We start from the raw sequence: 57,671 nt of genomic DNA, 5'->3' as shown, positions 1-57,671 counted from the left end.
ACCGCGAACATCTCCAGCTTCATGATGTGGCATAGCCGATGAATCATCGCTCGACCCTCCCTACTTCCAATCGCGTTCGCTCCGGCCATCGTTATCGTGCCGATGACGAACCGTTCGGCGGCTACGCCGACCAGAGCAGACAGGGTGCCCCGGCAGCCGACGCCCGATACGCGGCCCCCGCCGCCGGAGCCCATGCCGGATACGACTTCCACCCCGCAGGCGACCACCGTGACGACTCCTGGTCCGCGAACGGTGCATGGTCGCAACAGGATTCGTGGTCCGACGGCGGCGCGTGGTCGGCCGAGGAAGCGTGGGCGCCCGCCGCCGACAACTCCTGGACGCCCGAAGCCAACAACTCTTGGACGCCCGAAGCCGACAATTCTTGGACGCCCGAAACCGGCGACTCCTGGACGCCCCATTCCGGCGACTCGTGGACTCCCGATACCGGTGATTCCTGGGCCCCCGACGCGGACGACTCGTGGGAACACGAGACGGACGACGCCGAATCCCCTGCCTTTCCCACTGTCATCCCCGGGCGCCGTTCGCAGCGCCGCGGCGGCGCACATCGAGTGCCCGCGCCACCGTCCTCGCTCAAGGGACGTGCCGCGGTCGTCGCTGTCGCGGCCGGCGCTGTCGTCGCCGCAGGCCAGGCCGCGTTCGCCTCGCCCGAACAGCCTTCGGCGACCGTCGACTACGAAGCCGCCGGTCAGATTCACGAGATCGCCGCGCAGTCGATGAGCGTGTCCGACCCCACTGCCGCACCGGATTCGCCTCAGGTGCTCAATGTCTCGGCCCCGAGCAACCTGGGCCAGTTCAACGACATCCTGCAAAAAGGGCAGAAGTACGCCGAGGATCTCGCCGCTGAAGAAGCCGCCAAGCTGCGCCCGCTGTTCACGAAGTTCGCCGCGGGCAATTTCACCTCCGGCTACGGCGCCCGCTGGGGCGTCCAGCACCTCGGCATCGACATCGCGGGCCCGATCGGAACCCCGATCTACGCGGTAGCCGACGGCACGGTCATCGAGGCCGGCCCGGCCAGCGGATTCGGCATGTGGGTTCGGCTGCTGCACGACGACGGCACCGTCACCATCTACGGCCACATCGACACCGCAACGGTGTCACAGGGCCAGCGAGTCCTGGCGGGCGATCAGATTGCCACCATCGGCAACCGCGGCTTCTCCACCGGCCCGCACTGCCACTTCGAGGTATGGCTCAACGGCCACGACAAGATCGACCCGCTGCCCTGGCTCGCCACCCGCGGCATCAGCCTCGGCCAACAACGCGACTGACCAAGCCGCCACACCCGCCTCTGTAGGCATAGAGCCCGCTTGCCGGTGGGCTCGGTGCCGCCTCGGACCGATGGTCGCTGTGCCCTGATGTGGTGGCGCGGACTGCTGCCGCAGGTCTTGGTGCCGTGTCCCACACCATCAACTGCTGCAGGCCTTGGACGTGTATCTCGGCCCGGCGATCGCTGGAGGCATCGCGCTATGCCACACCGCCGCATTGCGCGCACCGACCCACAGCTACTGCGCCCTTCGCGCATCGACGGCCACGGTAGGGCTCGGCACCATGTCGCGCACCCCGACAGCCGACCGGTGTCCTGTCACAGGTCGGCGAATCCGAGCCCGAGGCCGCACCGCGCCACGGTGAGAAGGCCGAGATCGTGGCCGGCGCGGTGGGTAGATGATCAACGGCATGCTTCCTACGTGCACCGGAGCGAGATAGCTTCTGGGTATGGCTCGTACAACGACGTACACCCAATTCATTGCGCTGCCAACGGAAGACGTATGGCGGGTGCTGGGGGATCCGGATCGGTGGCCGGAGTGGAATGCGGCGGTCACTTCAGTGCGGTTGCATGGGGTGGTTGCGGTCGGCACTACCGGGGACTATCTGCCGCGCGGGCGGGTCGTCGAGGCGGTGCATGGGCGGACTGCGCCGCCGTTTGTGATCACGGTGCTTGTTCCCGGGCGTGAACTGGCGCTGGAGCAACCGGAACCGGCGGGGCGAATGCGGATGTCGTGGACGCTGACGCCGCGCGACGGTGGGACCGAGGTGACACAGCGGCTCGCCTTCAGCGGGGTGTCCGCGCCGATCGCCAGGGCCGTGGTCGGTCCGCAGCTGGAAACAGATGCCCGCGTGTGCTTTGCACGGCTCGCTCAGCTCGCCGGGATCGCTCCGGACGCTTCGGCCTTGCATGCGGTGATCGCGGGCGGCACAGGGGCATTGGGCAAGCAGATTGCCGCAGACCTGACCTGCCGGGGCCATCATGTGACCATCCTGACGCGGCGGCGCGACCCGGAGCTGCCGTTCGCGCAGGCGGAGTGGGACGGCAGGTCCGTCGGCGAATGGGTTGGTGTGCTGAAGAATTCGGGGCCGACCGCAGTGATCAATCTGGCGGGCAAGCTGGTCGACTGCCGGCCGACCCGACGCAATATCGATGAATTGCGCCGTAGCCGAGTGGATTCGACGCGCGCCCTGGTCGAGGCAGCCGCCACGCTGGACGCGCCGATCGACTACTGGGTGCAGGCCGGCACGACCGCGATCTGGTCTGATGCGGGCGAAATCCGTTGCACCGAAACAACTCCGCTGCCGGTAGGGCTACCGCAGATGACCGGAGTGGCCGAGCCATGGGAGCGTGCCTTCGATGGTGCAAATGCGCTGCACTCGACGATCCTGCGCACCTCGATCGTGCTCGACGCCCAGGCTCCCGCACTGAAACGACTCGGCCAATTGACCAAAGCCGGCCTCGGCGGCCGGGTCGGCAGCGGCAAGCAGTGGTTCAGCTGGATTCACATCGCAGACTGGCTCACCATCGTCCGCGCCGCCCTCGGACTCGACCCCGAGGTCACGCTGCCGAACGGAATCCTGGTGGCCGCCACCGACTTCCCGGTCCGCAACCGCGAACTGGGACGGCGCTGCGCCGACACCTGCACCGCCCGCCCGCACCGCCGACCCCGGCAGCCCTGCTGGCAGTAGGTGCGATCCTGCTGCGCTCGGACCCCGCCCTCGGCCTCACCGGCAGGCATGCAACCTCAACGGTGCTGCGCGAGGCCGGTTTCCGCTTCCAATACCCAAGCTTGGACGAAGCGCTCAGCGATCTGCTGCCTCGCTGATCGAACAACCAGATCGCAGAAAGCTGCCCGCTGGACCACAACGACCACCCACGACAGCGAGTGGCGCTGCCGCGACCAGCCCGTCAGCGTGCTCACGCAGCCACAGCTCGACAGACTCGATGCACCCGAGCGGACACGTCGAACCACCTCGGGGCGACGGCTTGTCACCCTTCGATCAGCAGAGCGGTTGGCACCCGCTGTCTCAGAGCTTGACCAGCGTCCGGCTGTATTGCGGGATCAGGCGGATCTTTCCGGCAGTGCCGAAATCGATGGTGACGGTGGCCAACGGCCCGAAGCCTTCGGCCGCGACAACTCGGCCGAGGCCGTATTTGTCGTCGGTGACCCGGTCCCCAACGGCAAGTACGAGATTGGCGTTGTTGCGGGTGGCACCGCCGGGTGCGGGGCGGCGCGGGCCGCGGTCACCGCGCACGCCGGGGCGCTGCTCGTTCCAGCCGTCGCCTCGGGTCCAGTCCCGTTCCACGCTGTCGTCGTCACCGCGACGCCGGATGCTGCGCGTCAGCGGTGAACCGCTCGGCTCCAGCCGCTTCCAGTCGATGAGGTGGCTCGGAATCTCCTGCAGGAAGCGAGATTCCGGGTTCGAGACGGGCTGGCCCCAGCCGGAACGGACCACCGCGCGCGACAGGTACAGCCGTTGTCTGGCCCTGGTGATGCCGACGTAGGCGAGGCGGCGTTCCTCGGCGAGCTCGGAGGGATCGCCGAGCGCCCGCATGTGCGGGAACTGGCCGTCCTCCCAGCCTGTCACGAACACGACGGGAAACTCCAGGCCCTTGGCGGTGTGCAGGGTCATCATCGTGACCACGCCCGCGCCCTCGTCGGGGATCTGATCGGTGTCGGCCACCAGCGAGACCCGCTCCAGGAAGGCCGCGAGCGAACCGGGATCCGGTTCACCATCGGCCGCCTCCGGCACCAGGCCCTCCTCGCGGGCCGCGGCGGCGTTGTTGTAGGACTCGGAGCTGAATTCCCGTGCGACGCTGACCAATTCGTTCAGGTTGTCCAGCCGGGCGCCGTCCTGCGGGTCGTCGGACGCCGCCAACTCGGCGCGATAGCCGGTGCGTTCCAGCACCGCATCGACCACACTCCCGACATCCGGGAAGTCGAGGTCGGCCTGCGCGCCCGCCGCCCGAATCTGCTCGAGCAGCTCGAGGAACCCGGCGATCGCGCGCTGGGCGCGGGTGTTCAGCAGTGCGACCTTGCCCTCGGCGGCATCGCGCAGTGCCGCGGCGAAACCGATGTCGCGCTGTTCGGCATGCACGGCCACGCACGCCTCGGCGCGGTCACCGATGCCGCGGCGTGGGGTGTTGAGAATCCGGCGCAGGCTCACCGCGTCGTCGGGGTTCTCCAGTACGCGCAGGTAGGCGACGATGTCGCGCACCTCTTTGCGTTCGTAGAAGCGGACGCCACCGACCACCTTGTACGGCAGACCCATTCGAATGAAGATTTCTTCCAGCGCGCGCGAGTTGTTGTTGGTGCGATAGAAGACCGCGACGTCGCCGTACGTGGCTTCCTTGGCATCCACCAGCCGGTCGATCTCGCGGGCCACGAAGGAGGCTTCGTCGTGCTCGTTGTCGGCGACATAGCCGGTGATCAGATCACCTTCGCCGGAATCGGTCCACAGTCGCTTGTCGCGACGGTTCTCGTTGCGCGAGATCACCGCGTTCGCGGCCGAAAGGATGTGCTGGGTGGACCGGTAATTCTGTTCCAGCAGAATAGTTTCGGCATCCGGGAAGTCGCGTTCGAATTCCTCGATATTGCGGATGGTCGCGCCGCGGAAGGCGTAGATGGACTGGTCCGCGTCACCGACCACGCACAGTTCACTCGGCGCCACCGCGTCCGGCGCCTCGCCGTCGCCGGATTCCGCTGCCTCGGTATGGTGTCCGACCAGCTCACGCACCAGAATGTACTGCGCGTGGTTGGTGTCCTGATACTCGTCGACGAGCACGTGCCGGAAGCGGCGCCGGTAGTACTCCGCGACCTGCGGGTGGTTTTGCAGCAGCGCCACCGTCTCGCCGATCAGGTCGTCGAAATCCATCGCGTTCGCCGCGCGCAGTCGGCGCTGATATTCGGTGTAGACCCTAGCGATGAGACCCGGCAATTCGGTCTCGTCGGATTCGGCGTCGGCCGTTGCCTGCGCGGGCCCGATGAGCTCGTTCTTCAGATTCGAGATGGCGGTCGCGAGTAGCCGCGCCGAGTATTTCTTCACATCGATGTCGAAGTCGCGACTGATCATCGTGAGCAGTCGCCGCGAATCGTCGGCATCGTAGATGGAGAAATTCGAATTCAGCCCGGGCAGCAGGGCCGACTGCATGCGCAGGATGCGTACGCAGCTGGAGTGGAATGTGGAAACCCACATATTGTTGGCACGCGGGCCGACCAGACCGATGACGCGTTCCCGCATCTCCGCAGCAGCCTTGTTGGTGAAGGTGATGGCCAGGACCTGGCCGGGCGTCGCGCCGCGCGCGGCGAGCAGGTAGGCGATGCGCCTGGTCAGCACGGCGGTCTTGCCCGAGCCCGCGCCCGCGACGATCAGCAGCGGCGCGCCGGTGTGCACGACCGCGGCGCGCTGTTGCGGGTTGAGGCCCCCGAGTAGCCGCTCGGCCTCTTCGGCCTTGCGTTGCTCCCTTTCGAGGCGGCGCTGTTCAGGGGACTGCGCCGAATCCACGGCACGACCATCGTCGACCTGCGGTTTCTTGGCTGAGTCCTGGTGCCGAGTCTGCCCGGCCTGCATCTGGGGAGCCACCGTGATGTCCATCGTCCATCAACGCTACCGGCGGCTACCGACAGAGATGAAGTCCCCGTTCCCGTCGATGTCTGTTCGGCGGCGTGTCGGCGAACGATGAGTGAACAGCCGGAGCATGTCCCGGGCGGCAAATCTGTGACGGCGCTCTGAGCAGATTCACAAAATGAAGTGTTTTGCATTGCTTCGGACCCATGGCACACTGGCCACATGGTCTGCGCTCGAGGGATGTATCCGATACGGTTAACAGCCGGATATCGTGATGGCAGACCCTACGCCTGAGCGCCCGTCCGGGGGGACAATGCAACACCCAAACAGGTCTGTTGCACGGTGAAAGAACCGATCGGTAACGAGCCGGGCTCACCCGCCGATCCAGGTTCTGACACGAGGAGATGAATGATGAGCACGCCTGCCACGACGACCGGGTCCGACTCGGCTCTCCCGCACTCCGAGGCGGAGATCGAGAAGCTCCGCAAGGAGATCGACCAGCTCGACGCGGAAATCCTCGCCGCCATCAAGCGCCGAACCGAGATCTCCAGGATTATCGGCCGCACGCGCATGGCTTCCGGCGGAACCCGCCTCGTGCACAGTCGTGAGATGAAGGTGCTCGAGCGCTTCAGTGAACTCGGCCAGGAGGGCCACACCCTCGCGATGCTGCTGCTGCGGCTCGGCCGCGGCCGCCTCGGCCACTGACTGCCTGCCCGCTGGGCTACCGACCCGCCGCGCACGCGGCCCCCACACTCATGCGGCGATCGTAAGACCTCCGCATTCCCAAAGGCCGCCCCGGGTGTTCACCCCCGGGGCGGTCGTTTCGCGTCCGGGACCGGCGCTCAGGTGAGCGCGATGTACTTGGTGGACAAGTACTCTTCGATGCCCTCGATACCGCCCTCTCGGCCGAAGCCAGAGGCCTTCACACCACCGAAGGGCGCGGCGGGGTCGGAGATCACGCCACGATTGACCCCGACCATGCCGCTGTCCAGACCCTCCGCGACGCGCAGCGCTCGATCGAGGTCGCGGGTGTAGACATAGCTGACCAAACCGAATTCGGTGTCGTTGGCGGCGGCGAGCCCCTCGGCCTCGGTCTCGAAACCGACGATCGGGGCGACCGGCCCGAACACCTCCTCGCGCAGGATCCTGGCGTGCGGCGGCACCTCCGTCAGGATGGTCGCGGGGTAGAACCAGCCGGGGCCGCCCGGCGCCTTGCCGCCCAGCTGCACCTGCGCGCCCGCCGACACCGCGTCCTCGACGAGTTCGCTCACGATGTTCAGCTGGTCCTCGCTGATCAGCGGGCCGAGGGTGGTGCCGGGGTCGGTGCCGGGACCGAGCGTGACGGTGCTCGACATGGTCTCGACGAACTTGGTGGTGAACTCCTCGAGCACGCCGCTCTGCACATGGAAGCGGTTGGCCGCGGTGCATGCCTCGCCGCCGTTGCGCAGCTTGGCGAGCATCGCGCCCTGCACGGCCGCATCGATATCGGCATCGTCGAACACCACGAACGGCGCGTTGCCGCCGAGTTCCATCGAGGTACGCAACAGTCCGTGGGCCGACTTCTCGACGAGCTTCTTACCGACCTCGGTCGATCCGGTAAAGGTGAGCTTGCGCAGGCGCGGATCGTCGAGCAGCGGCTGCGTCACCGCGCCGGAACGGCTGGAGGTGATCACCGAGAGCACCCCGTGCGGCAGACCAGCCTCGCTGCACAGCTTCGCGAGCAGCAGCATGGTCAGCGGGGTCGCCGAAGCGGGCTTGACGATCATCGTGCAGCCCGCGGCGAGCGCGGGACCGATCTTGCGAGTCCCCATGGCCAGTGGGAAGTTCCACGGCGTAATCGCCAGACACGGTCCGACCGGCTGCTTGTGCACCATGATCCGGCCGGCGCCGGACGGCGCGTGCAGATAGCGCCCGTGCACGCGCACGGCCTCTTCGCTGAACCAGCGAAAGAACTCGGCGCCATAGCGCACCTCGTTGCGACTCTCCGGCAGCGCCTTACCCATTTCCAAGGTCATCAGCAGCGCGAATTCCTCGGCGCGTGCGGTGATCGCCTCGAACACCGCACGCAGGATCTCGCCACGCTCCCGCGCCGAGGTCGCGGCCCAATCCGCCTGTGCCGCGTCGGCCGCGTCGAGCGCGCGCACCGCATCCGCCGGCGTCGCGTCCGCGACGTGTGTCAACACCTCCCCGGTGGCCGGATTGTGCACCTCGAAAGTGCCGCCTCCGGTGGCATCGACCGGCCCGCCGATCCACAACTGTGTCGGTACTGACTGAAGAAGTTCGCGTTCGGACACCATGTCGCCAGCCTATGCCGACCGCTCGACCGATCGCCGGCGAAATCTCCCGCGACCGAGCGGGTGCCACGGACCCGGCTCCGGTGGCCCAGGGCCCAACACCCGCCCAAGTTTCCGTACCTTCCCTGCGCGGCGGATCGAGGGCTTGTACCCTCGGCGAACGTGAGCAGCGACATCACCGCATCGGTGGCATGGGGGAAACTGCACGATCACCACGGCGCGGTCGCCGAGCGACACCTGCGTGAGTTCTTCGCCGACGATCCGGCCCGTGGCCGTGAGCTGACCGTCCAGGTTGCCGACCTGCACATCGACTACAGCAAGCACCGCGTCACGCGGGAAACCCTGGAGCTGCTGGTCGAATTGGCGCGCGAGGCAGGCATCGTCGAGCGCCGGGACGCAATGTTCCGCGGCGCGCACATCAACACCTCGGAGAACCGGGCGGTCGAGCACATCGCGCTGCGCCTGCCCGCCGGTGAATCACTGATCGTGGACGGCGCCGACGCGGTCGCCGAGGTGCACGAGGTGCTGCGGCGGATGGGCGAATTCACCGACTCGCTGCGCTCGGGCGAATGGCGCGGCGCGACCGGTGAACGGATCACCACGGTGGTCAATATCGGGATCGGCGGGTCGGATCTCGGACCCGAGATGGTCCATCGCGCGCTGCGCCACTACGCCGACGCCGGGATCGGCGCACGCTTCGTGTCGAATGTCGACCCCGCGGACTTGGTCGCGAAACTCGACGGCCTCGACCCGGCGACCACGGTGTTCATTGTTGCGTCCAAGACGTTCTCGACACTGGAGACCTTGACCAATGCCACCGCCGCGCGGCGCTGGCTGGTGGCGGCACTCGGCACGGACGCCGTCGCCAAGCACTTCGTCGCGGTGTCGACGAACGCCGAGCGGGTCGCCGAATTCGGCATCGACACCGCGAACATGTTCGGGTTCTGGGACTGGGTCGGCGGACGCTACTCGGTGGATTCCGCCATCGGCCTTTCGGTGATGGCGACGATCGGCAAGGAACGCTTCGGCGAGTTCCTCGCCGGCATGCACGCCGTCGACCAGCATTTCGCGACCGCCCCGCTCGCGGCGAACGGTCCGGTGCTGCTCGGCCTGCTCGGTGTCTGGTACTCGAACTTCTTTGGCGCGGAATCCCGTGCGGTGCTGCCTTATTCGAACGATCTCGCGCGCTTTCCCGCCTACTTGCAGCAGCTGACCATGGAGTCCAATGGCAAGTCGGTGCGCGCCGACGGCACGCCGGTGACCACCTCGACCGGGGAAATCTTCTGGGGCGAACCGGGTACCAACGGCCAGCACGCCTTCTATCAGCTGCTGCACCAGGGCACCCGCCTGATCCCTGCGGACTTCATCGGATTCGCCCGTCCCACCGATGATCTACCCACCCGCGACGGCACCGGCAGCGTGCACGACATCCTGATGAGCAACCTGTTCGCCCAGACCAAGGTGCTCGCCTTCGGCAAGACCGCCGAGGAGATCGCCGCCGAAGGCACCGACCCGAAGGTGGTGCCGCACAAGGTGATGCCGGGCAACCGGCCGAGCACCAGCATCCTCGCCCCGCAACTGACGCCGTCGGTGGTCGGCCAGCTGATCGCCCTGTACGAACATCAGGTCTTCGTCGAGGGCACCATCTGGGGCATCGACAGCTTCGACCAGTGGGGCGTCGAACTGGGCAAACAGCAGGCCCTCGCGGTGGCGCCACTGCTCACCTCCCCGGAAGAGCCCGAGCCCCAAGGGGATTCCTCCACCGACGCGTTGATCCGCTGGTATCGCGCCAACCGCTGACGGACGTCGCTGAGCGTGCTGCCTCGGAAACGTCTGTCATGCCGGGTGTTTCGCACGCCTGCGGCCTCCAGGCCGGCGGGTAATGCTGGTGTCGCCGTGTTGCGTGTCGGGTGCGCGAGCCCGGAGATTCGCCGAGACTGCTCTCATCGGTCCAAGATTGCCGTCGAGCCGCAGCACTTGCCGAGCCGTTTCGACCCGGACGAATGTCCGGGTATCGAGACCTCAGGCATCCGCGGTGTAGTAGCGGCCCTCGCGCTGACGGAGCACCAGATCGGCGCGCTGCCTCGTGCCCGCGATCAGGTCGGCATTGGGCAGATCGCTGTCGCGCACCTTGATTCGGGCGGCGTCGGCGCTGCGGCCGCCGCGAATATGGCGGCGTATCAGGCGTTGTGCGATCACGTCCCGATCGACGTCCAGGTACCAGACTTCGTCGAGCAGCGGGCGCACCCGGCACCACGAGCTGGATTCGCGATCGTCCAAGAGCAGGTAGTTGCCCTCGGTGATGGCGATCTCGTGCCCGTCGAAGACGACGCCGGCCTGCGTCGGCTCCTCGATGGCACGGTCGAAAGTCGGCCATGGCACCGGCTCGCCGATCGGGGTATCGCGCAGGCGGCGCAACGTGTCGAGGTAGCCGTTGACATCGAAGGTATGCGGTTCGCCCTTGCGCTCGACATCGCCCGTCGCGCGCAACGCCGCGTTCGGCAAATGGAAGCCGTCCATCGGCGCAATCTCGGCGATCGGCACGCCCGCTCGAATGTTCAGCTCGTCCCGGATGGACTTGGACAGCGTGGACTTGCCCGCCCCCGGCGGCCCCGCGATACCGAGCACATACCGGCGGGCGCACGCCGCCGCCCTTATCCGCAGGTGCTCGACGAGCGAGCGCACAGGCATTTCGACGGTAGTCCGCGTCATCGGAGCCACAGTACTCAGACTGCGCACCGCTGCCGCGAATTTGCCCCCGTGGCCGGCGAAGTCGGCTATCGGAGTCGCTGCCGCACCTCGGCGGACAGCTCGGCCGCGCCATCGCGCAGCGCCTCGGTGAACATGCGACGCGGCTCGGTGGCTCCGGCATCGGATCGATAGACGACGGCCGTGCCGCGCACCGCCGCGGGATGGTCGATGCGGACGAGCGCGATCGTCGGCGGAAGCACCGGCACCGCGATGCCGGGCACCACGGTGATGCCCATACCCGCCGCGACCAGACCGAGCTTGGCAAACCAGTCGCGTGCGACGAAGGCGATGTCGGGCTCCCAGGTGGCGTCGCCGAACACACCGAGCAAGGTGCTGTTCAACTCGGTGCTGCCCGCGATCCAGCGCTCGCTGCGCAACTCCACCGGTGTCACGCTGACACGGTCCGCGAGAGCGTGGCCCGGCCCGACCGCGATGAGCAGCGGATCGTCGAGCAGCGATTCGAGCATGAGGTCGCCGGGCAGGTTCGGCGTTGCGGTCACCACGGCCAGATCCAGCCGACCCCGGGCGACGGCGGCAAGCAGCCGCGGGCTGGTCCCCTCACGCAGCGGCACCCGGGCCAGTCGGGTGGACGTGGCAGCAATGGCCCTTGGCACCAGCGCCGCCATTGCAGTCGAGAACGCGCCGACACGAAGCAGCCCCGGCGGACGCGCGATGAGCTCCTCGAGGTCGTGTCGGGCCGCGCCGATCCCGGCGAGCACCGTTTCCGCGTGCCGAAGGATGATCCGCCCCGCATCCGTCGGTCGGACCCCGCGGGCGTGTCGTTCGAACAACTTGTTGCCCGCCGCCTGCTCCATCAGGGCGATCTGCCTGGACACCGCCGACTGCGTGTAGCCGAGATTCTCGGCGGCGGTCGAGAACGATCGGCATCGGCCCGCCTCACGAACCACACGCAAGCCGACAATCGTGAATTCACCCATGCGATCTACTCATACCAAATATGCGAGACTCTCGCTTGTCGCATGTCGAGGAACTGCATACCGTCGAATCCATGAGCGCAGCCGAAAACAAGAAACTGATCGAGCACATCTTCGACCAGATGACACAGGGCAATACGCGAGCGATGAGCGATGCAATGGCCGACGATTTCCGCTGGACTTTTCCGGGGAACTGGTCGTGGTCCGGCAGCTGGGAGCCGAAAACCATTGTGCTGAAAGAACTTCTGCGCCCACTCATGGTGCAGTTCACCGAATACCGGAGCACAGCAGACTTCATCATCGCCGAAGACGACCTGGTCGTGGCACAGGTCCGCGGCCACGCGATCACAATTAGCGGCGAGCCGTACGAACAGACCTATTGCATGATCTTCCGACTCGCGAACGGACAGCTCACCGAACTGATCGAGCACTGCGACACCGCACTGGTCGAACGCGTACTCGAACCGCCCGCGGGCGGCCGTCGTCAACAAGTGTGAACTTCCCATGGGCGGCAAGGGCGGACCCCGCGTACATCGATCACTTTTCCTAAACTCGGGCGGATGGCACAGCGAACTCCCTGGCAAGCAGGCAAAAATCCACCCGGGCAGGTCGACCCGCCCAACCCGTCTGCGCGCGGCGCACCACGACGTCGAGTCGAGGTCCGGAGCACGATGGCCGCACTCCGACCGCATCTGGCGCGGCTCCGCGGAAATTGGGGTTACCTGGCCGCCGCAGCCGGAAGCCTAATTCTTTTCTTCACACTGTTCCAACCGTGGGTAAACGCTTCCGGGCTCGACGGCAGAGTCAAAGCAACCCCCTTCGGGAAATGGCAAATATCCAGCTCCCTCGTTGCCCTGTGGTCGGGAGCACCACCGCCTCAGGCAAAAATCAATGGCACCTGGGCCGTCCTGGCCTGTGTCGCCATCGCCGTCACCTTGTTCGCCGTAGTTGTCAATCTTCGGGCTCGCACCACGGCACTGTCGCATTTGGCCGCAGGCTCTTCGGTGGCCACGGCATTATTCATCGTCTTCGCCCTTGTCCACATGAACGGCAAAGCACCCGAATTGCGGGCCATGCTCGGATACGGACGCCCGACAGATCTGGGCAGCCAGATCGGCCTGCTGATGCGCTGGGCCTCCGGCAACGGCAACTACCCGGTGCCCGGTCTCCGCAAAGTTTCGATAACCACCGCCGGTCTCACCGCTTGGGCTTGGTTCGCTGCCGCGATCGCGGTGATGTCGGCCGTCGCGGCCATCGCCCAGTGGGTCCGCAACCGCCCGGCCGGACCCATCCAGATACCACTGCAGATACCACTGCGCATGCCAATAGTCATCACGCGGCCATCTTCGGCACCTGCACCTGCACCTGCCCCTGCACCCGACTCCACACCCGCACCCACTCCAGCGCCCACACCCGACCCACCCAAGTAACACGGAAAATCTCGACCGCATGGTGACCCCCGGCCGGACGGATGCGTCCGACCGATCCGAGCTTCCCACCGGCGGTGGGTTCGGGCTGAACTACAACATGGGATGACTCCTAAACTTGGACCGATGGTGCAGCCGACGCCCTGGCAAGCGGGCAAAACTCCACAGGCGCAGGCTGTTTCGCCCAGCCGAGCAGCAAGCGGCGCGTCACGACGTCAGGTCGACATCGCGAACGCGCTTGCCACGCTCCGACCGCTACTTGCCGCGCTCCGACCGGTACTTGTCTTGTGCCGAGGCCATTGGGGCTATCTGGGCGCCGCGATCGGCGGCGTCATCACGCTGTACGCGCTGTTCCAGCCATGGATCAACGCTTCCTCGACCGACGGCAAGATCAAAGCCACCCCGTTCGGGAAATTCGAAATATCCAGCTCGCTCGTGGCCCTGTGGGCGGGATCGCCACCGCCTGCCGCGAAGATCAACGGCACCTGGGCTGTTCTCGCGTGCATCACCATCGCCGTTATCGTCGTCGCCGCAGTCATCAATCTGCGGGCGCAGACTCGAGCGCTTTCGACTTTGGTGATGGGTTCTTCGATAGCCCTGACTCTTTTCGTCATCTTCGCCTTGGTCCACATCAACAACAAAGCTCCCGACGTGCGGAACATGGTCGGAAACGGCCCCACGCGGGATCTGGGTAGCCAGGTCGGCATGATAGTGCGCTGGGCCTCCGGCAACAGCGGTTACGCACTGCCCGGCGTCCGCAGGTACACCTGGACCACCGCCGGTCTCACCTCTTGGGCCTGGTTCGCCGGCGCGATGGCGGTGGTTTCAGCCGTGGCCGCAATCGCCCAGTGGGTACGCAATCGCCCGGCCGGACCCATCCAGATACCGCTGCGCATGCCCATCGTCATTACGCGGCCATCGTCTGGCCCGGACCCGGCACAGCCTGCTCCTGCGCCGCAGCAACCATCGGCTTCCCCGCAGCCTGCTCCCGAGCCGCAGCAACCAGCACCGGCCTCTCAGCAGGCGACTACCGAAACCGCCTCCCAGCAGACACCACCCGACCCGGCCACCAAACGGCCGTCGCCCGACCCCGATCAAACCAACTGACCCAGTCGAGATTTCGACCACGCCTCAGCACAGCCCTGTTCGAACGAGTACACGATGTGCTGACGGCGACGCTGGTCGAGCAGGTACTCGACCAGCGCGGCGCCGATCAGACGAAGGCGCGTTCGATGATGGCGCCGGTGTCGACGCCTGTCGGCAGGGTGCCGAAGGCGATGCCCCAGTCCTCGCCCAATCGGGTGGCGCAGAAGGCATCCGCGACGGCGGGGTGGCCGTGGCGGACCAGTTGTGCGCCCTGCAGGACGAGCGCCATGAGTTCGATAATGCGGCGTGCGCGGTATTCGATATCGCTGAGGTCGGAGAGTTCCTTGCCGACGCGGGTGATGGCGTCGTCGAGACGGGGGTTCGCACCCCGGGCCAGCGAGACCTCGTTGAAGTACGCCTCGACGGTCTCGGGCTGACGACCCATGGCACGCAACGCGTCCAGGGCGGCGACATTGCCGGAGCCCTCCCAGATCGACATCAGCGGAGCCTCGCGGTAGAGGCGCGGCATCCCCGATTCTTCGGCATAGCCGTTGCCGCCGAAGCATTCCAATGCCTCGGCCGCGTGCGAAGGCGCGCGCTTGCACACCCAGTACTTGGTGACCGCCAAGGCGATTCGGCGCAGCGCCGCCTCGGCCGGATCCTGGCCTGCCCGATCGGTGGCGCCCGCCAGGCGCATCATCACCGTGGTCGCGGCGTCGGATTCGATCACCAGGTCGGCGAGCACATTGCGCATCGCGGGCTGATCGATCAGCTTCTTGCCGAAGACATCCCGGTGCCGTGCGTGGTGCACCGCGTACACCGCACCGATGCGCATGCCGGTCGACGAGCCGATCACACAGTCGAGGCGGGTCATATTGACCATCTCGATGATGGTCTTGACCCCGGCCCCCTCCGCGCCGACCAGCCAGCCGGTGGCGTTCTCGTATTCGATCTCCGAGGAGGCGTTGGACTTGTTGCCGAGCTTGTCCTTGAGTCGTTGGATCCGAATCGGATTGCGGGTGTCGTCGGGCAGCACCCTGGGCAGCAGGAAGCAGGACAGGCCGCCGGGCGCCTGCGCCAGCGTGAGGAACATGTCCGACATGGGCGCGGAGGTGAACCATTTGTGTCCGACGAGCCGGTAGCTGCCGTCGGGCTGCGGAGTCGCGGTGGTGGTGTTGGCGCGGACGTCGGAGCCGCCCTGCTTTTCGGTCATCGACATGCCCGCGATGAGTCCGGCCTTGGTCGACGGCTCACGAAGGCCGAAGTCGTAGGTCCTGGAACCGAGCAGCGGTTCGTATTTCGCCGCGAGCTCCGCATTGTGGCGCAGCGCAGGTACCACCGCGTAGGTCATCGAGATCGGGCACATGTGGCCCGCGTCGGCGACACCCCAGGTGTAGAACTTGGCCGCACGGGCGGTATGAGCGCCGGGCCGGTCGTCGAGCCAGGGTGAGCCGTGCAGTCCGTGCGAGACCGCGACATTCATCAGGTCGTGCCAGTGCGGGTGGAATTCGACCTCGTCGATGCGATTGCCGTAGCGGTCGTGGGTGTGCAGCACCGGCGGATACTCGTTGGCCAGCCGGCCCCACTCCTGCGCCGCGAAACCACCCGCGAGCCTGCCGAGTTCACGCACCTCCTGCTCGGCCCAGCCCGCCCCCTCACGGTGCAGGCCCTCCAGCAGCGCCGGGTTCTGCGAGACGTCGAAGGGCACGATGTTCGGAACCTGGTTGAAGACTTCATGCGTCGGCATCGGACAACTCCTGTTTCTCTCGAGCGCCCTGGGCGCTCTGATCATCGCGCACGCCTAGCGCGCGCATCGCGAAGGCAACGAGTTCGGGGACAACGGATTCGCCGTGTGGTGCGTGGGCCAGCGGACCGACGAGCACCTCACCGATCGCACCGACCAATGCGGCGGCGCTGGTTCGCGCGTCCTGTGCGGGCAGTTCCCCGCGCGAGACACCCTCGGTGATAGCCGATTCGAAGGCCTCGGCGAAAGCGCGCCGGAAGTGCAGGCGCTCGTTGTCGACAGCCGCATCGACCGGTTCGACGAGCAGTACGTAGGCGAGCTTCGGGTTCTTCAGCGCACGCCCCGCGAAGGTTTCCACCGCGGCGGTGACGCGTTCGACCGCGGAGGCTGCGGTGTCGGCATCCGCGATCCGTTCCGCGGCCGCGGCGGTGACGGCGGCGACCTCACGGGCGACCACCTTCCGGAACACCGCACTCACCAGTTCGGACTTGCCTTCGAAATGCTTGTACACCGTCCCGGTCGCCACTGCGGCCTCGTTCGCGACCGCCACCATGGACAGCCCGGCAAAGCCCGCTCTGGAGAGGACCTTCGTCGCGGCCTGCACGATCAGCGCGGCCTGCGCATCGAGGCGGGCCTGCACGGCAGGGGTTCTGCGGTACACCACGCAAGAAGTGAAACACAGATTCATTTCTTGGCGCAAGGACTGTTTCCAGGCTGTTGTACGTCGTATGGTCGTGTACGTGACTGACCAAGCCAGCGGTCCCGCCGTCCGTGTCGAACACTCCGGACCCGTGACCACCGTCATCCTGCATCGCCCCGCCGCGCGCAATGCCGTCGACGGCCCGACCGCCGCCGCGCTCGCCGACGCGTTCCGCGCTTTCGACGCCGATCCCATCGCGTCGGTCGCGGTGCTATGGGGTGATGGCGGCACCTTCTGCGCGGGCGCGGACCTCAAAGCGCTCGGCACCGAGAACTCCAACCGGCCGATCGAAGACGGCGACGGCCCCATGGGCCCCACCCGCATGAAGCTGTCCAAGCCCGTGATCGCCGCCGTCTCCGGTTACGCGGTGGCAGGCGGCCTCGAGCTCGCGCTCTGGTGCGATCTGCGAATCGCCGAGCAGGACAGCACCTTCGGCGTATTCTGCCGCCGCTGGGGCGTGCCACTGATCGACGGCGGCACCGTGCGGCTACCGCGCATCATCGGGACAGGGCGTGCGATGGATCTGGTGCTCACCGGCCGCGCGGTGGGCGCACCCGAGGCCTTGCAGATGGGCCTGGTGAATCGCGTGGTGCCGACCGGTGATGCGCGCCGGGCCGCCGAGGAGGTCGCCGCCCAACTGGCCGCGCTGCCGCAAACCTGCCTGCGCTCCGATCGGATGTCGATGCTCGAACAGGACGGCCTCGACGAGGAAGCCGCGATCCGCAATGAGTTTCGGCACGGCATGACCGCCCTCGCCGACGGGGCTCTGGAGGGCGCCCAGAGATTCGCCGCTGGCGCAGGCCGACACGGCGCACGCGCCTGACCCGGATGGGCCGAACCAGCGCACGGAATCGACGTGACGACGGAAATCGCCCCGGCAACACCGACCGCCACGACGGCACCGACTGCCCCGGCGGCAGCAACCGCCACGACGACAATCGACTCGATGACGCCGACCGATTCGACCCCACGGATCGGCTCGGCAGCAGCCGCCGACTGAGCGTCGTCGACGAAATCTTCCTGCGCACTCATCGCGGCCTCGGCACCCCGATCGCCCTACAGGGTCTGTGGCGCACGGCCGACCGCATCGACCCACAGCTGCTCCAGGAGGTCCACACCGCCTTGTGCACAGGGCCGTTGGGCCGCCGCGTGATCCGCCCGCGCGTACCCGGCGCCCGCCGATCCTGGCGACCCAACACCAGGGCCCACCCGCTCGACAGCACCACCGAGCCGATCTCCACCGAAACACTGCTCGACTGGGCCGACAGCCGAGGCGCCGACCTCGACCCCGAGTTCGGCCCCGGGTGGCGACTGTCGGCCGTGGCGCTCGACGACGGCGGAACCCTTGTCTCCCTGACCTGTTCACACGCCATCGCCGACGGCCGCGCACTCGTTCTCGCCGTCGACGAAGCCCTGCGCAGCCGGGCCGCAAGGCATCCCCCTGCATCCGACGGCGGCTCCGGCACGAGCTCGACAGCACCGCAATCACCTCGAGCCGGCGCTACCGGCGCCGTCGACTACACGCCGAGCGGATCGGACCCGATCGATTCGGCGAACCTCGCCAATCGATCGACTAATTCCATTGCCTCGAAATCGGATTGGGCCGATGCGCTGCGACAGTGGTCGATCGTGTTGCGCGGCACTGCCCGCGCATTTCGCAATGGCATTCCAGTACGCCCCAGGACAGCCCCAGCCGACCGTACCCGCGCCGGTTCCAGCATTGCACCGACGCACAGCGCGATCATGCAGTGCGCGGTATCCGACTGGGACCAGGCGGCCGCCGCGCAGGGCGGTACCGCCAACAGCCTGTTCATCTGGCTGGTCGCGAACATACTGTGGGCCACTGGATTCCCCCACGCGACGATCGACGCCAGCCTCCCCGTCGACACTCGAGACGAACCCCGTGTCGACAACGATCTCGCGATGACGGAGATCACCATCGACCGCGCCGATACCCTCGCGACGATTCGCGAGAAGTCCCGCATCGCCTACGAGCGTCGCATGTCCAGCCCCGGCGGCATGCCCGAGGAACTGCTACAGGTGATTCCCGACCGCTGGGCCTACGCGCTGTCCAAGGGCGCCGGTGAACGAGACATCCTGTGCTCCAACATCGGAACCCTCCCCGCGTCCCTGCGCACCCTCGGCCCACACCACTGCACCGGCGTCGCCGCCCGCGCCATCCACCCCGGCCTCACCGCGAACCTGCTCCCCAGCACCCGCCTATCCGGCTACCTGTGCCGCATTGCCGACGACTACGTCTTGTCCCTGGTCGGCCTCGACTCCACCCGCATCGAATCCACCTCAGCGTTAAGGGATCTCGTTCGCACGACAGCAGCAGATCGGCATTTGCCGCTCACCATGTGGTGACGAGCCGATCTATCCGACGCCCGGCGCGTCCGGCGGCGCAAGCGGCGCCGCGCACTCGTCGTCGTTCCGTGGGTAGTCGAGGCTGGATGAGGGTAGTTTTCGAGGCCGTCAGGCGCACAAATTGCGTGCGGTGAATCGCTTGGCGAATGCACAATGACCGGACGGTCCGCAGCTCCGCGGATCGCCCTAGTCTTCGTCGACTACCGGCGAAGCTGTGACCGGCTCCCGGAAACGAATGCCGTCCATTACCAGCGAGATCAGCTGTTCGGCTTGCTCGCCGCCGTCCAACTCTCGCTCGGTGACGAAGGCGATCGCGTTGACGAGTTTGAGTAGTTGCGCCGCCGTGATATCAGGGCGCACGGCTCGGGACTGCCGAGCTCGGGTGAGCAGTGCTGTCGCGGCGGCGAATATCGTTTCGCGGCACCACGACATATCCGATCCCTCGTTGTGCAGGGCGGCCGTCAGTGCGGCAACCAGCCCACGTGAGGTACTTCCGTGGGCAGCGACAGCCCGCAACCAGGTGGCCAGTGCCTCGCCCGGTGCTTGCGCGGCAAGCAGCTCCCTGGCCTCTTCCGAGAGTGCCTCGATCTGGTCGCGGTGAACAGCTTCCAGCAGTGCCTGCCGTGTCGGGAAGTGCCGGTAGAGCGTCGCGTTTCCGACTTCGGCACGCCGGGCGATGTCGTCGAGAGACGCGTCGATGCCGTGTTCGGCGAACGCGGTCCTGGCGGCGACAAGCAGCTGTTCGTAGTTACGCCGCGCGTCGGCGCGCATCGGACGCTGGGCGAGAGCGTCCTGGCCCTTCGGTTTCGTCACGAGTCTCTCTCGGTTTGCCAAACGGGGATAGTCCCCATATCGTAGCAGCGAGAAAACGGGGACACTCCCCGATTGACTGTGGTGGGCCACGATGGAGGAAGACATGCCTGCAGAACACCCGATTCTCGTAACGGGCGCCACCGGATGGCAGGGCGGCGCCGCGGCGCGACACTTGCTCGCGAATGGCTGGCGGGTCCGGGTGCTCGTCCGCACGCCGGGCAGCCAAGCGGCTCAGGCACTAGCCGAGGCCGGTGCCGAACTCGCGCCGGGCGACATGGACTCCCGCACCTCGCTCGATGCCGCGATGCGGGACGCTTACGGAGTCTTCAGCGTCCAGCCGACCCAGGGCTATCCCGGCACCCCAACCGAATTCACCATCGATGACGAAATCCGACTGGGCGTCAACGTGGCCGACGCAGCGAAAGCCGCTGGGGTTCAACACTTTATCTACGCCTCCGTCGGCGGCGCGGACCGCAAGACCGGCATTCGACGATGGGAGAGCAAGCGGCAAGTCGAGCGGCACATCGACAACCTCGGCCTGCCGGCAACGATCCTGCGCCCGGTCAGGTTCATGGAGAACCAAGCCGACCCGCAACTCGGCGTGCGAGACAGCACCCTCGCCGATGTATTCCTCCCTGAAGTTCCCGTGCAGCTCATCGCCGTGAGCGATATCGGCGCCTTCGCCGCACTGGCCTTCGGCAACCCGCACGAATACCTAGGTAAGGCAATCGAATTGGCGGGCGACGAACTGACCATGCCACAGATAGTCGACGCGATCACCAATGTCACCGGACACCCCGTCACCTACCGTCACATCCCACGAGAAGCACTCGAAGGACGAGACCCCGACGCGATCGCGGGTTACATCGTCGCCAACGAAAAAGGCGGCTGGCAGGCCGACATCCCCGCCCTACGAAAACTGCACCCCACACTCATGACCTTCGACACCTGGCTCACCAAGGAAGGCAAAGCGAAATTCGACACACTCCTGCGCAACCAGCCCTGAGCCGCGGGGCGAGGTGTAATCAGGATGCCGTGACGGCGTCCGCCCGGTCGAGCACATCCCGCGGCACCTCGATGCCGGGCTCGAGATCCGCCGAAGGCACCGGCGTATCCCACGCCTGACGCACGGGCAGCACGCCCGCCCACACACCGCCGGCCTCGATGTCCTCGGGATCGTCGTTCGGGCCACCGGTCCTGACCTTCACCGACGCCTCGGTGAGATCGAGCGCGAGCACCTTGGTTGCGGCCAGTTCCTTTTTGTTGGGCTTGCGGACCCGATCCCATGCGCCGGGTGCGGAGTGCTCGATCACTATGCGCAGCGCGTGCATCCGCGCTTCGGGGTCGGTCACCTCCACGGCGCGGCCGCGCACCACTGCCGAGCGATAGTTCATCGAGAAGTGCATGGCCGAGCGCGCGTAGATGAGGCCGTCGACGAGGGTGACGGCGATGGAGATATCGCCGTCGAGTGCGGCGCGCAGGTTGCCTGCACCGGTAGAGCCGTGCAAGTAGAGCGTGTCGCCGGCACGCCCGTAGACGGTGGGGATCACCACAGGAGAGCCGCCGAGCACCACACCGAGATGGCAGACCAGTCCGGCGTCGAGGACCGCGTCCAGGTCGGCCCTTTCGGTCCTGGCTCGCTCCTTTGCGCGGGTCGGCGTGCTGCGCGGAGTCGGAGAGAGCGGAGGCCGGGCAGTGATCGACTTGGTCATAGCACTATCCTGAAGCGGAAAGTGGCATTCCGAAATAGCCAATTCAAGGAAAAATCAACAGTCCAATTCTGGAGGGCCCAGTGCTCGACGAGCTCCCGCTCGTGCTCGATCGGGATGCCGCGCAGCCGCTGTCCGCGCAGGTCGCAGCAGGTTTGCGGGCCGCGGCGAGCACCGGAGTGCTGCGGACCGACGACAGGCTGCCTTCCTCGCGGTCGCTCGCGCAGCGGCTCGGAGTGAGCCGCACGGTCGTCGCCGCGGCCTATGACCAGCTGCACGCCGAGGGCTGGATCGCAGGCAAGCGCGGATCGGGTACCTACCTGACCACCGCCCCCGTCGCGAGTCCTACCCGGCCGAGCGCCTTATCCGGATCGACGGACAACCCGGAGCTTCTCGACCTCGGCCCCGGCGCACCCTGCGTCGAAGCCATCCACCAGCCGGCCTGGCGACGGGCCTGGCGGGCCGCCTCCGATATCGCCCCGATGGTCCGCAAGGACCGCGGCGGTGAGCCGGAGTTCCGGTCGACGATCGCCGAACACCTACTGCGGCACCGCGGTCTCGGCGCGAACAGCGACACCGTCGTGCTCGCCACTGCCGGAACCAGTTCGGCGGTCAGCGAACTCGCCGCCGCGCTGCTGCGACCCGGCGATGCGATCGCGATGGAGGACCCCGGCTATCAACGCGCCGCGGGCGCGTTCCTGGCCGCGGGGGTCCGGGTACTGCCCGTCCCCGTCGATGCCGAGGGACTGCGGGTCGAGCTGCTGCCGCCCGGCATCAAAGCGGTGTATTGCACACCGGCACACCAGTTTCCGATCGGCTCGCGCATGCCGGCGGCACGCCGGGTTCAGCTCGTCGAATTCGCCCGACAAGCAGGCGTGCCCATCATCGAGGACGACTACGACGGCGAGCTGCGCTACGACACAGCGCCTTTGCCGTTGCTCGCGGCAATGGCACCGGACGTGGTGGTACACCTGGGCACCACGAGCAAGATCTTGTCACCGAGTCTGGGAACCGGCTGGTTGGTCGCAATGCCGGAGATCGCCGACGCGGTGCTCGCGCACCGGGAGCTGACCGGCACCGGGCCGAGTCCCGCGGGCCAGCAAGTGCTCGTCGAATTCGCCAGGCACGGCGACCTGGCGCGACACCTGCGCAGGCTGCGCCGTGCCCTGCCGCCGCGCCGGGCACTGGTGGTCGATGAGCTGCGCAGGCGGGGTCTCGAGGTGGTCGGCGACGACGCAGGTTCGCATGTCGTGGTGCCGCTGACATCGGCGGCGGCCGAGCAACAGGCCATCGCCGAGGGCCGGGCGCGCGGCATCGCCCTCGACGGATTGGCCCGCCACCACATCGGCGCCCAACGGTCCTTCGGCGTCGCCCTCGGTTACACCGCGCTCAGCTGGGCCGACCTGGAGATCGCCATTCCGTTGGCCGGAGATTGCCTGGCCCGGTCGTAGCATGGTCTCCATGACCGAACAGGACATCCTGGCGCGTATCAAAAATTTGGTCGACCGCGAGCACGATCTGCGGTCCAGAGCGACGGCCGGTGAGGTCGATCCGATCACCGAGCGGCAGCAACTCGCGGAGCTCGAAGTCATGCTCGATCAGGCCTGGGATCTGCTGCGGCACCGGCGGGCGCGCATCGATCAGGGCGGCTCGCCCGACGATGCACAGGTCAATTCGGCCCGTCAGGTCGAGGGCTATCTGCAGTGACCGCGGGGCCGGAGACCACCGAATACGACGTCATCGTGATCGGTGGTGGGCCTGCCGGGGAGAACGCGGCCGCCTACGCCATCGCGGGTAGCGAGCGCACCGCAGCCATCGTGGAGCGCGAACTGGTCGGTGGCGAATGTTCATATTGGGCCTGTATGCCGAGCAAGGCGCTGTTGCGACCCGTGCACCTGTTGGCGAGCGCCCACGCAATGGCCGGAATCTCCGCGAGCGGCCTCGACGTCGAAGCGGTATTGCGCAGACGAGACAGCTTCACCCACAACCACGATGACAGCTCGCAGGTGCAGTGGGCCACCGACAACCGGATCGACGTGATCCGCAGCAGCGGCCGCCTGGCCGGTGCACGGCTCGTCGAGGTCGAGGGCCGCACGCTGCGCGCCAGGCACGCCGTGGTGCTGGCTACCGGAACCACCGCCAGCGTTCCGGACATTCCCGGCCTGCGCGAGGCACTCCCGTGGACCTCCCGGGATGCCACCAACCTGCACGAAGTCCCCCGGCGGGTGGTGATCGTCGGCGGCGGTGTCGTCGCCTGTGAGGCCGCGACCTGGCTGGCCGGTCTCGGTGCCGAGGAGGTCACGCTGCTGGTGCGCGGGAATTCACTACTCGGCAATGCCGAACCGTTCGCACGGGAGCGCGTGGCCGCCGGATTGGCCGACGCGGGTGTCCGGGTCCGCTTCCGGACCCAGCCCGCGCAGGTGGAGCGCGCGGACGCGAAGGACACCGGCGAGGGGCGCATCCACGGCGGCCCGGTGACGGTGCGGTTGCGCGGCGATGACGTGGATCCGGATAGTGCCCGGATCGAGGCCGACGAGATCATCGTGGCCGCCGGGCGCGGACCGGCCACCGAAGCACTCGGCCTGGCCGCGGTCGGATTGCCCGATGGCCCGGTCGAGGTGGACGACCAGCTGACCGCGCGCGGTGTCGAAGGCGACTGGCTGTACGCGGTGGGCGATGTGAACGGGCGCGTCGCATTGACACACATGGGCAAATACCAGGCCAGAGTGTGTGGGGATGTCATTGCCGCACGGGCGGAGGGCCGGAAGCTTTCCGATGCGCGGTTCGCCGCGACCGCCGATCACCAGCAGGTACCGCAGGTCGTATTCACCGCACCCGAGGTCGCCTCGGTCGGACTCACCGAGGCGGCGGCGCGCACAGCTGGGTATTCGGTGCAGACCGTGGAGATCGACATCGCCGTCGCCGGTTCGTCATTGGCGCGCGACGACTATTCCGGGCGCGCCAAGCTGGTGATCGACGCCGCCGCCGACACCGTGCTCGGTGCGACCTTCGTCGGCCCCGAGGTCGGCGAGCTCATCCACGCGGCGACCGTTGCCGTGGTCGGCAAGGTACCGCTGGCAACACTGTGGCACGCAGTGCCTTCCTATCCGACGGTAAGCGAGCTCTGGCTACGTCTGTTGGAAGCACGTCGAACGTAGTTACCATCGGTAGATGGCAGATATCATGACCGCCGACGGAGTTGTCCGCGGTCACCGCGGCCGTCGTGTGGTGCGCTGGCGATCCCTTCCATACGCGGCAGCTCCGGTGGGAGACCTGCGCTTTCGTGCACCGCAACCGGTAGTCCCGTGGACCGGCGTCCGGGAGGCGACGCGATTCGGTTCGGCCGCGATGCAGCACAGGTCCGGTGCGCGGATCGGGCCGCGCCGCTACCAGCCGACCAGCGAAGATTCGTTGACACTCAATGTCGTTGCACCGGCCGAGCACTCGTCGACACCACGTCCGGTGCTGGTGTTCATCCACGGCGGTGGCTATGTGATCGGCACGTCGGCGCTGAGCCTGTATTCGGGCGCGCGGCTGGCGGTGCGCGGCGATGTCGTCGTGGTGTCGCTGAACTACCGACTCGGCGCGTTCGGCTATGTCGACTTCGGCGAATTCAGCACGCCGGAGCGGCCTTTCGATGCCAACCTCGGGTTGCGCGATCAAGTCGCCGCATTGGCATGGGTGCAGCGCAATATCGCGGCATTCGGGGGCGATCCCGGCAATGTCACCATCTTCGGTGAATCCGCGGGCGCACACGCGGTGCTCTCGCTGCTGGCGACACCCGCGGCCGAGGGGTTGTTCCACCGTGGCATCGCACAGAGCCCACCCGCCGATTGGGCGATGAGTTCCGATGATGCCCGTGCCTTCGCCCGCCGCTGCGTCGAAGCTCTCGGTGCCACTGCGGAAAACGCGGTCGACGCGCTGATCGCGGCCGACGCGAACGACATTCGCCGCGCGGTCGACCGGAGCAGCGGGCGGGTGCTGCGCGAACACCCCGGCCTGTTCCCCATCGCACCGACAGTCGACGGCGCCTATCTACCGAAGGCTCCGATCGAGGCGATCACCGACGGCACCGCACACCGGGTGCCGCTCATCATCGGCACCAATCGCGAGGAAGGCACCCTGTTCGCGAGGTTCGCCGATGAACTGCCCACCGACCCCGACCGACTGCACCGGCTGCTGTCGCGGGCGGGCGACGAAGCAGAATCCCGGGTCACCGCCGCGTATCCCGGCTATCCCGCACCGAAGGTCGCGGTGCGCATGGGTGGCGACTACGTCTTCTGGCGGCCCTCGATCACCGCGATGGAAGGCCACAGCCGCCACGCACCCACGTATGCCTACCGCTACGATTTCGCCCCGCGCGCATTCCATCTCGCGGGCGTCGGCGCGACCCACGCGACCGACTTGATCCCGGTATTCGGCGCGGTCGACTCGCCCTTCGGGCGGGCCATCACCGCAGCGGGCGGGCGCCGTGGCCTGCGCGCCGTGACCCGCCAGTTCCAGGACAACTGGCTGTCCTTCGCCCGCAACGGCGTACCCCTGCCGTCGTGGCCCGCCTACACCGAGGACCGCCGCACCACCTTGATCATCGATGATCCGACCCGGCTGGAAAACGACCCGGACTCAGCGAAACGCAGTGCCTGGCAAGGCATCGGGGTGCCGACGCTGACGTGAGGTCCGAACCGGACCGGTCGCGAGCGATGCACCAGGGCGACGTCTGCAAATGGCGCTGACCGGCAGCCCGTGCTGCCGCCCAGTGTGGTTTGGTCAACCGAGCAATAACTGGGGCGTGACCGCGGGTGGGCTCTGTCCACGGCCCGACATCCGGCTGCACACCGGCCTGCTCGCCATACCGGTCGACTACTTCAACAGTCGCGACATCCGCCGATCGGCCAGCACCTTGCCGCCGGTCTGGCAGGCCGCGCAGTACTGGAACGAGCGCTCGGCATAGGAGACCTCGCGGACAGTGTCGCCGCAGATCGGACACGGCAGCCCGGTGCGCGCGTGTACCTGCATGCCGGAACGCTTTTCGCCCTTGAGGCGGGCGGCATCCTGGCCGACCGATCGTTGCACCGCGTCGGTGAGCTCGGCCCGCATGGCCGCATACAGTGTCGAGATCGTTTCCGCCGACATGGTTTTGGTGTTGGCGAAAGGAGAGATCCGCGCGGTGTGCAGGATCTCGTCGGAGTAGGCGTTGCCGATCCCGGCGATCAGCGCCTGGTCGACGATCGCGGTCTTGATGCGCTGGGAAGTGCCGTGCAGGATTTCGGCGAACTGCGCCTCGGTGACGTCGAGCGCGTCGGGGCCGAGGCGGGCGATGCCGGGCACCACCTTCGGGTCGTCGACGATATAGACGGCCAGCCGCTTCTTGGTGCCCGCCTCCGTCAGATCGAAGGCGGGCGTCGCCCCTTCCTGCGTGAAGAAGTGCACACGCAACGCCAACGGTCCCCTGCCCTGTTTCGGCGGTGTCGCACTCGGCTCATCGATCCAGCGCAGCCAGCCAACCCGGGACAGATGCGTGATCAGCCACAGCCCACCGCACTCGAGCCCGAGAAACTTGCCGAACCGGCCCGCCCCGGTCACATCTCGTCCGGACAGCGCCGTCACCGGCGGGTCGAACGTCTTCACCGCGCTCAGTGCGGCCACATCGACACGCCCCACGACAGCGCCGACTGCATGTTCCCGCAGGAACTGCGCCAACGCCTCCACTTCGGGTAGCTCGGGCACGAATCCCAGGCTACCCGGGAGCACCGACAAAACAGCTGGATGCGCAGCAGCAACACCACCCACCTCCGCGCGCAACGCGGGATAAGCGAGCGTAGTGAAATCGTGGCCCCACAGCCCTACGCAACCACCGTTCCACTACCGCCGACAACCACTTTCGTGCGCACGCTATGTGTCGACGCGAAGTAGGTAGATGTCCATGATCCAGCCCTTTTCGGCACGCAATTCCGCACGGCGTCGGACGATCTCGTCCTCGACCGCACGCAGCGGGCCCTCGATGAGGGTCTCGTCGGGCATGCCGAGGTAGGCGCCCCACCAGATGTGCACATTGTCGCCGGGGACTTCGGTGAAGGCGCAGTCGCCGTCCAGCATCACCAGGTTGGAGCCAGGGCCGAGGCCCTCCGTGCGCAGGCGCCTGCCCGTGGTGATGTGTACCGGTTCGCCGATGCGGTGCAGCACCATCCGGTGCCGGGCGGCCAGCGCCTGGGCGCTGGTGACGCCGGGGATCACCTCGTAGTCGAAGCTCTGCGCACCACGTTCGAGTACCCGTTCGATAATCCGCAAGGTGCTGTCGTACAGCGCAGGATCACCCCACACGAGAATGCCGCCGACTCCGTCGACCTGCGCGAAAGCTTCCTCCAGCAGTGCCGAGCGGCGGTCGTGCCAGTCCTCGACGACGCCCTGGTAGTCCGCGGGCATGCGGTCGCGCGGCGGGTCGGGAATCTCCACGATCCGGTAATTGCCCGCGAGGTGCTCGGTCAGGATGGCGGTCCGCACGTCGACGAGCTCCTGCTTCTCGACGCCCTTGCCGATGACGAAGAACACCTCGACCTGCCGCATGGCCTTGATGGCCTGCACCGTCACCTGGTCGGGGTCGCCGGCGCCGATGCCGATCACGTAGAGCTTGCGCATGTGCGGAGAGCTTGCCAGGCATCAGTAAACTCGCGAGGCGTGGCCACCAATGCTCGCGATACCCAGTACGAGGACCTGCTCCGCCTGGTCCTGGACTCCGGGACGGCGAAAGCGGACCGTACCGGGACCGGCACCCACAGCATCTTCGGCCACCAGCTGCGCTACGACCTTGCGGCGGGCTTCCCGCTGATCACCACCAAAAAGGTGCATCTGAAGTCGATCGTCTACGAGCTGCTGTGGTTCCTGCGCGGCGATTCCAACGTCTCCTGGCTGCAAGAACACGGCGTTTCCATCTGGGACGAATGGGCCGACGCCGATGGCGAACTCGGCCCGGTCTACGGCGTGCAGTGGCGGTCGTGGCCGACGCCGGACGGCGCCCACATCGACCAGATCTCCGAGGTGCTGCACACCCTGCGCAACAATCCGGATTCGCGTCGCATGATCGTCTCCGCCTGGAACGTGGCCGAGCTGGACAGGATGGCACTGGCTCCGTGCCATGCGTTCTTCCAGTTCTACGTGGCCGACGGCAAGCTGTCCTGCCAGCTCTATCAGCGCAGCGCCGACCTGTTCCTCGGCGTCCCGTTCAATATCGCCAGCTATGCGCTGCTCACCCACATGGTGGCCCAGCAGACCGGGCTGGAGCCCGGCGACTTCATCTGGACCGGCGGTGACTGCCACATCTACGACAACCACGTCGAGCAGGTCACCGAGCAACTCACCCGTGACCCGTACCCGTTCCCGACGCTGCGGCTGCGCCAGGCGCCGACGCTGTTCGACTACACCTATACCGACGTCGACATCGTCGACTACCAGCATCACCCGGCCATCAAGGCCCCGGTGGCGGTGTGAGCGGACCGGACCGGACGATCGGGCTCATCTGGGCGCAAACCCCTGAGGGGGTAATCGGTTTCGAGAACACCATCCCCTGGCGCGTGCCCGAGGACATGGCGAATTTCAAGGCCGTCACCATGGGTCATCCCGTGGTAATGGGCAGGCGCACCTGGGACTCGCTACCACCGAGATTCCGCCCGCTCGACGGCCGTCGCAACATCGTGGTGACCAGGCAATCCGACTGGTCGGCCGAGGGCGCCGAACGCGCAGGATCGCTGCCAGAGGCGATGGCCATGAGTACGCCGAGCACCGTGTGGATCGCGGGCGGCGGCGAGATCTATCGCGCCGCTATGGATTTCGCGACGGATCTGCTCGTCACCGAGGTCGACACCACCGTGGACGGCGACGCGTACGCACCTCTCATCGGCCCCGAATGGCATGCCGTCGAACCGGCGCAGTGGCAGGAGTCGACGACCGGGCTGCGCTTCCGTATCCGGCACTACATCCGCCACCGATCCGACTAGTAGGCAAACCTCCGGCATCGGTCAGCCGCAGCAGCACAACACCGTTCGACCGGTGGGGACGGCCGTGAACACGCCGCACCGAGGGCAGGCGATCAAACCTGGCCCGCGGCGCGCAGACGTCGGGCATACTCCTGAATAGGCGGCGGTTCGGACATCCGTCCACCCGCCGCCCACCAGCCCGAATCACCAGCCCTGATCCGGGTGGATGTGATCTGCGAAAGGCGGTCCATGGACAAGAAATCGCTGACAGCGGTCGCTCGCCAACAGCTCAAGTTGGCCGCCACCGCCACGAGCGGGCGCAGTTCGCAAACCATTTACGGCGGACACGCCAATTCGCTGCGCCAGACCGTTGTCGGTCTCAGCGCGGGCCAGAGTCTGGCCGAGCACGACAACGCGGGCGAGTCGACGCTGCTGGTGCTGAGCGGCACGCTGACGCTGATCAGCGGTACCAACGAATGGAAGGGCTCGGCCGGTGACCTGCTGGTTGTACCGAAAGCACGACACAGCGTCAAAGCCGTGGACGACGTCGCGTTCCTGCTGACAGTCGCCAAGTAGCCCGCACCGCTCCACCGGTGTGTCGGCGCCGGCCACTACGCTGTTGATCATGGGTGAGCCACAGCCGATCCTCGAACCGCTCACACCGGCCGCGATCTTCCTCGTCGCCACCATCGACGAGGGCGGAGAGCAGACGGTGCGCGAGGTGCTCGCCGATCTGTCCGGATTGCGCCGTTCGGTCGGGTTCCGGTTGCCGGGATCCGGACTGACCTGTGTGACGTCGATCGGCTCGGCCGCGTGGGATCGGCTGTTCACCGGACCGCGGCCCGCCGAGTTGCACGACTTCCCCGGTTACGACGGCGCACACCACAAAGCCCCCGCCACACCGGGCGACCTGCTGTTCCACATCAAAGCCGAAGTGCAGGACGCCTGCTTCGAGTTGGCGATGCTGCTCAGCGACCGACTCAACGGCGCGGTGACCATCGTCGACGAGACCGTCGGTTTCCGCTACTTCGAGCAGCGCGATCTGCTCGGCTTCGTGGACGGCACCGAGAATCCCGAAGGCGCCTCGCCGACCTCGGACGCAGGACGGGTGGCACTGATCGGCGACGAGGACCCCGACTTCGCGGGCGGCAGCTACGTGATCGTGCAGAAATATCTGCACGCCATGACAGACTGGCGCGAACTACCCGTCCCCGAGCAGGAACGGGTCATCGGCCGCACCAAGCTGGACGACATCGAGTTCTCCGACGCGGACAAGCCCCTGAATTCCCATGTCGCCGTGAACACGATCGTCGATCCCGATGGAACCCAACGTCAGATCCTGCGCGCCAATATGCCGTTCGGCAGCATCCGCGACGACGAATTCGGCACGTACTACATCGCTTACGCCGCCACGCCCAGCGTCACCGAGGCCATGCTCACGCGGATGTTCCTCGGCTCGGACGAGGCCGAATACGACCGAATTCTGGACTTCTCCACCGCGGTCACCGGCACGTTGTTCTTCACACCGCCCCAGGACTTCCTCGACGCTCCCCCGGACGCTCCCGAGGTCGAGGAATCTTCGAGCGCCGAGGGCGTTGACAAGTCGGACACCGGAGATGGATCACTCGGTATCGGCACGTTGAAAAGGAGCACGCAGCAATGAACAACCTCCATCGCGAACTTGCGCCGATCACCTCCGAGGCGTGGACGGCAATCGAGGAAGAGGCGACGCGAACCTTCAAGCGGCACATCGCCGGACGTCGCGTCGTCGATCTGTCCGGCCCGCACGGCACCGATTACTCCGCCGTCGGTCTCGGGCGCACCACCGCGATCGCCGCGCCCGACGTGGGCGTGCAGGCCCGTCAGCGCGTTGTCGCGCCGCTGGTCGAACTGCGGGTCCCGTTCACACTGTCGCGCGATGAGCTCGACGATGTCGAGCGCGGCGCCAAGGACACGGATCTGGATCCGGTGAAGGAGGCCGCGCGACGCATCGCGTTCGCCGAGGACCGCGCGATCTTCGAGGGCTACCCGGCCGCGAATATCACCGGTATCCGGGCAAGTTCGTCCAACGAGGCGATCAACGTGCCGAGCGACGCGCGGCTGGTACCCGAGGCCGTCACCCAGGCGCTCAGCGCGCTGCGGCTGGCGGGCGTCGACGGCCCGTACTCGGTGCTGCTCAGTGCGGACCTGTACACGGCGGTCAGCGAGACGTCCGATCACGGCCACCCGATCCGCACCCATATCGAACGCCTGATCCCCGACGGCGAGATCATCTGGGCCCCCGCCATCGACGGCGCGTTCGTGCTGACCACCCGAGGCGGCGACTTCGACCTGCAACTCGGCCAAGACCTGTCGATCGGCTACCTGTCGCACGACGCCGAGTCGGTGCAGCTGTACTTCCAGCAGAGCCTGACCTTCCTGGTGTACACGGGCGAGGCCGCGGTCGCGTTGGAGGCCTGAGAAACCGGAGCGCCTCGGGACACCCTTCGCAAGACGCCGGTGCATATCCGCCTCACCTACTGGTGGCCGGAGCCGAATCGGATGGTGATCGTCGGCGACTTCGCCGGGCACCGCGTGCACGCTTGGTTCACCGGGGTGAGCATCGGGTCGTTCCCGCTGATCGACCGTGGTTTCAACTGGATTCAGGAGGAGCCGTACAACCGCTGATCCCCTGCGCCTCGACGGGCGGATCGGCCCGGTACGGTGGGATTCGCAGTCGGCAGGAGGCGAGATGACGATGGTGCGCGCTGGCGTGGTTCCCACTCAACGAGCGCTGCTCTACGGCGCGCTCGGCATCGGGGTGACCACACTCGTCTGTGGTGCGATCGTCACGGGGTTCGGCCCGAACCGGGTGTTCACCGGGCTGCTCGCCGGTGTGGTCGCGGGTATCGCGATCCTGGTCTCGCTGTTCGGACGCGATGTCGTCGTCCTGACCGACGGCGGAATCTACCGGCGCACCCCGTGGCGGGAATCCAGTATCGACTGGGGTCGGGTGGTTGCCGGGCGGTTCGCACTCGACGAGCGGGCCAGGTGGTCGCTTGCCCTCGACCTTTCCGGTGGCGACGAACGCCACGGCGAGCTGGTGCTGCTGTCCATTCCGCCGGTGATTCGCCCGGTGTCGGGTGCCTACGACATGCGCAAACGTGAGCAGGTGCAGGAAATTCGGGAGATGCTGCGCCGCAAACGCGTCCCGGTGACCGTGCTCCCGGAGATTGCGGGCGGGCTGCATCGACATTGGCAGATCGCGCCGCCGACCCGCGGCGCGGAGCCCTGACGCGGGCGGCCCGTTTCCGATACGTTGGCAGCTGTGTCGATGATGAAGGGCGCCAATGTTCCGGTGCCGATGTCCGCGGTCCGCATCGAACTGGGGTGGCAGTCGGGACCCGCGGTTCCCGATGCGGATGCATCCGCACTGCTGCTCGTCTCGGGCAAGGTGCGGTCCGACGGTGACTTCGTCTTCTACAACCAGCCTGCGCATGCCTCCGGCGCGGTCCGGCACGAGGGCAAACAGCAGGGTCCGGTCGTGCTGGACACGTTGTCGGTAAATCTGGCCCAGGTCGAGTCGCAGATCGACACCATCGTGATCGCGGCCTCCTCGGACGGCGGCACCTTCGGGCAGTTCCACGGTCTCTATGTGCGGGTGATCGACGCGTCGAACGGCGGCGAGGTCGCCCGTTTCGACAGCGTCGGCGCGACCACCGAGACCGCGTTCGTACTCGGCGAGCTGTATCGCAGGCAGGGCACGTGGAAGTTCCGTGCCGTCGGACAGGGATACGCCTCGGGGCTGGCCGGTCTTGCCACCGACTTCGGCATCTCCGTCGATGACGCACCGGCTCCCGCCGCATCGCCCGCGCGACCCCAGCAGTTCACCCCACCACCACCTCCGCCCGCGCCGCAGCAGTTCGCACCGCCGCCCGCGCCGCCACAGCAATTCGCCCCGCCCGCACCACAGTTCGCGCCACCGCCGCCGACCTACAGTGCGTCCACGCCACCACCGCCGTATCTGCCGCAGCCGCCTTACCCACCACAGGCGCCCTACAGCGCGCCGCCACCGCCCTACCCGCCGCAGCAGCCTCCGGCAGCCGGGCCGTCGGGTGCGCCGATCAACATGAGCAAGATCTCGCTGACCAAAGAGTCGCCATCGATCTCGCTGACCAAGCAGGGCGCGATATCGGGCACTATGCGCGTCAACCTGAACTGGACGACCTCGGTCGCTGCGAGCGGTGGCGGGCTGTTCGGCAGGAAGCGCGGCGGGGGCACCCTCGACCTCGACCTCTGCTGCTTCTTCGAGCTGGCCGACGGCCGCATCGGTTCCGTTCGCGCACTGGATCGTTCCTTCGGCGCGCTGGACCGTCCGCCCTTCATCCGGCTCGACCAGGACGACAGGACCGGCAGCAGCAGCACCGGCGAGAATCTCGACATCAACCTCGATTTCACCGCGCAGTTCCGCCGCATCCTGGTGTTCGCGTCCATCTATGAGGGCGCGACCGATTTCCGCGGTGTACAGGCCACCGCAACCCTGTACCCGGTCAACTCGGTGCCGATCGAGATGACCATGGATGGCTGCACGGACAACTCACGCGACGTCGTTCTCGCCCACATCGAGAATCTCAACGGCGAGTTCGTCGTTCGCCGCGACGGCACCTTCATCCGTCCGCCCGGGGGCCGTCCCGGCAGCGGCATCCGGGAGATCGCCCAGATGTACGGCTGGGGCTTCGAGTTCCAGGCTTCCAGCGGCAAGGGCTGACGAACCGAAGGTCAGGCGGCCTGCAATCGGTGCAGCAGCGTGCCCGCCACCGTACGCAACTCGTCGAGGTCGCCCGGCCAGCTGAGCATCCGCAGCACTGCGTCGGGGATCGCGCGTTCAGCGTAAGCCGGCGCGCTGCCCGCATCGGAGCGGATGCCGATCACCGTCTCGACGAGGCGGAACGGGAGCCCCGCCAGCCCGGCGACGCTCGCGCCTGCCGTCTCGGTGAGCACGCTTGCGGCCAATACCTCGTAGTGCCTGCGTAATTCGTCGCGCCGCAAACGGAAGGCGGCGAAGCGTTCGGTACGCAGCTCGGGAAGCAGATACAGCGCACCCAGATTCCAGCGGGCCGCGCACAGCTGGCGGACATCGAACCAGGCCAGCGCGTAGAGTCGCGCGGCCACCGACTCCGGCACATCGCGCAGCCGTTCGGCGAGTTCCAAGGGGGCGGCGACAGTTTCGCCGAGCAGCGCGTCGAGGATGTCGTCCTTGGCCGCGAAGTGGTGGTAGAGCGAGGCCTGCCGGATTCCGACCGCATCGGCGACAACACGCGTGGAGGTGTTGGCGTACCCGTTGGTGGTGAACAGCTCACCGGCGGCGTCGAGGATCTCGGCGCGCGGTGTCTGCCCGCGACGCGGTCGCTGTGCCAGTCGAGGACGGCCGGGGCGGAGGTTTGCCACCTGCCCATTCTGGCATCGCGTTTCGAGGCTTTCACCGGCGCATCAGCGTTCACACGGCCGGTCGTGGCCGAGCAGAGAGGTTTCTGTCACTTGACAGAAATCAAGGCAATCCAGAAGTTACCGGGGTTCCCGTAAGCGATACACACCGGACACCGAAAGCGCGATCGCGAACGCAAAACTGTCATCTGATAGGTATTGGCCACTCGCCGAAGGACCCCACCCATGGCCATTGAAGTCGATTCGCCCGCCCCCACCATCGCTGCCCCCGCAGCACCACCGGACACCAGCGCTGACGGCGTGGACCTCGCCGGCTTCGGTTATCAGCCGGTGCTGCACCGCAAGCTCGGCCGCTACGCCTCGTTCGCGGCCGGATTTTCCTTTGTCTCGATCCTCACCACGATCTTCCAGTTCTTCGGCCTCGGCTACTCGTTCGGCGGCGCCGCGTTCTTCTGGACCTGGCCGATCGTGTTCGCGGGCCAACTGCTCGTCGCGCTCAACTTCGCCGAACTGGCCGCGCGGTACCCGATTTCGGGCTGCATCTACCAGTGGTCGCGCCGACTGGGCGGTGAAGTCGTCGGTTGGTTCGCGGGCTGGATGATGGTCATCGCACAGATCGTCACCGCCGCGGCGGCGGCCATCGCACTCCAGGTGGTGCTGCCCTCGATCTGGAGCGGATTCCAGGTTGTCGGCGCGGACAGCGCGCTCACCTCTTCGTCCGGTGCCGCGAACGCGGTCCTGCTCGGCAGCGTCCTGCTGGTGATCACGACAGTGATCAATGTGATCGGCATCGACCTGATGGCCAAGATCAACTCGATCGGTGTCACCGTCGAGATCGTCGGTGTCGTCGCGATCGTCGCGCTGTTCTTCACCCACACCGAACGCGGTCCGGGCGTGGTGCTGCAGACCGATCAGGCCGCACCCGGCCCGTACTGGGCCGCGTTCCTTGTCTCCGGCCTGATGGCCGCGTACGTGATGGTCGGATTCGATTCCGCCGGTGAGCTTTCCGAGGAGACCAAGAATCCGCGCACGGTAGCGCCGCGCACCATCCTCACTGCACTGTCGGTCTCCGCACTCGGCGGCGGCCTGCTGCTGATCGGCGCACTGATGGCCGCACCGAGCTTGTCCGGCGGCGCGCTGGCCACTGACGGCCTGGCCTATGTGCTCACCTCGAAGCTCGACAGCCCGGCGGGCAAGGTGCTGCTCGGCTGTGTCGCAGTGGCGATCATGGTGTGCACCTTGGCAATTCAGACCGCGGGTTCGCGACTGATGTTCTCGATGGCGCGCGACGGCAAGCTGCCCTTCGCCGAGCAACTCGCCGCGGTGCATCCGCGCTACGGCACACCCATGCTGCCCGCCATCGTGATCGGTGTGCTCGGCATCGGCCTGCTGGTGCTCAACCTCGGCAACGCCGCGATCTTCGCGACGCTGGCCAGCGTCTGCATTGTGACGCTGTATCTGGCCTACCTGCTTGTCACGGTGCCGCTGCTGGCCGCGCGCTTCAAGGGCTGGGGCCGCGACAACGCCGACGCCGGGCTGTTCAACCTCAGCCGCGCGGGCATTCCGATCAATCTGCTGGCCGTGGTGTGGGGCATCGCGATGGCGGTGAATCTGATCTGGCCCCGCGCGGAGGTGTACACCCCGAAGGGCGGGAGCTGGTGGATGCTCTGGGCCGCACCGCTTTTCGTGCTGATCGTGGTGGCCGTCGGGATCGTCGTACATCGGTTCGTCAATGCCGGACCGCGCCGCGCCGACCTCACAGAACCCGCCGTAGTACCTGCCTGACCCCGGCCGCGCGCGGTGGTGCGCCGCCGTTGCCCGCCACCGCGCACGTCCGATCCGATACCTCGACACACCTGACCCGAGGGAGCAATCATGACAAGCACCGCTTCCACTACCGACGCCCGCGCGCACGCCCGATCGCAGGCCGCAGCGGCCGCCGTCGCCAACCCTGTGCTGCCCGACGGCGTCGCTACCACAAAGATCACGTGGGCCCAACGCATTCCGGCAGGCGGCTACGCGAACGTTGTGCTCGGCCGCGGCACCCGCATCCGGCTCGGCGATCCCGCGGGCGCCGCATGCGGGCACCTGCTGCTCGTGCGGGCCGACGCGCCGTGGGAACGCCTCAATGTCGCCGACACCGTCAAGGTGCCGTGGCAGGCCTACCTCGCGGACGGCCATCCACTGCTCTCCGATCAGGGCCGGGTGCTCGCCACCGTGCTCGCCGACACCTCCGGCCACCACGACACCCTCTGTGGACCCGCCTCGGAGGCCCGTGGCCTGCTCCGGCTCGCGGGAACCAAACAGGGCCTCGAACCACGGGACATCGCACCCACGGTGTCGTTCTTCCGCGGTGTCCGCGTCGAATCCGACGGCACGTTGATCGCCACCGGCAGCGCGGGTGCGGGCGCCTCGGTCGACCTGCTCGTGCACTTACCGGTAATCGCGCTGATCGCCAATGCCACGCACCCGCTGGACGACCGGCCTGCAACAGACCTCGATGTCATCGCCTGGTCGGCGCCGGAGGAGCTCACCGCCACCCACAACTCCGACCCGGAATACCAACGGGCCGTGCAGAACACCGAACAAGCGTGGGCAGCCGCGCTGACGTTGGAGGTATCGGCATGAACTCGACACTGACGCGCACCGTCGTGCTCGACCAGACCGTTCCCGCGTGCGCGCCGTGGTCCACGGTAGTCCGGGCAGGCGAACAGCTCGAGATTATCGACCTGCACGGCAATCAGGCCGTCGACTGCCTGCTGTACTCGGCCGCCGACCACACCGACCGCTACAGCGCGCAGGCCACCATCACCGCCCAGCGCAATATCTTCCTCACCACCGGCAGCGTGCTGCGCACCGATGTGGGCACCGCCCTGATGACCGTGGTCGCCGACGAGGTCGGCAACCACGACACCATCGCGGGCGCCTGCTCCCAGGAGTCCAACACCCTGCGCTACGGCCACCACACCCGCCAGCAGCACGCCTGCGTGGAGAACTTCCTGGCCGAGGCACTGAAATGGGGTCTCGGCAAGCGAGATCTGGTGTCCAACATCAACTGGTTCATGAACGTCCCGGTGGAGGCCGACGGCACCCTCGGCATCGTCGACGGATTGTCCGCTCCCGGAAAGAAAGTCACCCTCCGCGCCGAGACCGACACGCTGGTGCTCGTCTCGAATTGCCCGCAGATCAACAACCCCTGCAACGGCTTCGACCCCACCCCCGTGCGCATGGTGGTGACCCGATGACCGTCGCCGAACTACCGCGCAGCGGCGCAACGACCAGCAGCTCACCCGGAAAATCCGCCGAAACCTCGACTCCGACAGCGGCCCGGTCGGGATACGGAGAATCCGACCGGGCCGACAGTCGGCCTCCCGCCGGTCCGATCGGTCAGGCCGCCGCAGACCTTCTCGACAGCGGTGCAGCCGACTGTCCGGGCCGGAATGCTCGCCCCGCTGTTGCGGACCGCAGAGCTGTGGACTCGTCTGCCCTCACGCAGGTCGAGGTGGTGCGCCCAGGGATGCTCACCACAGTGCAGGACTGGCCGGGCCGGGTCGGCTTTTGGCATGTCGGTGTACCGCCGTCGGGACCGATGGACGATCTTTCCTTCAGGCTCGGCAACCGGGTGCTGGGCAACGACGAGGGCGCGGCCGGACTCGAATGCACCCTCGGCGGGCCCGCACTGAAGTTTTCCGCACCGACCTGGGTGGTCGTGACCGGTGCAGCCACCGATATCACGGTGAACGGTGCGCGCGTGCACCAGTGGCGGACCGTGCAGGTTCCGGCCGGCGGCGTGCTGGATGTCGGGGCCGTTCGCGGGCCGGGCATGCGCTGCTACGTGCTGATCGCGGGCGGCATCGAGCTGCCCGAATACCTCGGCAGCGTCTCGACTTTCACGCTCGGCCGGTTCGGCGGCAGTGCAGGTAGTGCGATGCGGGTGGGCGAAATACTGCCGCTTGCACCGCATATCGGCCGAGTTGCGGCGGCGGTTCCGATGGAGGAGCAGCCGGTGCTGAGCCGACGATGGGAGCTGGCGGTCACCGAGGGTCCGCACGGTGCACCGGAGTTCTTCACCCGCGCCGACTTCGACACGGTCATCGGCACCGATTACGAAGTGCATTTCAACTCCGATCGCACCGGAGTCCGGCTCATCGGCCCCAAGCCGGAGTGGGCACGGACCGACGGCGGCGAGGCGGGCCTGCATCCGTCGAATATTCATGACACGCCGTATTCCGTTGGTGCACTCGACTTCACCGGTGACACCCCGATCCTGCTCGGACCGGATGGGCCCAGTCTCGGCGGTTTCGTCTGCCCGGTCACCGTGGTCGCCGCCGACCGGTGGAAGCTCGGCCAGCTCGCCCCCGGCGACGCCGTGCGCTTCGTCCCGATTCGCAGTGCGCACGCCGCCTCGATCCGTGAACTGGGTCCGGCGCGTCGGGCCGCATGGCCCACAGTCATTTCGACCGGCGGCGACGATGACGACGGCGTGCTGCGCCGGACCGACGTCGACGACCAGACCGGCGTGACCTACCGACGCCAAGGCAATGACGGTGTGCTCGTCGAATACGGCGCCATGACACTGGATTTGGGTCTGCGTGCCCGCGTCCACGCACTGCACCGGCACCTGCTTGCCGCCGGAGTGCGCGGCGTGACCGAGCTGACCCCCGGTGTCCGGTCCCTCCAGGTCCGCGTCGACCCTGCCATCCTGCCGGTGCCCGCATTGCTCGACCTGCTCGCCGAAGCCGAACGCACCATCCCGGCCTCCGACCAGCTCATCGTGCCGAGCCGCACGGTCCATCTCCCCCTCTCCTGGGACGATCCGTCGACCCGAGAGGCCATCACCCGCTACCAGCACGGCGTCCGCGCCGATGCCCCCTGGTGCCCGTGGAACATCGAATTCATCCGCCGCATGAACGGATTGGCAGCGGTACAGGACGTCTACGACACCGTGTTCGGCGCCGAGTACCTGGTCCTGGGCCTGGGTGACGTCTATCTCGGCGCGCCGGTAGCCACCCCCACCGATCCGCGCCACCGGTTGGTCACCACCAAATACAATCCGGCCCGCACCTGGACCCCCGAGAACGCGGTCGGCATCGGCGGCGCCTACCTGTGCATCTACGGCATGGAGGGCCCCGGCGGCTATCAGTTCGTCGGCCGCACCACCCAGGTGTGGAACCACCGCAACGCCGGCACCGACCCCGAAGACAACCCGTGGCTGCTTCGCTATTTCGACCGAATCCGCTGGTATCCCGTCGAAGCCGAGGAACTCCTCGACCTGCGTGCCGATTTCGCTGCGGGCAACGTCGGGGTGAAAGCCGAAGACGGTGACTTCCGACTGGCCGACTACCGGCAGTTCCTCGCCGACAACGCCGGATCCATCGAGGAATTCCGGGCAATGCAAGCCGAGGCATTCGCCGCGGAGCGGAACTCGTGGCAGCGCGCGGGCGAACTCACCGGGTGAGGCGTCGACGTCCAGGTCACCAGCCGAACAATTTCGCCATGTCGATCGACTCGTCGTCCCAGCGGTTTTCGATGATCACGCGGTCGGATTCCGGCATGGTCGGTGACCAGCCGCAGCGCCCCCAGAAATCTTCACGCTGTTCCTGGGTCAGCCAACGCTGCTCGCTCATGACGGTCACTCCTGTACATCCGATCGTGGCCTTGCCGCGGCGACGATATGCCGACGCGAGCACCACAGGCTTCGGTTTTAGCACAAGTCGTGGAAGAACGCGCGGGTGTCGACGACCAACAGTTCCGGCTCCGCTATGACCCACTTAGGACACTTTTCGCCCTATGTCCGGGGCAGACTTTGTAGCTATGTTGGAAACCTCCGCCCGCCTGCTGCGTCTGCTGTCGCTGTTGCAGACGCCTCGCGACTGGACCGGCGCCGAACTGGCCGAACGCCTCGGGGTCGATGCACGCACCGTCCGCCGCGATATCGACAAGCTACGCAACCTCGGCTATCCCGTCGACGCCACGCCGGGCGTGGCGGGGTACCGCCTCGGCGCGGGCGCGCAACTCCCACCCCTGCTGCTCGACGACGACGAGGCCGTCGCGGTCGCCATCGGCCTGCGCACCGCGGCGGGCGGCACCATCGCGGGCATCGAGGACAGCTCGCTGCGCGCACTCACCAAGCTCGAGCAGGTGCTCCCCTCGCGGCTGCGCCACCGCGTCAGTCTGCTGCACTCGACCACCATCACCGTCCCCACAGCGGCGGCGACCGTCGATCCCGATGTCCTCACCGCGCTCGCCGCCACCATCCGCGACAACCACCGCCTGCGCTTCGACTACCGGAGCCATCGCGGCACAACATCACTGCGCACCACCGAACCCCACCGCCTCGCCCACACCGGCCGCCACTGGTACCTGATCGCCTGGGACCTCGACCGCGCCGACTGGCGCACCTACCGCGTCGACCGCATCAACCCTCGCATCCCCACCGGCCCGCGCTTCACCCCGCGCGAGGCCCCCGACATCGACCTCGCGGGCTACGTTTCCCGCGGTGTCACCACCTCCCCCTACCGCTACTCCGCCCGCATCACGCTGGACGTCCCCGCCGAGGTGGCCGCCGACCGCATCGCCCCCACCGTCGGCACCATCGAACCCCTCGACCACCAATCCTGCCTACTCCGAACAGGTTCCAACTCCCTGGACGAACTGGCCATCTATGTAGCCGGCTTCGGCTTCCCGTTCCACATCCACGAACCCCCCGAACTGATCGCCCACATCCGCACCCTCATCGCACGACTCACCGCCGCCGTCGAGGAGCCGAGTGGCACATGAGCGAGAGAACTTCTCGACCTTCGCCGCACCTATGTGCCACTCGACCACAGGAACTGCGTACGGGGCGGCCTATACGCCGAGCGCCTCGATCACCAGCCGGGCCGCCGCGGCGCCGGAGTACTGCTGTTGGCCGGTGATCAGGTTGCCGTCGCGTACCGCATGCGGTACGAAACGACCGGCGACGATGAAGTTCGTACCGTCGAGTTTGCGTGCCTCGTCTTCGATTCGGAACGGCTGGATGGTCTGGCCGACGAACTCGTCGGCGAAGTCTTCCTCGGCATTGGCGAATCCGGTCCAGGTTCGCCCGTCCACCACGAGCCGTCCATCGGGCAGCGTGGCCTTCAGCAGGACACAGGTGGCGTGACAGACGACGGCGACGACGCGGTCTGCCGCGACGCGGGAGGACACCAAGTCATGAATGCGAGGCTCGTCGATGAAGGTGTACATCGGGGCCTGCCCGCCGACGAGAAACACCGCGTCGTAGTCATCTGGATTCACCGCGTCCAGCGCCAGCGAATTTTCCACCAATGCAGCATGTTTGGGCGAGGAGAGGAACCCCAGGCTGATCAGGTCCTCGTCGCTGTAGGCGGAATCATCCCGCGGATCGCTCCACGGATCGGCGGACAACGCGCCGCCGTCGAGGCCGGCGATGTCGACCTGATAACCCCGCTCGACGAATTCCCAGTACGGATGGGTCAACTCCGCCCACCAGAATCCGATCGGCCACCCGGTCTGCCGCGAAACCGCCGGATTCGAAGCCACCATCAGCACCCGCTTGGGTCGCTGCGGGTTCAATACATCTACACGTGCGCTCACCGGCTGCACCTTCCATCGCTACGGCGCGACGCGTCCCGCGTCGCGCCGCCTATTGTGTGGTGTCGCAACCCATTTCCACGCACGAGTTCACTGCGAGCCGAATTCACCTCTGAGCCAAAAGCTTTGATGATTCAGCCGCCTTACGGTCACCCGAGGATCACCGTCTTGCCCTGCGCATGACCGTCGGCCAGGTGCGCGAAGGCGTCCGCCGCCTCGGCGAGGGGATACCGCCGTTCGATCAGCGGACGCAGGGTGCCGTTCTCGGCGAGATCGGTCAGGAATTCCAGGTCGGCGCGGGTCGGGCGCATGAGCAGCGGCGCGAAGGTCTGGCTTGCGAACAGGTTGGTCAGGAAGACTTTTCCGATCCAGAGCACCGGGCCGATCCAGTTGCCGCCGGGCGAACCCGCCGAGGAGACGAAGACGCCCTCGGGTGCGAGTACGCGACGGCACTCGCGCAACGACCGGTTGCCGACCAGGTCGAGGATGACGTCGTAGTCACTGTCGAGCTCGGTGAAATCCCGTGCGGTGTAGTCGATTACGTGGTCGGCACCCAGATCGCGGACCGCAGTGAGGTGGCGCGTACTACAGACGGCCGTCACCTCACCCCCGAACGCCTTCGCAATCTGGACCGCGAAGGAGCCGACACCGCCGGAAGCGCCGTTGACGAGGACCGACCCACCGGGGCGGAGTCGTCCGACATCGCGCAAGCCCTGCAGCGCGGTAATGCCCGAATCCGGCACGGCGGCAGCCTGTTCGAAGGTGAGCGTGGCCGGTTTGGGCGCGAGCGTGCGCGCCGACGCACAGACGTATTCGGCGAATCCGCCGCCGGAGGTCTTGCCGTACACCTCGTCACCGATCCGGAAGCCGGTGACATTGTCGCCGACCGCGGCCACCACACCGGCCACGTCCTGCCCCGGAATTCGATACTTGGGCCTGCGCAACCCGAATCCGAGTCGGATCAGGTACGGCTTGCCGGTGAGCAGGTGCACGTCACCGGAGCAGACGGATGCCGCGCGCACCCGGATCAGCACCTCGCCGTCGTCGACCGTGGGGCGGTCGACCACCTCGTGGCGGAGCACCTCGCTCGACCCGTACGACGGGCCGACAATCGCATGCATCGTGGCGCCGTCAGCACCGGCGGACAGCCCGTCCCGGTCCGTCGACACGGCTTTCGTCCTGACCTGCTGACCCTTCGGTTCAACCATGGAACTCGTCCTCACCTGCGATTCGACGAACTTACACCGTAAGTCGTTCGCTCGAAACGGTACGCTTACGGCGTAAGTACGTCAAGAAAGAAAGGCCCATGCCCAAGACCCCCGCAAGCCCCGCCCGCACCCCGCTCAGCCGAGACCGGGTGCTGCACACCGCAGTCCGGTTCGCCGACGAGAACGGGCTGGGGTCACTGTCGATGCGCAAGCTGGCACAGGCGCTCGACGTAGAGGCGATGTCGCTCTACAACCACGTCGCCAACAAAGACGATCTCCTCGACGGCATCGTTGACCTCGTGGTCGCCGAGATCGAGGTACCGGAGATCGGCGGCGACTGGAAAGCGGCCATGCGCAGGCGGGCCACCTCCGCGCACGAAACACTGCGCCGCCATCCGTGGGCCACCGGACTCATCGGGTCGAGGATCAACGTCGGCCCCGCCATGTTGCGTTACGTCGATGCGACCATCGGCTGCCTGCACACTGCGGGCTTCAGCCTCCAGCAGGCCGACCGCGCCTGGAATGCCATGGACAGCCACATCTATGGATTCACCCTGCAGGAACTCAATTTTCCGCTCGTGCCCGACGAATACGCCTCGGCCGCAGAGCAATTCCTGCCGCTGATCCCCGCCGAAAGCCACCCCCACATGAATGCACTGGCCCGGCTGGTCAGCTCCGGCGCGCACAACGGCGTCGCCGACTTCGATTTCGGGCTCGACCTCATCCTCGATGGGCTGGAACGGGTGCGGCAGACTCGGCCCGAGTAGTTAATCGCCGAGTGCCGTCGCCTCGGGATTGGCCGCGTCGCGGATGATGCGCAGCCCCGCGACCAACTCGTCCAACTGCGGCCCGGTCAGCAGCCCGGTGAACCATTGCTCGATGCCCTCCAGATACGCGGGCAGCACGCGCGCGATCCGCGTCGCTCCCGCCGCGGTCAGCACCGCGTAGGAGGTGCGCCGATCACCCGCATCGGCTTCCCGCCGAACAAACCCGTTCCGTTGCAGCCGATCCACCAATCGCGTGATGCCACTGGTGGACAGGCGGGTCTGTGCGGCGAGATCGGTCATGCGCAACCGCCGACCGGGCGAGCGACTCAGCCGCATCAACGCGTTGGCATCCAGACCCGAAAGGCCGTTCTCCTTCCAGGTCGGTTCCAGCTTCGCGATCAGCCCGTCGTGCGCCTCGTAGAGCAGGCCGATGGTGGTGAGCCTCGGGTCGTCGAAGAGGTCGGTCGCGTCCATGGTGCCGAGCCTATCCGAGATAGTTGCATCGCGGATAGTTGACATGAGGAAAATGTGCGCTAGATTGTTGTCAGCGCAATATTCCTCACGTCAACTAAATGGAGATTCAGATGGCTGCCACATCGCGTTGGATCGCGGGATTTCGTTCCGCACTGGTCGACCCCGCCGAGCAGATTCGGCTGGCCGAGCCGAGGAACTTCACCGACCAGACGCTGCGCCAGGTGCTGCACCTCGCCGGCGGCGGCGAGCAACTGCGAGTGCGCTTGACCAACCGCTACGGCCGGACACCGCTCACCATCGGCGCGGCCCGCATCGCGGTGCGCAAGGCAGGCGGCGAGATCGTGACCGAGACCGACACCGAGGTGCGGTTCGGCGGCGCTACCCGGGTGATCATCCCGGCCGGGGGCGACGTCATCAGCGACACCGTCGATCTGGCCGTGACCGCAGGCACCGACCTGGCACTGAGCCTGTACCTGCCCGAGGAAACCGAGCTCGCGCCGTTCGCCCAGATCCCCGTGGAGTCCGCGTACGTCGCCACCGGAAACCACACGGCGGCAGTCGGTTTGCCGGATGCCGAGGAGCTCACCTCCCGCTTCTACGTCACCGGCATCGACGTGCTGACCACGACCGACGCCCCGGTCATCGTCGCCTTCGGCGACTCCTGGTTCGAGGGCGTCGGTTCCAGCCATGGCGCCAATCGGCGCTCTGTCGATGTGCTCAACGAGCGCTTGACCACAGGCTGGGCGGTCAATCAGGGCACCGGCGGAAATCGCCTGCTGACAAACGAAGTCGGCGACCGCGCGCTCGCGCGGTTCGACCGCGATGTGCTCGATGTCCCCGGCGTGACGCACGTCCTGGTGAACATCGGCATCAACGACCTGATCGTGGCGGGCACCGCTCCCGCCGCCGACCTGATCGCCGGTTTCACCAGTCTCGCGCAGCGCGCGCACGCCGCCGGACTGCCCATCTACGCCAACACCGTCGGCCCCTTCGCCGGGGTGATCTACCCCGGCCTCAGCACCGAGACCGGTGTACCCGTCCGCAATGAAATCAACGAATGGCTGCGTACCACCGACGTTTTCGACGGCGTCTTCGATGTCGCACGAGCCGTGGAGGACCCGGACAACCCCGACTACATCCGCCCGGATTTGGACAGCGGCGACGGCCTGCACCTCAATGACGCCGGGGCCCGCGCAATGGCCGAGACCTTCGATATCACGGCACTGACACAACGCTCTCGGCACTTCGCGCCGACTGCCCGCTAAGGTGCGAGGCCGCGCAGCACGATCTCGAGGCCGCCGCGGAATTCGTCTGCAGCGGAGACTGTTTGCGCATCGATGGCCGTTCGAGACAGATGCGGGTAATCGTCCGGGGCGAGATCTGCCATGGCGGCGGTGCCGGTTCCCTCCAGTGACGCGTAGTGGGCATTCTGCAGAAACCCGAGCAGAAAGCCGATCAGGGTGCGCTGGGCGATCACTCGTTCACGACCGGTGAAACCGGCATCGGTGAGGACCTCGAGCATTGCCTCGATCCAGGCCAGGGAGCCGGCCGAGGATTGCCTGTGCTGCAACAGCAGCGGCACCGCATCGGGGTGCGTCGCGGCGGCGTCGCGCACCCGCGCCAAGAGCGCCGCCACGCGATCGCGCCAGTTCGGCCCCGGCGGCGGTGACGCATCGATCGCTTGGAAGATCTCGTCGACCACCAGCGCTTCGAGACCGTCGCGGTCGGGGACGTAGCGGTACAGCGCCATGGTCGCCATGTGCAGTTCCTTGGCAACGGCTCGCATGGTGAGCGCGGGCAGGCCGTCGCGGTCGATCACCGCGAGCGCGGCGGCCGCAATGGCCCCCGGCGTCAAGGAGCGCGGACGAGGCATGGGTTGACAGCGTACCGGGTACGCTCATACTGGATGTAGGCGTACTTAGTACACCTACGAAAGGAGCATCATGCCATCTACCGTGACCACCAGAACGCTGGACTCTGTCACCGGTGTCACCGTGCCGGTCCCGGACCCCGATCACCTGATCCACCTACAGTTCCGCCGCTTCGCCGGTTGCCCGGTGTGCAATCTGCACCTGCGTTCGATCGCCACTCGGCACCACGAGATCCTTGCCGCCGGCATTCGCGAAGTGGTCGTGTTCCATTCCAGCGCAGCCGAATTGCGCACGTACGAGGGCGACCTGCCGTTCGACCTGATTGCCGACCCGGCCCGAATGCTCTACCGCGAGTTCGGCATCGAATCCGCCCCACGTGCGCTCCTGGACCCCCGCGCCTGGCCGGGCATCGCGCGTGCTGTCGCAAAGACACTGCCGACCGTCCTCCGCAAGGACAAGCCCGCTCCCCCGAATAGACCCGACGGCGGCCGCCTCGGCCTGCCCGGCGACTTCCTCATCGCACCGGACGGCCGCGTACTGGCAAGCAAACTCGGCAAGCATGCCGACGACCAGTGGTCGGTCGACGAACTGCTCGCGCTCGCACCCATCCGCGTGCCGCGTCCGTAAAAGACCATCGAGTGCGGCAGGCCGGCCAGCATTCGCACCAGCGCCGGGTGCCGCACGGTTGTCGCCGAGGAGCACGGCATCTCGCGTAACACCGCGAAAGCCGTTGCCACGAATGGGCAACGGCTTTCGCGTATCGATGTTGTCCTACTCGGCGACCACGATTCGGATCTCCGCATCGGCCGCATCCGTCGATTCGCCAGGAACGACGAACCAGTGCGTGACCTCCCCGTCGGCGAGGTCGTCAGCGAGGTCACCGCCGCTCGGGAGCACCGACAGTGCGCCCGCTGTGGCCGCGGTCAGGAACTCCAGCATCGCCGCCTGGCCTGCGGCTGCCGTGGTGAACGTCGTCGACTCGTAGTCGATTCCGTATTCCTCCCGCACCTGCGCGGCCCGGTCGAGTGCCTCGGCCTGGCTGAGCACCACCGGCGCACCGTTCACGAGCACCACAAAAGCGGGGTGCTCGTCGGCGAGCGGACGGACCCGATCCGAGTACGAGACCGGATGCGATGGCGCGGAGGCCAATTCGGTCTGCACCTGTGGATCCGACGGCACCAGCCAGTGCACGGCACCAGCCGCCGCCGGTTCGAGGGTGATCCCGAAACCGGCTCCCGCATTCTCGATCTCGGCGACCGACGGTGCGAACAGGCAGGCGGCGCCCGCCTTCTGCACAGCCCATGCCGCGACCACCGCGTCCACCGAACGCGGCAGTGCCACCGCGACGATGTCGCCGGGGCCCGCACCACGATCGATGAGCACCCTGGCCAGCTGCGAGGAGCGGCGATCCAGGACGTGGTAGGCGATTTCGTCGCCGTCGACCAGCAACGCGGGCGCTTCGGGGTCCGCCTCGACGACCTCGGCGAGCACCTTGGCCACCGTGCGTGCACCGACCCGGCCCACTGGTTCCTGCGTGGCTGCCGCCGCACCGATACCGGATTCGGCGAGCAACTGGGTGCGCTCGCTGCTGTCGAGGATATCGATGGCGCCGACCAGTCCGGCCGGATCGCCGAGCAACGCTTCGAGCACCCGAATCAGTCGGGCGGACAAGGTCTCCACCTCATCGGCAGAGAACCTGCTCGTCAGGTACTCGAGGGTGAACTCGATTGTCGAATCGGCGTTCACCTGCAGGGTCAGCGGGTAGTGCGCCGCGCTCTCGACGCTGACATCGGTCACCGACATCCCGTCGATCGAGCTCGCCGCCGCAATCGCCTCGCGGTCGACCGGATAGGACTCGAACACGACCAGCGTGTCGAACTGTGCGCCGGGACCGGCCACCCCCTGGATGTCGGTGAGCCCGACGTAGTGGTGGTCGAGCAAATCGGCCTGATCGCGCTGCAACCGCTTCAGCTGTTCGTCGATGGTCGAGTGATCATCGACGCGGACCCGCACGGGCAGCGTGTTGATGAACAAACCGACCATCGATTCCACGCCGGGCAGCTCGGCGGGCCTGCCGGACACGGTGGCGCCGAAGACCACATCGTCGCGACCGGTGAGCCTGCCGAGCAGGATGCCCCAGGCCGCCTGCACCAGGGTGTTGACCGTGATGCCGAGTTCGGCGCAGTGCTTGGTCAGCCTGCGGGTCCGCTCGGCATCGATCTCAGTGCTCAGCTTGCGCGTCTCGTAGGTCTCCACCGAACGCGACGGCGGCGCCAGCTCGGTCGGTTCGCCGACACCGTCGAGTGCCTGTGCCCAGGTGCGCAACGACGAGGCCACGTCGCGCTCGGCGAGCCAGTCGAGGAAGCTGCGATAGGAGCTCACCTGCGGCAGTGCCGCAAGATCACCCCGCGTCGCATAGAGCACCAGCAGATCGCGCAGCAGCAGCGGCATCGACCAGCCGTCGAGCAGGACATGGTGGGTGGCAATCGCCATATGCCACTGCTCGGCACCAGTACGGAAGAGCGTGTAGCGCACCAGCGGCGCGACGGACATGTCGAACTTGGTCGCCCGGTCCGCGGCCAACTGCCGTCGCAGTTCCTCGGCCTGCTCGGCTTCCGGCAGCCCGGTCAGATCGACCTCGCGCCACGGCACCTCGAGCCGTTCGACGACAACCTGCATCGCCTGGCCATCGGAGCCGCTGACGAACGCGGTGCGCAGGTTCGGGTACCTGTCGAGGATCGCCTGCGCGGACGCATGCAGTCGATCGCCCTGCACAGTGCCGCTCAGATGCACAACAGCCTGCATCGTGTAGACGTCCACCGTGGCCGCGGTCATCAGCGCGTGGAAGAGCAGACCGGACTGCAACGGCGAGACCGGCCACACTTCCTCCAGGCCCGGGTAGGCCTGCTCCCACCGCTCGATGTCGGCCTGGCCGACCTGCACCAGCGGCATATCCGACGGCGTGAGGCCACCGGCATCCGGGCGCTGTGTGTGCTCGGCCAGCGCGGTCACCGCGGCGACCCACAGGTCGGCGAGCTCCTGTACCTGTTCCCTGCCGAGCAGCCCGGCCGGGAATGCGAAGGTGGCGGCCAACTTCGGACCGTCGGCGGCCTCGATGACATGCGCCTCGATATCGACCGCGGCATTGGCGGGCGCGTCGGCGGACGTCTCGGAGGTGACCGTGATCGACGGCAGACCCCGGTAGCGGAAGCCGACCTGACCCACCTGCTGCAGCGCGAGCAGGCTGTGGCCCGCACCGTGATCCGGCACGGCGAGCAGCTGTTCCTTGACGGTCTTGACGATCCCGCTCACCGCGATTCCGCCGGTGAACGCGTTGTCCAGGTCCGCGTCGGCCAGATCGAACCGGAACGGGTAGGCGGTGGCGAAGGCGCCGATGGTGCGCGAGAGCTCCGCACCGGACACCGCATCGCGACCGTCGGCCTCGAGCCGGACCAGCATCGCATTGCCCTGGCCGCGCCAGCGCACCAACGCTATGGCCAGCGCCGAAAGCAGCCCGGAGGTCACGCTTGCGCGATACAGCTCCGGAATCGCGGTCAGCACGGAATCGGTAACCGTAGTGGGCAATTCGACCTGCACCCGCTGCACGGTGGCAGCGGTGTCGATCGCCGGATCGAAGGCACGGGACCCGAGCAGCGGATCCGGCGTCGCCGAAACCTCTTGCCAGAACGGCAGTTCCGCAGACCGATCGGTGGCTTCGTCGGCCAGGCTGTGGGCCCAACGCCGTAGCGAAGTACCCACACTCGGCAATGCGACCGGCAGCCCGGCTGCGACCTGCGCCACCGCCTGCGCGAGATCCGACATCAGGATCCGCAGCGATGCGCTGTCGACCGCGAACCGGTGCGCAACGACAAGCAGTTCGTCACCGCGCTCTTCATCCGCGAAGCACAACCGCACGAACTGCGCCATGACGGCGTTCGCCGGATCGAGACGATCGGCGGCGGCCGCGCGTTCGGCATCGATGATGCGCGACAGTTCCGCGTCATCGACCACCACCGAATCGACCGATACCTCGTGCACCAGCTCGTCGATGTCGGGGATGCTGTCGAGCGCCTCGAACACCCAGTTCTCCTCCACCCGACGCAGGCGAGTGCGCAGCGCGTCGTGGTGCTCGAGGACCGCGGTGATCGCCGCGATCAGGGGCGTCCGATCGAGCACGGCAGGCAGTCGCAGCGTCGTTGCCTGCGAACGGCGCTGGTAGTCGGCGCCATTCGCCAGCACCGCCGCGATGCTCGGCGGCAGCGCGATCGCGCCGACACCGCCGCCGGGCAGCTCCGGCAGACGCACCGGGCCGACGGCCGCCGACCTGGCGATCGACGCGAGCCCAACAACACTGCGCTGCTCGAATACCTCGCGCACGCTGAACACCACGCCGAGCACCTTGGCCCGCGAGACCAACTGGATCGACAGGATGCTGTTACCGCCGAGTGCGAAGAAGTCGTCGTCGGCGCCGACCCGCTCGACCCCGAGCACGTCGGAGAAGACGTCCGCGACGATCCGCTCGGTCGGCGTGGCCGGTGCGCGGAACTCCGCCTGCTCGAAGACCGGCTGTGGCAACGCCTTTCGATCCAGCTTGCCGTTCACGTTGAGCGGCAGCGCATCCAGTTGCACGAACACCGATGGCACCATGTAGGACGGGAGTTCGGCGGCGAGGCGCGACTCCAGATCCCGGGTGTCGACCGCGTCCGATCCCGCGACGATGTATCCGACGAGACGATCACCGAGGTTCGCATCATTGTGTGCGACCACGGCCGCCGCGGTGATCTCCGGCTGACGCAGCAGCGCGACCTCGATCTCGCCGAGCTCGATGCGGAAGCCACGGATCTTCACCTGGAAGTCGGTGCGGCCGCGGTAATCCAGCTCGCCGTCGGCGGTCCAGGCCACCAGGTCGCCGGTGCGGTACATCCGAGTGCCGGGCTGGAACGGGTTGGCCACGAACCGATCCGCGGTCAGGTTCGGCTGACCGAAGTAGCCGCGTGCCAACTGCGCACCCGCGAGGTAGAGCTCACCGGAGACGCCGACCGGAACCGGCCGCAGCCGAGCATCCAGCACGTACACCTGGCTGTTCCACTCCGGTGCGCCGATGGACACCGACACTTGGTCGGCGTCGGTGACACCGTGGCTGGTGATCGAGACCGCGGCCTCGGTCGGGCCGTAGAGGTTCCACAGCTGCGCCGAGTTGTTGCGCCGGAACCGCTGCGCGGTCGCCGGGGGCAGCCCCTCGCCGATCGCCAGCACCCTGCGCAGCGAATCGGCCAGCGTGTCACCGGAGTCGATCAGCAGGGCATCCAGCATCGAGGGCACCACATGCAGCGTCGTCACCGACTCGCGGGCCATCAGCGCGTTGAGGTATGCCGGATCCTGATGCCCGTCCGGTACAGCAATCACCAGGCGCCCACCGCTGACCGCGGCCGACCAGAACTCCCACACCGACAGGTCGAAGGTGGCGGCCGTCTTGAGCAAGACGGCGTCATCCGCGGACAGCGCGAATTCCGCTGTCTTCCACGACAACTGGTTGACGATCGCACCGTGCGGGACCGCGACGCCCTTCGGACGGCCGGTGGAACCCGAGGTGAAGATCACGTATGCCGTGTGCTCCGGACGCAGCGGCGCGACCCGTTCGGCGTCGACGATCGGATCGGCGGCGTGACCCGCCAGATCGACAGCATCGATCCGGACGGACTCGACGGCACCTGCGGTGAACCCGTCGCGGCTGGTGGTCAGCACACACACCGGCACGGCGGTATCCAGGATGTACTCGGTTCGCTCAGCAGGCTGATCGGGGTCGATCGGCACATATGCCGCACCCGACTTCGCCACCGCGTACATCGCGACGACGAGATCCACCGAACGCCGGATCGCCAACGCGACCCGATCCTCCGGACCGACGCCACGACCGATCAGGTACCGCGCCAAACGATTGACCCGCGCGTCGAGCTCGGCGTAGGTCAGCACCGTCGGCTCGGCCGCTGATTCGTCACCGATCAGCGCCACCGCATCCGGGGTGGCCGCAACAGTGGCATCCAGCAACGACACCAAGGTGGCGGCCGCATCGACCTCGTGCTCGGTTGCGTTCCATGCGGTGACCACCCCGGCGCGCTCGGCGGCGTCGAGTACTTCGATGTCACCCACCGAAGTCCGTGGTGTGGCGGCGATTTCCCGCAGCACCCGCAGGAATCGGTCGGCGAAGCCCTGCACCGTCGCCTGGTCGAACAGATCGGTGGCGTAGGTGAAGTAGCCGCCGATGCCGGCCGGGTTCCCGTCCGCGTCGTAGCCGTCGGTCACGATCAAGTGCAGGTCGAACTGCGAGAGCTGCGCGTCGATGTCGAGCCCGGCGACCTTCAGGCCCATCAGTTCCAGCGTAGCTCCGGCGAGGTTCTGGAACGACAAGCCGACCTGGAAGAGCGGATGCCGCGCCGTCGAACGCTCCGGGTTGAGCACGTCGACGAGTCGTTCGAACGGGACCTCCGCGTTGGCGAATGCCTGGATGTCCGTCTCACGTTGCCGGGCAAGCAAACCCGTAAACGGCTCGCCCGCATCTACCGTGGTGCGGAACACCAGGGTGTTGACGAACATGCCGATCATGTCATCCAGCACGGCCTCGCCGCGACCAGCGATCGGCGTACCGATCGCGATGTCGTCGGTACCCGACAACCGGGCAAGCAGCACCGCGAGGGCGGTGTGCACGACCATGAACAGGGTGGCGCCCTCGGCGCGCGCCAAGTCGGTCAGTGCCCGATGCAGCTGCGCGTCGACGCGCACCTCCACCTTGCCGCCGGCGAAGGACTGCACCGCGGGACGCGGGTGGTCCACCGGCAGATCCAATTGATCGGGAAGCCCCGCCAATGTCTGCTGCCAGTGCGCGATCTGCTTGGCAACCAGTGAATCCGGGTCGTCTTCGCTGCCGAGCACCTCGCGCTGCCAGATGCTGTAGTCGGCGTACTGCACCGCGAGCGGAGCCCAGTTCGGGGCCTCACCCGCCGAACGTGCCGCATACGCGACCATCAGGTCACGGGTCAGCGGACCGACCGACGAACCATCGCCGGAAATGTGGTGCACGACCATGGCCAGCACATATTCCTGCGCGTCACCACTGTCCTCGATTTCGAACAGCGCGACCCGTAGCGGCACCTCGGTGGTGACGTCGAAGGTCGCCGACATGAAGGCACGCACGGTGGATTCGATATCCCCCGGCGCGACGACGGTCACGGTGACCTGCGGTATGGCCTGCGCCACCGGCAGGATCACCTGTACCGGCGCGTCGTCGATCTCCGGGTACATCGTCCGCAGGATCTCGTGGCGGGCCACGACGTCCGCGATGGCCTGCCGCAGCGCCTCGACGTCGAGTTCTCCGGTGAGCCGCACCGCGACCGGCACATTGTAGGCGGCCGATTCGGTGTCGAACCGGTTGAGGAACCACATGCGCTGCTGTGCCAGCGACAACGGAATCCGCTCCGGGCGCGGACCCGCGACCAGGGCCTTGCGACCACCGGCACCGGCGTCCTGCTCGACCTTGACGGCCAGGCCCGCGACCGTCGACGCCTCGAACAGCCTGCGCACCGGCACCTGAGCGTCCAGCGCGGCACCAATGCGTGCGACGGTGTGCGTGGCCAGCAGCGAGTTGCCACCGAGTGCGAAGAAGTCGTCGTCGACACCGACGCGCTCGACGCCGAGGACCTCCGCGAACACCGACGCCACGATCTCCTCGATCGGGGTCGACGGCGCGCGGAAGACCTGCGCCTCGAATTCCGGTTCCGGCAACGCCTTTCGATCCAGCTTGCCGTTCACATTGAGCGGCAGCGCGTCCAGCACCACGAACGCCGACGGCACCATGTACGACGGCAGACCGGCGGCGAGCGCCGACTTCACCTGCGCCACATCGATATCGCCACTCGACGCCACCAGGTACGCGACGAGCCGATCACCGGTCTTGGGATCGGACTTCGCGAGCACCGCGGTCTGCGCGATCTCCGGCAGCGCCAACAGGGCCGCCTCGATCTCGCCGAGCTCGATCCGGAAACCACGAATCTTCACCTGGAAGTCCGTGCGGCCCCGGTACTCCAACTCGCCATTGCCGTTCCACGCGACGAGGTCACCGGTGCGATACATCCGGGTGCCCGACTCGAAGGGGTTGGCCACGAACCGATCCGCGGTCAGATCCGTCCGGCCGAAGTACCCCCGTGCCAACTGCGCACCGGCCAGATACAACTCACCCGACACGCCCGTGGGCACCGGGTTCAGGCGCGCGTCCAGAACATAGACGCGGCTGTTCCACTCCGGCACACCGATCGATACGGACGCCAGGTCCTGGCCGGTCACCCGATGACTGGTGATCGACACCGCTGCCTCGGTCGGACCGTACAGGTTGAACAACTCGGTACCCGGCTGATCACGGAGGAACCGCTGCGCCAACGCACCCGGCAGCGCCTCACCGATCGCCAGCACCCGCCGCAGGGAATCGGACAGACCCATGGTGAGCAGTGCGTCCAGCATGGACGGCACCACATGCAACGTGGTCACCGATTCGCGAGCGATCAACTCGTTCAGATATGCCGGGTCACGATGCCCATCCGGTGCCGCGATGACCAGACGTCCGCCGCAGACCGCAGCCGACCAGAACTCCCACACCGACAGGTCGAAGGTGGCGGCCGTCTTCAACAGCACCGCGTCCGCCGCGTCGAGCCCGAATTCGGCGGTCTTCCACAACAGCTGGTTCACGATCGCCGCATGCGGCACCGCGACACCCTTCGGACGGCCGGTCGAACCGGAGGTGAAGATGACGTACGCGGTGTGCTCCGGACGCAACGGCGCCACTCGATCCGCGTCGGTGATCGGCGCGTCGTCCAGATCGCCCAGCGCGTCCATCGACACCAACGGCGCGACATCGGTGCTGAACTGCGCTTCCGCGTTGGTCAGCACACACACCGGTCCCGCGGTCGCGAGGATGTAGTCCGTGCGTTCGGCGGGCTGATCCGGATCCACCGGCACATACGCGCCACCGGCCTTCGCGACCGCGTACATCGCGACGACGAGATCCACCGAGCGACGCAATGCGAGCGCGACCCGGGACTCTGGGCCGACACCCAGCGAAATCAAATGCCGGGCAAGACGATTCACCCTGGCGTCGAGCTCACCGTAAGTCAGCTTCGAACCGTCGTCGGACACCAGCGCGACACGCTGCGGGGCTACGGCCACCGAGGCATCCAGCAGGCCGACCAGAGTCGCCGCCGAATCCACCTCGTGCTCGGTCGCATTCCGGGCGACGGTCAGCTCGGCCCGCTCGGCGTGATCGAGGAACTCGATGTCGCCGACAGCCGTGCGCGGCGAGGCGATGATTGCACCGAGCAGTCGCGCGAACCGATCCGCGAAGCCCTGCACCGTCTCCCGATCGAACAGGTCGGAAGCGTAGGTGAAGACGCCGGCGATGCCCTGGGGTTCACCCGCGTCGTTGTAGCCGTCGCTGGCGATCAGGTGCAGGTCGAACTGCGACAGTGCGGTGTCGATATCGAGTCCGGCGACGGTGAGTTCGGGCAGTTCCAGCCCGGCCTTGGCCAGGTTCTGGAAGGACAGACCCACCTGGAACAACGGGTGCCGTGCGGTGGAACGCACCGGGTTGAGCACCTCGACCAGGCGCTCGAACGGCACGTCGGCGTTGGCGAAGGTCTGGATGTCCGTCTCACGTTGCCGCGCGAGCAGTTCGGTGAACGGCTCGCCCGCCTCGACGCGGCTACGGAACACCAGCGTATTGACGAACATGCCGATCAGGTCGTCCAGCGCGGCCTCACCACGGCCCGCAATCGGCGTACCGATGGCGATGTCGTCGGTGCCCGAGAGGCGAGCCAACAGCACCGCGAACGCGGTGTGCACGACCATGAACAGCGTCGCGCTTTCGGCACGCGCCAGCTCCATCAAGGCCTGATGGGTGGCCGCGTCGATCCGCATTTCCACCTTGCCACCGACGAAGGACTGCACCGCGGGACGCGGCCGGTCCGACGGCAGATCCAACTGATCCGGCAGCTCCGCCAATGCGTCGCGCCAGTAGGCGATCTGCTTGGTCGCCAGCGATTCCGGGTCGTCCTCGCTGCCGAGCACCTCGCGCTGCCAGATGCTGTAGTCGGCGTACTGCACCGCGAGCGGAGCCCAGTTCGGGGCCTCACCGGCCGCGCGCGCCGCATACGCGACCATCAGATCCCGGGTCAGCGGACCGACCGACGAACCATCACCGGAAATGTGGTGCACGACCATTGCCAACACATATTCCTGCGCGTCACCACTGTCCTCGATTTCGAACAGCGCGACCCGCAGCGGCACCTCGATGGTGACGTCGAAGATCGTCGATGCCAGTGCCACCACGGCGGATTCGATGTCCTGCGGCGCAAGCACCCGCACGTCCAGCTCGGACCTGGCCTGCGCCGGTGTCAGGATCACCTGTACCGGACCGCTCTCGGTCTCCGGGTAGATCGTGCGCAGGATCTCGTGGCGGCCGACCAGGTCCGCCACCGCGGCGCGCAGCGCGGCCACATCCAGAGCGCCGGTCATGCGCACCGCGATCGGCACGTTGTAAGCAGCCGACTCGGTATCGAAACGGTTCAGGAACCACATCCGCTGCTGCGCAAGCGACAACGGAATCCGCTCCGGCCGAGGACCAGCCACCAACTCACGGCGAC

The 57,671-nt window shown here is 67.1% G+C and carries 48 protein-coding genes; 31 read left to right on the top strand and 17 right to left on the bottom strand.

Translation table 11 applies throughout. The features are described 5' to 3' along the window. Window positions 1-38: 38 nt before the first annotated feature. From ACLMAL_RS30820 to ACLMAL_RS30810, 3 genes are all read left to right on the top strand, one after another. Complete coding sequence (locus tag ACLMAL_RS30820; RefSeq protein WP_412002287.1) at window positions 39-1,286, top strand: M23 family metallopeptidase; 1,248 nt, start codon at window positions 39-41, stop codon at window positions 1,284-1,286. A gap of 445 nt (window positions 1,287-1,731) precedes the next feature. Next, window positions 1,732-2,973, top strand: coding sequence for an SRPBCC family protein (locus ACLMAL_RS30815; RefSeq protein WP_412002286.1), 1,242 nt, complete (start codon window positions 1,732-1,734; stop codon window positions 2,971-2,973). Further along, entirely contained in the window at window positions 2,913-3,110 is a 198-nt protein-coding gene (locus tag ACLMAL_RS30810) for a DUF1731 domain-containing protein (RefSeq protein WP_412002306.1), read from the top strand. Before ACLMAL_RS30815 ends, ACLMAL_RS30810 begins: the two co-directional genes overlap by 61 nt. Window positions 3,111-3,312: 202 nt before the next feature. On the opposite strand, the gene ACLMAL_RS30805 is transcribed toward ACLMAL_RS30810, so the two are convergent. Further along, window positions 3,313-5,880, bottom strand: coding sequence for a UvrD-helicase domain-containing protein (locus ACLMAL_RS30805; protein WP_412002285.1), 2,568 nt, complete (start codon window positions 5,878-5,880; stop codon window positions 3,313-3,315). Window positions 5,881-6,264: 384 nt separating this feature from the next. Here ACLMAL_RS30805 and ACLMAL_RS30800 point away from each other — a divergent pair, with 384 nt between their 5' ends. Next, entirely contained in the window at window positions 6,265-6,558 is a 294-nt protein-coding gene (locus tag ACLMAL_RS30800) for a chorismate mutase (RefSeq protein WP_328413435.1), read from the top strand. A 137-nt stretch (window positions 6,559-6,695) separates the two neighbouring features. Here the strand turns inward: ACLMAL_RS30800 and ACLMAL_RS30795 are convergent, their stop codons facing one another. Then, window positions 6,696-8,150 carry an NAD-dependent succinate-semialdehyde dehydrogenase gene (locus ACLMAL_RS30795; protein WP_406233369.1) on the bottom strand — a complete coding sequence of 485 codons (1,455 nt, stop codon included), beginning with the start codon at window positions 8,148-8,150 and terminating at the stop codon, window positions 6,696-6,698. A gap of 159 nt (window positions 8,151-8,309) precedes the next feature. Between ACLMAL_RS30795 and pgi the strand changes: the two genes are divergently transcribed. Then, window positions 8,310-9,947 (top strand): glucose-6-phosphate isomerase, encoded by a 1,638-nt coding sequence (pgi, locus tag ACLMAL_RS30790; protein WP_412002284.1) that lies wholly within the window; start codon window positions 8,310-8,312, stop codon window positions 9,945-9,947. Window positions 9,948-10,169: 222 nt separating this feature from the next. On the opposite strand, the gene ACLMAL_RS30785 is transcribed toward pgi, so the two are convergent. Both ACLMAL_RS30785 and ACLMAL_RS30780 read right to left on the bottom strand, forming a co-directional pair. Then, entirely contained in the window at window positions 10,170-10,859 is a 690-nt protein-coding gene (locus ACLMAL_RS30785) for a nucleoside/nucleotide kinase family protein (RefSeq protein WP_412002283.1), read from the bottom strand. A gap of 65 nt (window positions 10,860-10,924) precedes the next feature. Beyond that, window positions 10,925-11,836, bottom strand: coding sequence for a LysR family transcriptional regulator (locus ACLMAL_RS30780; RefSeq protein WP_412002282.1), 912 nt, complete (start codon window positions 11,834-11,836; stop codon window positions 10,925-10,927). A gap of 71 nt (window positions 11,837-11,907) precedes the next feature. On the opposite strand from ACLMAL_RS30780, the gene ACLMAL_RS30775 reads away from it, so the two are divergent. The 3 genes from ACLMAL_RS30775 (at window position 11,908) to ACLMAL_RS30765 (ending at window position 14,367) form a co-directional block, all read left to right on the top strand. Further along, window positions 11,908-12,330 carry a nuclear transport factor 2 family protein gene (locus ACLMAL_RS30775; protein WP_412002281.1) on the top strand — a complete coding sequence of 141 codons (423 nt, stop codon included), beginning with the start codon at window positions 11,908-11,910 and terminating at the stop codon, window positions 12,328-12,330. Window positions 12,331-12,393: 63 nt separating this feature from the next. Continuing rightward, a complete protein-coding gene (locus ACLMAL_RS30770; protein WP_412002280.1) occupies window positions 12,394-13,263 on the top strand; it encodes a hypothetical protein in 870 nt (289 codons plus the stop codon). Between the two features lie 123 nt (window positions 13,264-13,386). Then, window positions 13,387-14,367 carry a hypothetical protein gene (locus tag ACLMAL_RS30765; RefSeq protein ID WP_412002279.1) on the top strand — a complete coding sequence of 327 codons (981 nt, stop codon included), beginning with the start codon at window positions 13,387-13,389 and terminating at the stop codon, window positions 14,365-14,367. 106 nt (window positions 14,368-14,473) lie between these two features. Here ACLMAL_RS30765 and ACLMAL_RS30760 read toward each other — a convergent pair whose 3' ends face one another. Further along, a complete protein-coding gene (locus ACLMAL_RS30760) occupies window positions 14,474-16,093 on the bottom strand; it encodes an acyl-CoA dehydrogenase family protein (RefSeq protein WP_412002278.1) in 1,620 nt (539 codons plus the stop codon). Next, window positions 16,080-16,754, bottom strand: coding sequence for a TetR/AcrR family transcriptional regulator (locus ACLMAL_RS30755; RefSeq protein WP_412002277.1), 675 nt, complete (start codon window positions 16,752-16,754; stop codon window positions 16,080-16,082). The genes ACLMAL_RS30760 and ACLMAL_RS30755 overlap by 14 nt, the downstream gene beginning before the upstream one ends. A gap of 76 nt (window positions 16,755-16,830) precedes the next feature. On the opposite strand from ACLMAL_RS30755, the gene ACLMAL_RS30750 reads away from it, so the two are divergent. Together ACLMAL_RS30750 and ACLMAL_RS30745 are read left to right on the top strand one after the other, a co-directional pair. Then, window positions 16,831-17,613 (top strand): crotonase/enoyl-CoA hydratase family protein, encoded by a 783-nt coding sequence (locus tag ACLMAL_RS30750; RefSeq protein ID WP_328406386.1) that lies wholly within the window; start codon window positions 16,831-16,833, stop codon window positions 17,611-17,613. A gap of 5 nt (window positions 17,614-17,618) precedes the next feature. Further along, the gene (locus tag ACLMAL_RS30745; protein WP_412002276.1) at window positions 17,619-19,157 is read left to right on the top strand and encodes a hypothetical protein; all 1,539 of its coding nucleotides are present in this window, start codon (window positions 17,619-17,621) and stop codon (window positions 19,155-19,157) included. A 186-nt stretch (window positions 19,158-19,343) separates the two neighbouring features. On the opposite strand, the gene ACLMAL_RS30740 is transcribed toward ACLMAL_RS30745, so the two are convergent. Then, entirely contained in the window at window positions 19,344-19,970 is a 627-nt protein-coding gene (locus ACLMAL_RS30740; protein WP_412002275.1) for a TetR/AcrR family transcriptional regulator, read from the bottom strand. Window positions 19,971-20,073: 103 nt separating this feature from the next. Between ACLMAL_RS30740 and ACLMAL_RS30735 the strand changes: the two genes are divergently transcribed. Next, the gene (locus ACLMAL_RS30735) at window positions 20,074-20,976 is read left to right on the top strand and encodes an NmrA/HSCARG family protein (RefSeq protein WP_412002274.1); all 903 of its coding nucleotides are present in this window, start codon (window positions 20,074-20,076) and stop codon (window positions 20,974-20,976) included. A 19-nt stretch (window positions 20,977-20,995) separates the two neighbouring features. Here ACLMAL_RS30735 and ACLMAL_RS30730 read toward each other — a convergent pair whose 3' ends face one another. Then, window positions 20,996-21,682 (bottom strand): pyridoxamine 5'-phosphate oxidase family protein, encoded by a 687-nt coding sequence (locus ACLMAL_RS30730; RefSeq protein ID WP_412002273.1) that lies wholly within the window; start codon window positions 21,680-21,682, stop codon window positions 20,996-20,998. 80 nt (window positions 21,683-21,762) lie between these two features. On the opposite strand from ACLMAL_RS30730, the gene ACLMAL_RS30725 reads away from it, so the two are divergent. The 4 genes from ACLMAL_RS30725 to ACLMAL_RS30710 are packed head-to-tail and all read left to right on the top strand — an operon-like array spanning window position 21,763 to window position 26,353. Then, a complete protein-coding gene (locus ACLMAL_RS30725) occupies window positions 21,763-23,130 on the top strand; it encodes a PLP-dependent aminotransferase family protein (protein WP_412002272.1) in 1,368 nt (455 codons plus the stop codon). Window positions 23,131-23,140: 10 nt separating this feature from the next. Then, window positions 23,141-23,386, top strand: a complete 246-nt coding sequence (locus ACLMAL_RS30720; protein ID WP_328406398.1) for a DUF2630 family protein — start codon at window positions 23,141-23,143, stop codon at window positions 23,384-23,386. Continuing rightward, window positions 23,383-24,837 carry a dihydrolipoyl dehydrogenase family protein gene (locus tag ACLMAL_RS30715; RefSeq protein WP_412002271.1) on the top strand — a complete coding sequence of 485 codons (1,455 nt, stop codon included), beginning with the start codon at window positions 23,383-23,385 and terminating at the stop codon, window positions 24,835-24,837. Before ACLMAL_RS30720 ends, ACLMAL_RS30715 begins: the two co-directional genes overlap by 4 nt. A 13-nt stretch (window positions 24,838-24,850) precedes the next feature. After that, window positions 24,851-26,353: a carboxylesterase/lipase family protein gene (locus tag ACLMAL_RS30710; RefSeq protein ID WP_412002270.1), complete on the top strand. Its 1,503-nt coding sequence runs from the start codon at window positions 24,851-24,853 to the stop codon at window positions 26,351-26,353. 186 nt (window positions 26,354-26,539) lie between these two features. Here ACLMAL_RS30710 and ACLMAL_RS30705 read toward each other — a convergent pair whose 3' ends face one another. Beyond that, window positions 26,540-27,406, bottom strand: coding sequence for an Fpg/Nei family DNA glycosylase (locus tag ACLMAL_RS30705; RefSeq protein ID WP_412002269.1), 867 nt, complete (start codon window positions 27,404-27,406; stop codon window positions 26,540-26,542). 165 nt (window positions 27,407-27,571) lie between these two features. Continuing rightward, entirely contained in the window at window positions 27,572-28,315 is a 744-nt protein-coding gene (cobF, locus tag ACLMAL_RS30700; protein ID WP_412002268.1) for a precorrin-6A synthase (deacetylating), read from the bottom strand. Between the two features lie 39 nt (window positions 28,316-28,354). Between cobF and ACLMAL_RS30695 the strand changes: the two genes are divergently transcribed. The 8 genes from ACLMAL_RS30695 (at window position 28,355) to ACLMAL_RS30660 (ending at window position 34,396) form a co-directional block, all read left to right on the top strand. Then, window positions 28,355-29,164 carry a thymidylate synthase gene (locus ACLMAL_RS30695; protein WP_412002267.1) on the top strand — a complete coding sequence of 270 codons (810 nt, stop codon included), beginning with the start codon at window positions 28,355-28,357 and terminating at the stop codon, window positions 29,162-29,164. Then, the gene (locus tag ACLMAL_RS30690) at window positions 29,161-29,670 is read left to right on the top strand and encodes a dihydrofolate reductase (RefSeq protein WP_412002266.1); all 510 of its coding nucleotides are present in this window, start codon (window positions 29,161-29,163) and stop codon (window positions 29,668-29,670) included. The genes ACLMAL_RS30695 and ACLMAL_RS30690 overlap by 4 nt, the downstream gene beginning before the upstream one ends. 228 nt (window positions 29,671-29,898) lie before the next feature. After that, window positions 29,899-30,225, top strand: a complete 327-nt coding sequence (locus ACLMAL_RS30685; RefSeq protein WP_328406414.1) for a cupin domain-containing protein — start codon at window positions 29,899-29,901, stop codon at window positions 30,223-30,225. Window positions 30,226-30,274: 49 nt separating this feature from the next. Beyond that, complete coding sequence (locus ACLMAL_RS30680) at window positions 30,275-31,312, top strand: Dyp-type peroxidase (RefSeq protein WP_328406416.1); 1,038 nt, start codon at window positions 30,275-30,277, stop codon at window positions 31,310-31,312. Next, window positions 31,309-32,109, top strand: a complete 801-nt coding sequence (locus ACLMAL_RS30675; RefSeq protein ID WP_412002265.1) for a family 1 encapsulin nanocompartment shell protein — start codon at window positions 31,309-31,311, stop codon at window positions 32,107-32,109. The genes ACLMAL_RS30680 and ACLMAL_RS30675 overlap by 4 nt, the downstream gene beginning before the upstream one ends. Before the next feature lie 39 nt (window positions 32,110-32,148). Then, a complete protein-coding gene (locus tag ACLMAL_RS30670) occupies window positions 32,149-32,316 on the top strand; it encodes a hypothetical protein (protein WP_412002264.1) in 168 nt (55 codons plus the stop codon). A 64-nt stretch (window positions 32,317-32,380) separates the two neighbouring features. Continuing rightward, the gene (locus ACLMAL_RS30665; RefSeq protein WP_412002263.1) at window positions 32,381-32,923 is read left to right on the top strand and encodes a hypothetical protein; all 543 of its coding nucleotides are present in this window, start codon (window positions 32,381-32,383) and stop codon (window positions 32,921-32,923) included. A gap of 39 nt (window positions 32,924-32,962) precedes the next feature. Further along, window positions 32,963-34,396 carry a TerD family protein gene (locus ACLMAL_RS30660; protein ID WP_412002305.1) on the top strand — a complete coding sequence of 478 codons (1,434 nt, stop codon included), beginning with the start codon at window positions 32,963-32,965 and terminating at the stop codon, window positions 34,394-34,396. 11 nt (window positions 34,397-34,407) lie between these two features. On the opposite strand, the gene ACLMAL_RS30655 is transcribed toward ACLMAL_RS30660, so the two are convergent. After that, complete coding sequence (locus tag ACLMAL_RS30655; RefSeq protein ID WP_412002262.1) at window positions 34,408-35,076, bottom strand: TetR/AcrR family transcriptional regulator; 669 nt, start codon at window positions 35,074-35,076, stop codon at window positions 34,408-34,410. Between the two features lie 222 nt (window positions 35,077-35,298). Here ACLMAL_RS30655 and ACLMAL_RS30650 point away from each other — a divergent pair, with 222 nt between their 5' ends. From ACLMAL_RS30650 to ACLMAL_RS30635, 4 genes are all read left to right on the top strand, one after another. Continuing rightward, a complete protein-coding gene (locus ACLMAL_RS30650) occupies window positions 35,299-36,858 on the top strand; it encodes an amino acid permease (RefSeq protein WP_412002261.1) in 1,560 nt (519 codons plus the stop codon). Window positions 36,859-36,948: 90 nt separating this feature from the next. Then, the gene (locus ACLMAL_RS30645) at window positions 36,949-37,701 is read left to right on the top strand and encodes a DUF1989 domain-containing protein (RefSeq protein WP_412002260.1); all 753 of its coding nucleotides are present in this window, start codon (window positions 36,949-36,951) and stop codon (window positions 37,699-37,701) included. After that, on the top strand, window positions 37,698-38,318 hold the full coding sequence (locus tag ACLMAL_RS30640; protein WP_412002259.1) for an urea amidolyase associated protein UAAP2: 621 nt from the start codon (window positions 37,698-37,700) through the stop codon (window positions 38,316-38,318). Before ACLMAL_RS30645 ends, ACLMAL_RS30640 begins: the two co-directional genes overlap by 4 nt. 227 nt (window positions 38,319-38,545) lie before the next feature. Then, on the top strand, window positions 38,546-40,531 hold the full coding sequence (locus tag ACLMAL_RS30635; RefSeq protein ID WP_412002258.1) for a 5-oxoprolinase/urea amidolyase family protein: 1,986 nt from the start codon (window positions 38,546-38,548) through the stop codon (window positions 40,529-40,531). A 16-nt stretch (window positions 40,532-40,547) separates the two neighbouring features. Here ACLMAL_RS30635 and ACLMAL_RS30630 read toward each other — a convergent pair whose 3' ends face one another. Then, window positions 40,548-40,700 carry a hypothetical protein gene (locus ACLMAL_RS30630; RefSeq protein ID WP_328406431.1) on the bottom strand — a complete coding sequence of 51 codons (153 nt, stop codon included), beginning with the start codon at window positions 40,698-40,700 and terminating at the stop codon, window positions 40,548-40,550. Window positions 40,701-40,887: 187 nt separating this feature from the next. Here ACLMAL_RS30630 and ACLMAL_RS30625 point away from each other — a divergent pair, with 187 nt between their 5' ends. After that, on the top strand, window positions 40,888-41,853 hold the full coding sequence (locus ACLMAL_RS30625) for a helix-turn-helix transcriptional regulator (protein WP_412002257.1): 966 nt from the start codon (window positions 40,888-40,890) through the stop codon (window positions 41,851-41,853). A 69-nt stretch (window positions 41,854-41,922) separates the two neighbouring features. Here the strand turns inward: ACLMAL_RS30625 and ACLMAL_RS30620 are convergent, their stop codons facing one another. After that, window positions 41,923-42,669, bottom strand: coding sequence for a type 1 glutamine amidotransferase domain-containing protein (locus ACLMAL_RS30620; protein ID WP_412002256.1), 747 nt, complete (start codon window positions 42,667-42,669; stop codon window positions 41,923-41,925). Between the two features lie 146 nt (window positions 42,670-42,815). Then, window positions 42,816-43,874: an NAD(P)-dependent alcohol dehydrogenase gene (locus ACLMAL_RS30615; protein WP_412002255.1), complete on the bottom strand. Its 1,059-nt coding sequence runs from the start codon at window positions 43,872-43,874 to the stop codon at window positions 42,816-42,818. A 98-nt stretch (window positions 43,875-43,972) separates the two neighbouring features. Between ACLMAL_RS30615 and ACLMAL_RS30610 the strand changes: the two genes are divergently transcribed. After that, entirely contained in the window at window positions 43,973-44,641 is a 669-nt protein-coding gene (locus ACLMAL_RS30610; protein ID WP_412002254.1) for a TetR/AcrR family transcriptional regulator C-terminal domain-containing protein, read from the top strand. On the opposite strand, the gene ACLMAL_RS30605 is transcribed toward ACLMAL_RS30610, so the two are convergent. Further along, window positions 44,642-45,115, bottom strand: a complete 474-nt coding sequence (locus ACLMAL_RS30605; protein WP_328406439.1) for a MarR family winged helix-turn-helix transcriptional regulator — start codon at window positions 45,113-45,115, stop codon at window positions 44,642-44,644. 110 nt (window positions 45,116-45,225) lie between these two features. On the opposite strand from ACLMAL_RS30605, the gene ACLMAL_RS30600 reads away from it, so the two are divergent. Further along, window positions 45,226-46,380 (top strand): GDSL-type esterase/lipase family protein, encoded by a 1,155-nt coding sequence (locus ACLMAL_RS30600; protein WP_412002253.1) that lies wholly within the window; start codon window positions 45,226-45,228, stop codon window positions 46,378-46,380. On the opposite strand, the gene ACLMAL_RS30595 is transcribed toward ACLMAL_RS30600, so the two are convergent. Beyond that, complete coding sequence (locus ACLMAL_RS30595) at window positions 46,377-46,988, bottom strand: TetR/AcrR family transcriptional regulator C-terminal domain-containing protein (RefSeq protein ID WP_412002252.1); 612 nt, start codon at window positions 46,986-46,988, stop codon at window positions 46,377-46,379. The genes ACLMAL_RS30600 and ACLMAL_RS30595 overlap by 4 nt on opposite strands. Before the next feature lie 70 nt (window positions 46,989-47,058). Between ACLMAL_RS30595 and ACLMAL_RS30590 the strand changes: the two genes are divergently transcribed. Next, complete coding sequence (locus ACLMAL_RS30590) at window positions 47,059-47,613, top strand: peroxiredoxin-like family protein (RefSeq protein WP_412002251.1); 555 nt, start codon at window positions 47,059-47,061, stop codon at window positions 47,611-47,613. A gap of 144 nt (window positions 47,614-47,757) precedes the next feature. On the opposite strand, the gene ACLMAL_RS30585 is transcribed toward ACLMAL_RS30590, so the two are convergent. Then, window positions 47,758-57,671 (bottom strand): amino acid adenylation domain-containing protein (locus ACLMAL_RS30585; protein ID WP_412002250.1); only part of this gene is annotated, 9,914 nt, incomplete at its 5' end.

It is taken from the genome of Nocardia sp. CWNU-33, from assembly GCF_046764895.1.
Classification (GTDB): Bacteria; Actinomycetota; Actinomycetes; order Mycobacteriales; family Mycobacteriaceae; genus Nocardia.
Note: the sequence above shows the minus strand (reverse complement) of the source record. Positions and strands in the feature narration are given on the sequence as shown.

Excerpts from the sequence above, each read along its gene's own strand:
- ACLMAL_RS30785 (WP_412002283.1), bottom strand. The coding sequence starts at position 10,859 with ATGACGCGGACTACCGTCGAAATGCCTGTGCGCTCGCTCGTCGAGCAC.
- ACLMAL_RS30680 (WP_328406416.1), top strand. The coding sequence starts at position 30,275 with ATGGGTGAGCCACAGCCGATCCTCGAACCGCTCACACCGGCCGCGATC.
- ACLMAL_RS30710 (WP_412002270.1), top strand. The coding sequence starts at position 24,851 with ATGGCAGATATCATGACCGCCGACGGAGTTGTCCGCGGTCACCGCGGC.
- ACLMAL_RS30745 (WP_412002276.1), top strand. The coding sequence starts at position 17,619 with ATGGGCCGAACCAGCGCACGGAATCGACGTGACGACGGAAATCGCCCC.
- ACLMAL_RS30800 (WP_328413435.1), top strand. The coding sequence starts at position 6,265 with ATGAGCACGCCTGCCACGACGACCGGGTCCGACTCGGCTCTCCCGCAC.
- ACLMAL_RS30770 (WP_412002280.1), top strand. The coding sequence starts at position 12,394 with ATGGCACAGCGAACTCCCTGGCAAGCAGGCAAAAATCCACCCGGGCAG.
- ACLMAL_RS30640 (WP_412002259.1), top strand. The coding sequence starts at position 37,698 with ATGAACTCGACACTGACGCGCACCGTCGTGCTCGACCAGACCGTTCCC.
- ACLMAL_RS30600 (WP_412002253.1), top strand. The coding sequence starts at position 45,226 with ATGGCTGCCACATCGCGTTGGATCGCGGGATTTCGTTCCGCACTGGTC.
- ACLMAL_RS30630 (WP_328406431.1), bottom strand. The coding sequence starts at position 40,700 with ATGAGCGAGCAGCGTTGGCTGACCCAGGAACAGCGTGAAGATTTCTGG.
- ACLMAL_RS30735 (WP_412002274.1), top strand. The coding sequence starts at position 20,074 with ATGCCTGCAGAACACCCGATTCTCGTAACGGGCGCCACCGGATGGCAG.
- ACLMAL_RS30815 (WP_412002286.1), top strand. The coding sequence starts at position 1,732 with ATGGCTCGTACAACGACGTACACCCAATTCATTGCGCTGCCAACGGAA.
- ACLMAL_RS30660 (WP_412002305.1), top strand. The coding sequence starts at position 32,963 with ATGATGAAGGGCGCCAATGTTCCGGTGCCGATGTCCGCGGTCCGCATC.
- ACLMAL_RS30760 (WP_412002278.1), bottom strand. The coding sequence starts at position 16,093 with ATGCCGACGCATGAAGTCTTCAACCAGGTTCCGAACATCGTGCCCTTC.
- ACLMAL_RS30625 (WP_412002257.1), top strand. The coding sequence starts at position 40,888 with ATGTTGGAAACCTCCGCCCGCCTGCTGCGTCTGCTGTCGCTGTTGCAG.
- ACLMAL_RS30730 (WP_412002273.1), bottom strand. The coding sequence starts at position 21,682 with ATGACCAAGTCGATCACTGCCCGGCCTCCGCTCTCTCCGACTCCGCGC.
- ACLMAL_RS30775 (WP_412002281.1), top strand. The coding sequence starts at position 11,908 with ATGAGCGCAGCCGAAAACAAGAAACTGATCGAGCACATCTTCGACCAG.
- ACLMAL_RS30650 (WP_412002261.1), top strand. The coding sequence starts at position 35,299 with ATGGCCATTGAAGTCGATTCGCCCGCCCCCACCATCGCTGCCCCCGCA.
- ACLMAL_RS30685 (WP_328406414.1), top strand. The coding sequence starts at position 29,899 with ATGGACAAGAAATCGCTGACAGCGGTCGCTCGCCAACAGCTCAAGTTG.
- ACLMAL_RS30720 (WP_328406398.1), top strand. The coding sequence starts at position 23,141 with ATGACCGAACAGGACATCCTGGCGCGTATCAAAAATTTGGTCGACCGC.
- ACLMAL_RS30675 (WP_412002265.1), top strand. The coding sequence starts at position 31,309 with ATGAACAACCTCCATCGCGAACTTGCGCCGATCACCTCCGAGGCGTGG.
- ACLMAL_RS30615 (WP_412002255.1), bottom strand. The coding sequence starts at position 43,874 with ATGGTTGAACCGAAGGGTCAGCAGGTCAGGACGAAAGCCGTGTCGACG.
- ACLMAL_RS30765 (WP_412002279.1), top strand. The coding sequence starts at position 13,387 with ATGGTGCAGCCGACGCCCTGGCAAGCGGGCAAAACTCCACAGGCGCAG.
- ACLMAL_RS30645 (WP_412002260.1), top strand. The coding sequence starts at position 36,949 with ATGACAAGCACCGCTTCCACTACCGACGCCCGCGCGCACGCCCGATCG.
- ACLMAL_RS30610 (WP_412002254.1), top strand. The coding sequence starts at position 43,973 with ATGCCCAAGACCCCCGCAAGCCCCGCCCGCACCCCGCTCAGCCGAGAC.
- ACLMAL_RS30665 (WP_412002263.1), top strand. The coding sequence starts at position 32,381 with ATGACGATGGTGCGCGCTGGCGTGGTTCCCACTCAACGAGCGCTGCTC.
- ACLMAL_RS30795 (WP_406233369.1), bottom strand. The coding sequence starts at position 8,150 with ATGGTGTCCGAACGCGAACTTCTTCAGTCAGTACCGACACAGTTGTGG.
- ACLMAL_RS30605 (WP_328406439.1), bottom strand. The coding sequence starts at position 45,115 with ATGGACGCGACCGACCTCTTCGACGACCCGAGGCTCACCACCATCGGC.
- ACLMAL_RS30780 (WP_412002282.1), bottom strand. The coding sequence starts at position 11,836 with ATGGGTGAATTCACGATTGTCGGCTTGCGTGTGGTTCGTGAGGCGGGC.
- ACLMAL_RS30805 (WP_412002285.1), bottom strand. The coding sequence starts at position 5,880 with ATGGACATCACGGTGGCTCCCCAGATGCAGGCCGGGCAGACTCGGCAC.
- cobF (WP_412002268.1), bottom strand. The coding sequence starts at position 28,315 with ATGCGCAAGCTCTACGTGATCGGCATCGGCGCCGGCGACCCCGACCAG.
- ACLMAL_RS30590 (WP_412002251.1), top strand. The coding sequence starts at position 47,059 with ATGCCATCTACCGTGACCACCAGAACGCTGGACTCTGTCACCGGTGTC.
- ACLMAL_RS30595 (WP_412002252.1), bottom strand. The coding sequence starts at position 46,988 with ATGCCTCGTCCGCGCTCCTTGACGCCGGGGGCCATTGCGGCCGCCGCG.
- ACLMAL_RS30820 (WP_412002287.1), top strand. The coding sequence starts at position 39 with ATGAATCATCGCTCGACCCTCCCTACTTCCAATCGCGTTCGCTCCGGC.